43 protein-coding genes and 4 pseudogenes (2 of these 47 running past the window's edge) are annotated in these 57671 nt (G+C 38.5%); 13 read left to right on the forward strand and 34 right to left on the reverse strand.

The genetic code is table 11. The features are described from left to right. The 4 genes and pseudogenes from A3835_05270 to A3835_05285 form a co-directional block, all read left to right on the forward strand. Window positions 1–1666, forward strand: partial view of an ATP-dependent DNA helicase gene (locus A3835_05270; GenBank protein ORI07892.1) — the 3' portion only. The gene continues 368 nt to the left of window position 1, outside the view; the window shows 1666 of its 2034 coding nt (coding positions 369–2034); its start codon lies off the left edge, out of view; the stop codon is at window positions 1664–1666. A 53-nt stretch (window positions 1667–1719) separates the two neighbouring features. Further along, window positions 1720–2913 carry an efflux transporter periplasmic adaptor subunit gene (locus A3835_05275; protein ORI07893.1) on the forward strand — a complete coding sequence of 398 codons (1194 nt, stop codon included), beginning with the start codon at window positions 1720–1722 and terminating at the stop codon, window positions 2911–2913. After that, entirely contained in the window at window positions 2914–4842 is a 1929-nt protein-coding gene (locus tag A3835_05280) for a macrolide ABC transporter permease/ATP-binding protein MacB (protein ID ORI07894.1), read from the forward strand. Window position 4843: 1 nt separating this feature from the next. Then, window positions 4844–6195, forward strand: a pseudogene (locus A3835_05285) (channel protein TolC). Between the two features lie 466 nt (window positions 6196–6661). Here A3835_05285 and A3835_05290 read toward each other — a convergent pair. Both A3835_05290 and A3835_05295 read right to left on the reverse strand, forming a co-directional pair. Continuing rightward, complete coding sequence (locus A3835_05290) at window positions 6662–7093, reverse strand: glutamyl-tRNA amidotransferase (protein ID ORI07895.1); 432 nt, start codon at window positions 7091–7093, stop codon at window positions 6662–6664. A 30-nt stretch (window positions 7094–7123) separates the two neighbouring features. After that, the gene (locus tag A3835_05295) at window positions 7124–8026 is read right to left on the reverse strand and encodes a disulfide bond formation protein DsbA (GenBank protein ORI07896.1); all 903 of its coding nucleotides are present in this window, start codon (window positions 8024–8026) and stop codon (window positions 7124–7126) included. A 130-nt stretch (window positions 8027–8156) separates the two neighbouring features. On the opposite strand from A3835_05295, the gene A3835_05300 reads away from it, so the two are divergent. After that, entirely contained in the window at window positions 8157–9695 is a 1539-nt protein-coding gene (locus tag A3835_05300) for a phosphate permease (protein ORI07897.1), read from the forward strand. Window positions 9696–9799: 104 nt separating this feature from the next. On the opposite strand, the pseudogene A3835_05305 reads toward A3835_05300, so the two are convergent. Next, window positions 9800–12371, reverse strand: a pseudogene (locus A3835_05305) (ATP-dependent chaperone ClpB). A gap of 219 nt (window positions 12372–12590) precedes the next feature. On the opposite strand from A3835_05305, the gene A3835_05310 reads away from it, so the two are divergent. From A3835_05310 to A3835_05335, 6 genes are read left to right on the forward strand one after another with little or no spacing between them, the layout of a single operon-like run. Next, on the forward strand, window positions 12591–13895 hold the full coding sequence (locus A3835_05310) for a peptidase S41 (GenBank protein ID ORI07898.1): 1305 nt from the start codon (window positions 12591–12593) through the stop codon (window positions 13893–13895). Window positions 13896–13912: 17 nt separating this feature from the next. Beyond that, window positions 13913–14623, forward strand: coding sequence for a phosphoribosylaminoimidazolesuccinocarboxamide synthase (locus tag A3835_05315; protein ORI07899.1), 711 nt, complete (start codon window positions 13913–13915; stop codon window positions 14621–14623). Window positions 14624–14631: 8 nt separating this feature from the next. Further along, window positions 14632–14868 carry a phosphoribosylformylglycinamidine synthase gene (locus A3835_05320; protein ORI07900.1) on the forward strand — a complete coding sequence of 79 codons (237 nt, stop codon included), beginning with the start codon at window positions 14632–14634 and terminating at the stop codon, window positions 14866–14868. Next, window positions 14865–15530 (forward strand): phosphoribosylformylglycinamidine synthase I, encoded by a 666-nt coding sequence (locus A3835_05325; GenBank protein ID ORI07901.1) that lies wholly within the window; start codon window positions 14865–14867, stop codon window positions 15528–15530. The genes A3835_05320 and A3835_05325 overlap by 4 nt, the downstream gene beginning before the upstream one ends. Continuing rightward, window positions 15524–16819 (forward strand): hypothetical protein, encoded by a 1296-nt coding sequence (locus A3835_05330; GenBank protein ORI07902.1) that lies wholly within the window; start codon window positions 15524–15526, stop codon window positions 16817–16819. The genes A3835_05325 and A3835_05330 overlap by 7 nt, the downstream gene beginning before the upstream one ends. Further along, window positions 16800–17474 carry an acyl-phosphate glycerol 3-phosphate acyltransferase gene (locus A3835_05335; GenBank protein ORI07903.1) on the forward strand — a complete coding sequence of 225 codons (675 nt, stop codon included), beginning with the start codon at window positions 16800–16802 and terminating at the stop codon, window positions 17472–17474. The genes A3835_05330 and A3835_05335 overlap by 20 nt, the downstream gene beginning before the upstream one ends. A gap of 144 nt (window positions 17475–17618) precedes the next feature. Here the strand turns inward: A3835_05335 and A3835_05340 are convergent, their stop codons facing one another. After that, window positions 17619–19532, reverse strand: a complete 1914-nt coding sequence (locus A3835_05340; GenBank protein ID ORI07994.1) for a protease — start codon at window positions 19530–19532, stop codon at window positions 17619–17621. 309 nt (window positions 19533–19841) lie between these two features. On the opposite strand from A3835_05340, the gene A3835_05345 reads away from it, so the two are divergent. Continuing rightward, on the forward strand, window positions 19842–21698 hold the full coding sequence (locus tag A3835_05345; GenBank protein ID ORI07904.1) for a molecular chaperone HtpG: 1857 nt from the start codon (window positions 19842–19844) through the stop codon (window positions 21696–21698). Window positions 21699–21754: 56 nt separating this feature from the next. Here the strand turns inward: A3835_05345 and A3835_05350 are convergent, their stop codons facing one another. The 18 genes and pseudogenes from A3835_05350 to A3835_05435 form a co-directional block, all read right to left on the reverse strand. Continuing rightward, complete coding sequence (locus A3835_05350; protein ID ORI07905.1) at window positions 21755–24478, reverse strand: hypothetical protein; 2724 nt, start codon at window positions 24476–24478, stop codon at window positions 21755–21757. Between the two features lie 152 nt (window positions 24479–24630). Next, on the reverse strand, window positions 24631–25986 hold the full coding sequence (locus A3835_05355) for a hypothetical protein (protein ID ORI07906.1): 1356 nt from the start codon (window positions 25984–25986) through the stop codon (window positions 24631–24633). A 95-nt stretch (window positions 25987–26081) separates the two neighbouring features. Beyond that, window positions 26082–26459: a hypothetical protein gene (locus tag A3835_05360; protein ORI07907.1), complete on the reverse strand. Its 378-nt coding sequence runs from the start codon at window positions 26457–26459 to the stop codon at window positions 26082–26084. Between the two features lie 226 nt (window positions 26460–26685). After that, on the reverse strand, window positions 26686–27543 hold the full coding sequence (locus A3835_05365; protein ORI07908.1) for a heterodisulfide reductase subunit B: 858 nt from the start codon (window positions 27541–27543) through the stop codon (window positions 26686–26688). Between the two features lie 2 nt (window positions 27544–27545). After that, entirely contained in the window at window positions 27546–28511 is a 966-nt protein-coding gene (locus A3835_05370) for a (2Fe-2S)-binding protein (GenBank protein ORI07909.1), read from the reverse strand. A 9-nt stretch (window positions 28512–28520) separates the two neighbouring features. Beyond that, window positions 28521–30383: a succinate dehydrogenase gene (locus A3835_05375; GenBank protein ORI07910.1), complete on the reverse strand. Its 1863-nt coding sequence runs from the start codon at window positions 30381–30383 to the stop codon at window positions 28521–28523. A 396-nt stretch (window positions 30384–30779) separates the two neighbouring features. Next, on the reverse strand, window positions 30780–31793 hold the full coding sequence (locus tag A3835_05380; protein ID ORI07911.1) for an iron ABC transporter substrate-binding protein: 1014 nt from the start codon (window positions 31791–31793) through the stop codon (window positions 30780–30782). An 11-nt stretch (window positions 31794–31804) separates the two neighbouring features. Continuing rightward, a complete protein-coding gene (locus tag A3835_05385; GenBank protein ORI07912.1) occupies window positions 31805–32530 on the reverse strand; it encodes an iron ABC transporter ATP-binding protein in 726 nt (241 codons plus the stop codon). A 46-nt stretch (window positions 32531–32576) separates the two neighbouring features. Then, the gene (locus A3835_05390) at window positions 32577–33587 is read right to left on the reverse strand and encodes an ABC transporter permease (protein ORI07913.1); all 1011 of its coding nucleotides are present in this window, start codon (window positions 33585–33587) and stop codon (window positions 32577–32579) included. Then, a pseudogene (locus A3835_05395) lies at window positions 33580–34419 on the reverse strand (SAM-dependent methyltransferase). The gene A3835_05390 and the pseudogene A3835_05395 overlap by 8 nt, the downstream one beginning before the upstream one ends. Before the next feature lie 85 nt (window positions 34420–34504). Next, window positions 34505–36649: pseudogene (locus A3835_05400) on the reverse strand (ligand-gated channel protein). A gap of 342 nt (window positions 36650–36991) precedes the next feature. After that, on the reverse strand, window positions 36992–37543 hold the full coding sequence (gene oorC / locus A3835_05405; GenBank protein ORI07914.1) for a 2-oxoglutarate:acceptor oxidoreductase: 552 nt from the start codon (window positions 37541–37543) through the stop codon (window positions 36992–36994). Beyond that, complete coding sequence (locus tag A3835_05410; protein ORI07915.1) at window positions 37540–38385, reverse strand: 2-oxoglutarate ferredoxin oxidoreductase subunit beta; 846 nt, start codon at window positions 38383–38385, stop codon at window positions 37540–37542. The genes oorC and A3835_05410 overlap by 4 nt, the downstream gene beginning before the upstream one ends. Next, window positions 38375–39505, reverse strand: coding sequence for a 2-oxoglutarate ferredoxin oxidoreductase subunit alpha (locus tag A3835_05415; GenBank protein ORI07916.1), 1131 nt, complete (start codon window positions 39503–39505; stop codon window positions 38375–38377). The genes A3835_05410 and A3835_05415 overlap by 11 nt, the downstream gene beginning before the upstream one ends. Then, window positions 39502–39813 carry a 2-oxoglutarate:acceptor oxidoreductase gene (gene oorD, locus A3835_05420; protein ID ORI07917.1) on the reverse strand — a complete coding sequence of 104 codons (312 nt, stop codon included), beginning with the start codon at window positions 39811–39813 and terminating at the stop codon, window positions 39502–39504. The genes A3835_05415 and oorD overlap by 4 nt, the downstream gene beginning before the upstream one ends. Before the next feature lie 8 nt (window positions 39814–39821). Next, a complete protein-coding gene (locus tag A3835_05425) occupies window positions 39822–40715 on the reverse strand; it encodes a malate dehydrogenase (GenBank protein ORI07918.1) in 894 nt (297 codons plus the stop codon). A 4-nt stretch (window positions 40716–40719) separates the two neighbouring features. Beyond that, window positions 40720–42894 (reverse strand): isocitrate dehydrogenase, encoded by a 2175-nt coding sequence (locus tag A3835_05430; protein ORI07919.1) that lies wholly within the window; start codon window positions 42892–42894, stop codon window positions 40720–40722. 84 nt (window positions 42895–42978) lie between these two features. Then, window positions 42979–43923 (reverse strand): aminodeoxychorismate lyase, encoded by a 945-nt coding sequence (locus A3835_05435; protein ID ORI07920.1) that lies wholly within the window; start codon window positions 43921–43923, stop codon window positions 42979–42981. On the opposite strand from A3835_05435, the gene A3835_05440 reads away from it, so the two are divergent. Further along, window positions 43886–46462 (forward strand): hypothetical protein, encoded by a 2577-nt coding sequence (locus A3835_05440; protein ORI07995.1) that lies wholly within the window; start codon window positions 43886–43888, stop codon window positions 46460–46462. The genes A3835_05435 and A3835_05440 overlap by 38 nt on opposite strands. Before the next feature lie 224 nt (window positions 46463–46686). On the opposite strand, the gene A3835_05445 is transcribed toward A3835_05440, so the two are convergent. From A3835_05445 to A3835_05500, 12 genes are all read right to left on the reverse strand, one after another. Next, complete coding sequence (locus A3835_05445; protein ID ORI07921.1) at window positions 46687–47028, reverse strand: hydrogenase nickel incorporation protein HypA; 342 nt, start codon at window positions 47026–47028, stop codon at window positions 46687–46689. Continuing rightward, entirely contained in the window at window positions 47028–48020 is a 993-nt protein-coding gene (locus tag A3835_05450) for a hydrogenase expression/formation protein HypE (protein ID ORI07922.1), read from the reverse strand. Before A3835_05450 ends, A3835_05445 begins: the two co-directional genes overlap by 1 nt. A gap of 8 nt (window positions 48021–48028) precedes the next feature. Beyond that, window positions 48029–49117 (reverse strand): hydrogenase formation protein HypD, encoded by a 1089-nt coding sequence (locus tag A3835_05455; GenBank protein ORI07923.1) that lies wholly within the window; start codon window positions 49115–49117, stop codon window positions 48029–48031. Next, complete coding sequence (locus tag A3835_05460; GenBank protein ORI07924.1) at window positions 49117–49356, reverse strand: hydrogenase formation protein; 240 nt, start codon at window positions 49354–49356, stop codon at window positions 49117–49119. The genes A3835_05455 and A3835_05460 overlap by 1 nt, the downstream gene beginning before the upstream one ends. Then, a complete protein-coding gene (locus tag A3835_05465) occupies window positions 49356–50168 on the reverse strand; it encodes a hydrogenase accessory protein HypB (GenBank protein ID ORI07925.1) in 813 nt (270 codons plus the stop codon). Before A3835_05465 ends, A3835_05460 begins: the two co-directional genes overlap by 1 nt. Window positions 50169–50338: 170 nt before the next feature. Continuing rightward, on the reverse strand, window positions 50339–50944 hold the full coding sequence (locus A3835_05470) for a hypothetical protein (protein ORI07926.1): 606 nt from the start codon (window positions 50942–50944) through the stop codon (window positions 50339–50341). Further along, window positions 50941–52200: a hypothetical protein gene (locus A3835_05475; GenBank protein ORI07927.1), complete on the reverse strand. Its 1260-nt coding sequence runs from the start codon at window positions 52198–52200 to the stop codon at window positions 50941–50943. Before A3835_05475 ends, A3835_05470 begins: the two co-directional genes overlap by 4 nt. Before the next feature lie 401 nt (window positions 52201–52601). After that, the gene (locus A3835_05480) at window positions 52602–53015 is read right to left on the reverse strand and encodes a nickel responsive regulator (GenBank protein ORI07928.1); all 414 of its coding nucleotides are present in this window, start codon (window positions 53013–53015) and stop codon (window positions 52602–52604) included. 45 nt (window positions 53016–53060) lie between these two features. Further along, complete coding sequence (locus A3835_05485; GenBank protein ID ORI07929.1) at window positions 53061–55286, reverse strand: carbamoyltransferase HypF; 2226 nt, start codon at window positions 55284–55286, stop codon at window positions 53061–53063. After that, the gene (locus tag A3835_05490) at window positions 55270–56742 is read right to left on the reverse strand and encodes a hypothetical protein (protein ID ORI07930.1); all 1473 of its coding nucleotides are present in this window, start codon (window positions 56740–56742) and stop codon (window positions 55270–55272) included. Before A3835_05490 ends, A3835_05485 begins: the two co-directional genes overlap by 17 nt. After that, a complete protein-coding gene (locus A3835_05495) occupies window positions 56739–57281 on the reverse strand; it encodes a hydrogenase expression/formation protein (GenBank protein ID ORI07931.1) in 543 nt (180 codons plus the stop codon). The genes A3835_05490 and A3835_05495 overlap by 4 nt, the downstream gene beginning before the upstream one ends. Further along, window positions 57281–57671, reverse strand: partial view of a Ni/Fe-hydrogenase, b-type cytochrome subunit gene (locus A3835_05500; GenBank protein ID ORI07932.1) — the 3' portion only. The gene runs 290 nt beyond the window's last position; 391 of the gene's 681 nt are visible here — the last part of the coding sequence; its start codon lies beyond the right edge, outside the window; the stop codon is at window positions 57281–57283. Before A3835_05500 ends, A3835_05495 begins: the two co-directional genes overlap by 1 nt.

A 57671-nucleotide genomic window follows, 5' to 3' on the forward strand; every position in this document is an offset into this window, starting at 1 on the left:
CCATTTAAGCGACGTCAAACCTTACGGTGGAGCTTATCTATACGATCTTTACTCGCTATTTCAAAACAGCGAGCAAGGCACAACATTTGGCAAATGGATAAGCGATAAGAGCGAAGAGCAGGGCGTTTATGCTGAAATTTATGAAGATGTTTTAGAGGAGTTTGAGGCTGAGAAGGCTAAATTTTCTTACGCTGATTTTAACGACCTTCTTATCAAAATGCGCGACGAGCTAAAAAAGGGGGCAAATTTAGCTTATGATGAAATTTTGATCGACGAGTATCAAGACACAAACACCCTTCAAGGCAGCCTAATAGACGCATTTAAGACAAAGAGCCTCTTTTGCGTGGGCGATTTTGACCAGAGCATTTATGCATTTAACGGCGCAAATATCGAGATCATTGGCTCATTTAAAGATCGCTTCCCAAACGCAAATATCTACGCTTTAAATGTAAATTACCGCTCAAGCTCAAGCATCCTTGCCCTTGCAAATAAGGTGATAAATAACAACCCAAGGCTTTATGAAAAGCACCTCACAGTTAGCCGAGATGGAAATTTCAAGCCTCCAAGGCTGCTTGTCTATAACGAGCTTTTTGATCAGTATCAAAATATCGCTGATATCATCTCGCTCTCGCCATTTAATAGAGAAAATATCGCCATAATTTTTAGAAATAACTCATCAGCTGATGGCATCGAAGTCGCGCTAAAAGAGCGAGGCATCGGCTCAAAGCGAAAGGGTGGGGTGAGCTTTTTTGAGAGCCGTGAGATCAAGGCGCTCATCGACATCATGGGAATTTATGTCAATCCAAAAGATATAATGGCATTTATCCACATCTGCGAATACGCAAAGGGCGTTGGCAGCGCAGTTAGCAAAGAAATTTTTGATGCACTTCTTAAGCTTGGGCATGGAAATTTGATAAAAGGGATAGTTGAGCCAGATGAGAGCGTAAATATCTCATCAAACAAAAGGCGAAACTATCAGCTGGGCCTTTTTGACGACCTTGACGAATTTGCCGAAGTTTCAAGGTTTTCTAAGCTTGGCTTTAGCGATAAATTTCTAGGCCACCCGGTGCTAAAACTACAAAAGCTAAGCGAGAGTGGGGCGCAGTTTTTATATGAAATTTACAACTTTTTAAGAGGCATGAGAAATATCACAAAGCCAGCCACAATGATAAATGAGATAAAAACTAGCAAAATTTACTCGTTAATCGTTGAAAATCTCAGTACAAAAAGAGCAACTCTAAAAAACGGCAATGTCGATCTTGCGCTCAAAGAAGAGGTCAAAGAGCGCATAATGGCAAAGAGCGTGGTGCTAAGCGAGCTAGCTAAAAAATATCAAGATATCAGTAAATTTTACAACTTCTTAGCCCTTGGAAGCAACGAGATGAGCGAAGGGCAGGGGGTTAGCCTACTTAGCGTGCATGCGAGCAAGGGGCTTGAGTTTGACCAAGTTTTCATCGTAGATCTCGCACAAAACCGCTTTCCAAATTTAAAGCTAATGAGCATGGGCGGCAGCCTAGAGGAGGAGAGGCGGCTCTTTTACGTAGCAGTAACTAGGGCAAAAGACGAGCTATATCTTAGCTACGCAAAATACGACAAGATAAAGAAGGTGACCTACCAGCCAAGCAGGTTTTTGATAGAGGCTGGCATGGCAAAAGAGGAAGCTTAAAGAGTGTTTACTCTTGTGAAGTAGAATTTACCAATTTTTTACAAAGAGAAGCGATGAAAAAATCTAAAATTTTAATAATCCTGCTTATTTTAGGCGTCGGTGGATATTTTATCTACGATAAATTTTTCAATATAAAAGACGAAAAGGTGGAATTTATCACCAAAAAGGCAAAGAAAGGTTCATTCAGTAAAAAAGTTGATGCCACTGGAGAAATTTTCGCCACAGAGCTAGTTGATGTGGGTGCTCAGGTGAGCGGCCAGATAAAAAAGCTCTATGTTAAGCTTGGAGATCAGGTCAAAAAAGGCGATATGATCGCAAGTATCGATAGCTCGACCCAGCAAAATAGCATAGACAATAAAGAAGCACAGCTAGCCATCTACAAAGCTCAGCTTGAAAGCGCAAAAGTGGCTCTAAATATCGCAAAAACGCAGTTTGATAGAGAAAATGCACTTTTTGCCAAAAACGCCACTTCAAAACAAGAATTTGAAAGTGCAAAAAATACTTATAGCACAAATAGCGCCAAGATAAAGGAGCTCGAGGCTCAGATAAAGCAGACAAATATCGAGCTAAGTACGGCTAAGATAAATTTAGGCTACACAAAGATCACCGCTCCAAGAGATGGCATAATAGTAAGCGTGCAGGTCGAAGAGGGACAAACCGTAAATGCTAATCAAACTACGCCAACTATCGTAAAGATCGCAGATCTAAGCTATGTTAAGATGAAGATGCAAATAGCTGAGGGTGACATCACAAAAATAAAGGTTGGCACACCAGTTGAATACTCGATCCTCTCTGAGCCAACGAAGAAATTTCAAACAACGGTTAGCTCGATTGACCCTGGCTTAACGACATTAAGCGATGGTAGCTACGGCTCTAGCAGTAGTAGCAAATCTACAAGTTCAAGCACTTCAAGCAACTCAGCTGTTTATTATTACGCGCAAAGCATAGTTGAAAATAAAGATAAAATTTTAAGAATAGGCATGACAACACAAAATGAGCTTTTAATAGCAAATGTAAAGGACGCTATCATCGTACCAAGCATCGGCATTAAAAGAGATGAAAACGGCACATTTGTCTATGTTCTAAAAGATGGCAAAGCGGTAAAAACATCGGTAAAAACTGGTATAAAAGATAACCTCGATACGCAGATCATTAGTGGCGTAAACGAGGGCGATGAGATCATCACATCACAAGGCTCAGCAAGCGAAATAGCCAAGATGATCGAAAAAGAAAATAAGAAGTTTTAAGTGATAAGTCTAAAAAATATCACAAAAAGCTTTAAGCTTGGCGATAATGAGATAGAAATTCTTCATGGCATAAATTTAGAGATAAAAAAGGGCGAATTTATAGCCATTATCGGTCAGTCTGGCTCTGGTAAATCAACGCTTATGAATATCCTTGGCTGCCTTGATAGCCCAAGTGGCGGGCAATACTTGCTAGATGGCAAAGATATATCAAAATTTGATAGCGACGCACTTGCTAAGCTTAGGCGAGATAAATTTGGCTTTATATTTCAAAGATACAACCTTCTTAGCACGATGAATGCCCTTGAAAACGTAGCCCTTCCTAGCATATACGCAGGTGCAAACAAGAGCGAGCGAGAGAAAAGAGGGATGGAGATCTTAGACTCTCTTGGTCTTAGCGAAAAAGCAAAAAATTTACCAAATAAACTCTCAGGCGGACAACAACAAAGGGTCTCCATAGCAAGGGCGCTGATGAATGGTGGCGAGATTATCTTGGCTGATGAGCCAACTGGTGCGCTTGATAGCAAAAGTGGGCTAAGAGTGATGGAAATTTTAGTTGATCTTTACAAAAAAGGCCACACCATCATCATCGTCACACACGATCCAAAGATCGCTGAGTATGCGAGTAGGGTGATCGAGATAAAAGATGGCAACATCGTAAGTGATAATATAAAAAATAGTGAAATTTTTGAGGCCAAAAAGCAAAACCAACCAGAAAAGAGCAAATTTACCTACTATAAAGATCAGCTAATTGAAAGCTTTAAAATGTCGGTAAATGCGATGCTAGCTCATAAATTAAGATCGCTTCTTACTATGCTTGGCATTATAATTGGCATCACGGCGGTCATTAGCGTCGTGGCCCTTGGCAAAGGCTCACAGGAGCAAATTTTAGCTGGCATCAGAAAGATCGGTACAAATACGATCGATATCATGCCAGGAAAAGGCTTTGGCGATATGCTCTCAGGTAGGGTAAAAACGCTCTCTATAAGTGACGCAAATATGCTCTCAAAGCAGTCATTTCTGGACTCAGTCACTCCAAATACAAGCACTTCAGGTGTACTAACGTATGAAAATATCTCCTTAACAGCGACGCTAAAGGGCGGTGGAGTAGGGAGCTTTGATGTAAATGGACTAAAGCTAGAAAAAGGAAGAATTTACGATGAGGACGAGGTTTTAAACTCAGATTCTGTCACATTAATAGATCAAAATACCAAAAACAGTATATTTAAAAACGAAGATCCGATCGGCAAGATCATACTTTTTAATAAAAAGCCACTTCGCATTATAGGCGTTTTGCAAAAAGATGAGTTTAAAGTCGGTGATGCTAGCTCACTTAAAATTTATGCTCCATACACGACTGTGATAAACAAGATAACGGGAGATAAATTTATTAGCTCAATAACTGTAAAAGTAAATGAGAGCGTAAATGCTCAGATCGCAGAAAAGAGCCTAACCGATCTTTTAACGATAAAACACGGCAAAAAGGACTTCTTCACAAGAAATTCTGACAGCATCAAGCAAACTATCGAAGAGACCATCTCAACCATGCGCCTTCTCATCTCAAGTATCGCCGTCGTTTCGCTAGTAGTTGGTGGCATAGGCGTCATGAACATCATGCTAGTCTCAGTCACCGAGCGCACCAAAGAGATAGGCATAAAAATGGCGATCGGAGCCAGACAGAGCAACATCTTGCAGCAGTTTTTGATAGAGGCGGTGCTACTTTGCTTAATCGGCGGAGCCATCGGCATCGTCCTATCCTACGCTATCGGCTACATCTTTAACAACTTCTTAAACGGCTTTAGCATGATCTTTTCAAACGGCTCGATCGTGCTTGCACTTGTCACATCGATGGCGATTGGCATCATCTTTGGCTACATGCCTGCCAAAAACGCCTCAAAACTAAATCCAATAGATGCGCTTTCAAGGGAGTAATATGAAATTTCTAAGCCTAGCTTTAGTGCTCGTTTTAGCGGTTGCGCTGTTAAAAATATAGATGAAAACTACAAGCAAATTTTACTTGAAGATAACGCCAGCCGTGAGCTAAATTTAGACACTTCTTGGTGGAAGCAGTATCAGCAAAGCTACCTTGATGAGCTTGTAGCTCTTGCGCTTAAAAACAACACCGACCTTGCAAAAGCTGCGATAAATGTAAATAAAGCACTCGCTCAAGCTGGCGTTTTGCAGGCAAATCTCATCCCAAGCTTTAACGCCAGCATCGAGGCAACAAGTAGCAAAAACATAAAAGAGGGCGGCGCTTCTAGTAGAAATTTTGGCTCAAGCATAGGGCTTAGCTACGAGCTTGATCTTTGGCAAAAGCTAGCAAACAGCAAAGACGCAGCGATCTTTGAAGCAGATGCTAGCAAATTTGATCTGGAAGCTAGCAAACTAAGCGTGATAAACTCCGTAGCAGATGCTTATTTTCAAATTTTATATCTAAACGAGAGCATAAAAACTTATGAGCAAATTTTAGAAATTTATAATGAGCTAAATAAGATAGTTGGGCTTAAATTTGAGCTTGGCAAAGAGGAAGCGCTAAGCCTAAAACAGATAAATTCACAGCTTTTAAGCGCTCAAAACAAGATAGAAAGTGCCAAAAAAGAGCTTGTGAGCGCTAAAAAAACGCTTAGGATTTTGCTAAATGAGAGGCCAGATTTTGAGCTTAAATTTGAGGGCCTCACGCTAAGTCCTGTAAAAAAAGTGGGCGTTGATCTAGAAGTGCCAACAAGCGCCATAGCAAACCGGCCTGATCTAAGAGCGGCCATTTACCGCATAGAAGAGGGTATCTCAAACTACAAAGCGAGCCAAAAAGAGTTTTATCCAAGCATCACGCTAGGAGCCAGCCTCAAAAGCAGCACCGACAAAAAAGACGAAGCGTTTAATTTTAAATTTCTAAATGGAAACATTGCTTTAAATTTGCCATTTTTAAACTACCACAAGCTAAAGTCAAATTTGAAAGTAAGCGAGGTAAATTTTGAGCTTGCAAAACTAAACTACATAAGCACTCTAAATAGCGCATTAAACGAGGTAGATGCTTTTTATAAAGGCTACTTAAACGACGAAGCACTACTTGCTAACTACCAAGAGCAGATAAAAAACTACGAGGAAATTTCAAAAATTTACGAGATAAAGTACTCCTACGGCAAGGTCGAGCTAAAGCAGTTTTTGGAGGCTAAAAATAGCGAACTAGAAGCCAAAATAGGGCTACTAAAGGCAAAATACACACTCTTACAAGACGAGCTAAATATCTATAAAGCCATGGCTGGTAAATTTAAGCAGTTTTTGTAAGGTTAGTGCTCTGCGCTTAAAAGCAAGAACCACAAACTCCAAAGATAGCTCTTGCTCACTTTTTCAAAATAGGGTATATCAAATTTTAAGTTATATATAAGATAAATACAAATTTCACATTTTTTGAAAAGTGTAAAATTTAACTAATTTTCTTACAAATATTTTTATGTCAAATTTAATGGATAAATTAAAATCATACAAAAGATAAAATCCAAAATAAGCCTATAAATCAATATTTAAATTCATATAAAAGAAAAAATAAGAAAATTAAAATAACAATTTGAAAATTATAGTTTTCAATACAAATATACAAAAAAGCTTGTGTTTTATCTTTTAACATATTCATATAAGTATTATGCTTTTAAAATTATATTTTTAAAATGAAAGTCGTATTTGATTTTTCGAAAACTTACACACATTTAAAAGTAAGTTTTCGAAAATTAGAAGTTTTATAAGATTGTAGATTTTAAGCCAAAAGCTCTTTTGCGATCATACTTATGCGTTTTGCTTCAGCACTTGCTCCGATCTCATCTTTTGCCATTTTCATTACGGCACCTAAATTTTTACCAGCTCTTTCAATAATCTTTTTTATTTTTTCTTTAAGCTCTTCATCACTTAGTTGTGCTGGCAAATATGCCTTAATAAGCTCAATCTCGCCCTGCTCTTTTTTAGCCAAATCCTCTCTAGCACCTTTTATATAAAGCTCAACTGAGTCAGCCCTCTTTTTGATCTCCCTTTGAAGTAGCGGAAGTACCACTTCATCAGTCATTTTAACCCTTTGATCGACTTCGACCTGCTTAAGTGCTGCATTTAGCGTTCTTAAAGTATCTCTTTTAAACTCATCTTTTGCCTTCATAGCCTCTTTTATATCAGCCAAAATTTGCTCTCTTATACTCATTTCCTCTCCTTTAAATTTTTGAAATATTAACTAAAAATTTGTGATAATTTCTTGAAATTTTCCTTGCAAATAGGTCACCCCAACACCTTCTCTAAGCCCATCGTCGATAACTATAAATTTCGCATTTTGCCCGTTTAGTAGCTCCTCTAAAAGCAGTGTCCCAGCGATGAGCGGATATTTTCTGTTTCTTCCAACCGCCACATCAGCGCTCTTATCGTCCATCTTTAAAAGCTCATTTATAAACCAAGCAAGATCGTCATTTTTAAGCTCATATCCGCTCACTTTTTTTGGATCATAGCTTTCGTAGTTTAGCCCAAGCTTTAGTACTGCGATAGTGGTCGGTACGCCAGAAGTTAGCACGATAAGTCTATTGTTGAGGCTTGTTAAAAATTCCCTTGCCTCTTTTGTATAAATTTTTGCATTTTCTTGCATCAGATCAAGCGTCTTAAACCTCTCGTAAAAGGTGATGATGCCAAATTTAAAGCTTATAAATTTTCCCTCTTCGCCTATCTCTGAGCTTGCACCGCCGATGTCGATGATGCTAAATTTATCATTTATGCCAAGCTTTCTTAAGGAATTTTGCACGCCTAAAAATGTAAGTTTTGCTTCAGCTTGCCCGTCAATGATATGAAAATTTATGCCAAATTTCTCTCTTATCTCGCTAAAAATTTTCCCGCTATTTGACGCTACCCTAAAAGCCTCAGTCGCGACTGCTACGCATTTAAATTTATCAAAGTCAAATTTACTTTTAGCCTCCGATATCGCTTCAAAGAGCCTATTTTTAGACTCATCTGCTATCTTGCCACTTTCATTTAGCCCTCTAGCAGCTCCTACTATCTTTTCATAAATTTGCTCATTACTAAAGGCATTTTGTTCTTTTTTGACAAGTGCTACACGAAATGTGTTTGAGCCAAGATCGATCGCTATAACCAAAATTTATCCTTAAAATTTTTTGTAGATTCTAACATATGATAATTTAGTATCATTTAAAGTTGAAAAATTCTAAAAACTTTAATATTTTTCAAGATATAATCCCTATCAAAAACCTTATAAGGGGGCCTGATTGCTTCGAGATAACTTATTGGCATTTGTTATTTTTGCAATTTGTAGCGTTGGATTTTTCGTTTGGGGCTATCAGTATATCCCGACAAATAACTACTTTTTATTCTTGATCGCTGGCATGTTTGGTCTTTTTATGGCCTTTAACATCGGTGGAAATGACGTTGCAAACAGCTTTGGTACAAGCGTTGGCGCTAAGACTCTTACGCTTAAGCAAGCTCTCATCATCGCAGCCATTTTTGAGCTTAGCGGTGCGATATTTGCAGGATCAGAGGTTACAAATACGATTAGAAACGAGATCGTGAAATTTCCAAGCGATCTAAACCCGATAAAATTTGTCATCATCATGATCTCAGCCCTTCTTAGCTCTGGGCTTTGGCTCTTTTATGCGTCTAAAAAAGGTCTACCAGTCTCGACCACTCACTCGATCGTTGGCGGTATCGTTGGTGCAGGACTTGCTATGGGTTTTATGATAAAAGATCCAGAACCATTTAGCATGGTCTCATGGAGTGAGATCGGTAGGATCGCCGTTAGCTGGGTTATCTCACCACTGCTTGGCGGCGTGATGTCTTACATAATATTTGGTTATGTAAAAAGTAAGATTATCGAGCCAACACATGAACTTAAAATGAATCTAAAGGCGCTAAAGGCTGAGAGAAAAGCATATAAAGAAAGCTTCATAAAAACACTAAAAACAAAGCCGGCTGAGGAGCAAATAGCTACTCTTTCAAAGATCGCAGTTATCGATGAGGACGAGATCGAAACCACTGAATACAGCGAGTATCGCTCAAAAATCCGCATTATGAAAGATGGTGAAAAAGAGGTAGATACTTTTAAAGCGATGAAAAAGCATATCCCAATTATCGCTGGATTTGCCGCGATGGTGATCTCGTCGATGATGCTTTTTAAAGGGTTGGAGCATATAAATTTAGCCTTTAGCATCATCCAAACTATCTGGATCATCTTTGTTATTGGGGCTCTAGCATATCTTGCAAGCCTTGCTATCATAAATGTCATGAGCAAAAATGATAGCGAAAAGAGCATCAATAGAATTTTTTCATGGTTTCAAATTTTTACCGCTTCATCTTTTGCATTTTCACACGGTGCAAACGATATCGCAAATGCAGTTGGACCATTTGCAGCCGTACTTGACGTGCTAAAAACTGGCTCTATAAACGAAAGCTCACCCATACCAAGCATCGCAATGGTAACCTTTGGTATCTCGCTTGTCGTTGGGCTTTGGTTTTTAGGCAAAGAGGTGATCACTACTATCGGCTCAAAACTAGCTGAAATTTTACCTACGACCGGCTTTAGCGCTGAGCTTGCCTCAAGTATCGTTATACTTCTAGCCACAAAGCTTGGCATACCAGTTAGCTCGACTCATATCCTAATAGGCGCAGTTTTAGGCATCGGCATCGTAAATAAAAATGCAAACTGGAAAATGGTAAGACCAATCATACTAGCTTGGCTCATCACGCTTCCAGCAGCTGCTATCTCATCGGCTATATTTTATTTTGCCCTTGCTAAATTTTTAGGCGTTTAGTCATATTTTTAAATAGCAAAACCGCCCTATTTTTAGATATTTTTTGTATAAATTTTATATGAGAGCTTGGCAAGTCAAGTTCAACCTGCCAAGTAAATTTGAAGTTATTTTTTCTTAATGATAATCTTCTCGCCATCGCTATCAATGGTGATCTCATCGCCACTTTCAAGCTCATCTTTTAAGATCATATCAGCGATCTTATCTTCAACTAGCTCATAAAGCGCTCTTCTAAGAGTCTTGCGCCATAAACTATGTCAAAACCAGCTTTTGCAATAAATTTCTTAGCCTCTTCGCTTAAAACTGCCTTGATACCGCGGTTGTGAAGAGTTTTTTCAAGCTCTTTAAACATGATCTCAACGATAGATATCAAGCCTTGCTCGTTTAGAGGATTAAAGATGATAGTATCATCAAGCCTATTTAAAAACTCAGGTTTAAAGTAGTTTTTAAGCTCGTTTTTAACAGCCACATCGCGGTCTTCGCCCTTTAGCTCCATTATGAAATTTGAAGCGATGTTTGAAGTTAAAATGATGATAGTGTTTTTAAAATCAACCGTTACGCCTTTGTTATCAGTCGCGCGTCCATCATCTAAAATTCCCAAAAGTATGTTAAATACATCCTTGTGAGCCTTTTCAACCTCGTCAAAAAGTATGACTGAGTATGGTCTTCTGCGAACCGCCTCTGTTAGCTGACCGCCCTCATCGTAGCCTACATATCCTGGAGGCGCACCAAGAAGCCTGCTCACGCTATGTTTTTCCATATATTCGCTCATATCAAAGCGGATAAGCGCCTTCTCATCGTCAAATAAGAACTTAGCCAAAGCCTTAGCTGACTGAGTTTTACCAACGCCTGTTGGTCCAAGGAATAAAAACGAACCAATAGGCCTTTGACCTTCATTTAGCCCTGCTTTGTTTCTCTTAACAGCACGCGCAAGTGCGTGTAATGCGTCATCTTGACCGACAACACTCTCTCTTAGATGCTCTTCGATGTGTAGATACTTCTCTTTTTCGCTTGTTAGCATCTTCTTAACTGAAATTCCAGTCCATTTGCTCAAAATTTCAGCTACAAGCTCTTCATCGACTTGATTTTTAAGAAGTACGCCCTCTTTTTTCATGCTCTCCCATTTTTCTTCAAGCTCGTGTTTGTGCTTTTTAGCGTCAGCTATCTTGCCGTATTCTATCTCGCAGCCTTTTGAAGATCGCCATTTCTTTTTGCTATCTCAGCTTGTGATTTTAGGCTATCGATCTCTTTTGTTGCTTTTGAAATTCCGCCAAAAACGGCCTTTTCGTTTTCAAATTTTGTATCAAGCGCTAGCTTTTTCTCGTTTAGGTCAGCTATCTCTTTTTCGATCTCGCCAAGTCTTTCTTTATTTTTATCCGCATCCTCCATCTTTAGAGCTTCTTTTTCTACTTGAAGCGTTACGATCTCGCGTTTTATCTTTGAAAGCTCGTATGGCTCGCTCTCTATTTGCATCTTAAGCTCAGCTGCTGCCTCATCTATAAGGTCGATCGCCTTATCTGGCAAGAAGCGATTTGCGATGTAGCGGTCACTTAGCCTTGCTGCGGCAACTAGCGCACTATCTGTTATCGTGATACCGTGATGAACTTCAAGACGCTCTTTTATGCCACGTAAAATTTGAAGTGCTTCATTTACGCTTGGCTCTTTAACGTCTATTGGCTGAAAACGTCTTTGAAGCGCTGCATCTTTTTCAAAGTATTTTCTATACTCTTTTAATGTCGTCGCACCAACAGCGTGAAGCTCGCCACGTGCAAGAGCTGGTTTTAGGATATTTGCCGCGTCCATTCCGCCCTCGCTCGCACCAGCTCCAACGATGGTGTGAATTTCATCTATAAAAAGTATGATGTTACCAGCTTTTTTAACCTCGTCAATGACAGCTTTTAGCCTATCTTCAAACTCGCCTCTATACTTTGCGCCAGCTACGACTGCACTCATATCAAGCGCGATGACACGCTTGTTTGCAAGGCTTGTTGGCACATCACGAGCGACTATCTTTTGAGCCAAGCCTTCAACGATGGCAGTTTTACCAACGCCTGGCTCACCAAGCAAGATAGGGTTGTTTTTGCTCTTTCTTATTAAAATTTGCATCATCCTAGTGATCTCTTCATCACGGCCGATGACTGGATCAAGCTCCTTATTTAGCGCTTTTTGCGTGAGGTCGATACCAAATTTCTCTAAGCTATCAAGGGTATCATCACCAGTTTGGCTATCTATCTTTTTACCGCCTCTTATGCTCTCAAGGTTCTTTTTGATCTCTAAGATGTCACAAAATTTACTTAAAATTTGTTTGATCTCACTAAGCTCAAGAGATGAAATGATCCATGTATCAACAGCTATGTAGCTATCGCCCATGCTTACCATCAAAGCTTTTGCATTTTCAAGAGAATTTATAAGCTCTCTTGAAACTGAAACGTTATCTTTTGTAACGTTTGAGCTACTTGGAAGTGAAGAAATTTTACTTTTTACTTCAAGCTCGACAGCGTCTTTACTTACATTCATTTTATTAAACACTTGGTTTAAAATGGAATTGCTATCTGCAAGCAAAGCCCAAAAAATATGAAGCGGAACAACTTGCGGATTTTTAGAAAATATCGCTAAACTAATACCTTTTTCAAGAGTTTCTTGCATCTGAGCTGTTAAATTTTCTGTTATATCAGCCATTAAATCTCCTTGGATTATTTTATATGGTCGCCATTATATAACTTTAGTCTTATATTGTCAAGTATTTTTATAATGCTTGTCACTCTTTTTATTTAATTGCTAAAATTTGCTGTTATAAATTTGTATCACAAACTATCTAAAAGCAAAAATATAAGCTTAAATTTATACTTTTTTTAGCCAAAAGCTAATAGAATTGAGCCAAAAATTATAGGAGAAATTTTGAATAAATTTAGTAGATTTTTTGCACTAAAAATTACAGGTGCTTTGCTTATTTCAAGCATAGCAGTGAATGCACTTTTTGCAAAGAGTGAAGACGAAGCAAGTGCGAAGCTTGAAGCACTTTCAAAGCTTACAAAAACAATTTCAACCGTTGAAAAATACTATGTTGATGACATTAAATTTAAAGAGATAATTGACAAAGCCATAGCTGGTTTAATGCAAAATTTAGACGCTCACTCAAGTTTTTTAAACGAAAAAGCCTACAAAGATATGCAGGTACAAACAAGCGGAGAATTTGGTGGCCTTGGCATAACAGTTGGTATGAAAGATAGCGCACTAACCGTTATCTCACCGATAGAAGATACCCCAGCTGATAAAGCAGGTATAAAATCGGGCGACATTATCTTAAGGATAGATGGGAACTCAACTATCGGCACAACGATAGATGAAGCTGTAAATAAAATGCGTGGCAAGCCAAAAACTCCAATAACTATCACAATTTTGCGAAAAGGTGAGCAAAAACCATTTGATGTAAAGATCATAAGAGATCTAATAAAGGTTGAGTCTGTCTATGCAAAAATGATAGAAAATGACAACATTCTTTACGTGCGTGTTACAAATTTTGACAAAAATGTTGTTACAAAGGTAAAAGAAGCGATCAAAGAGTATCCAAAAGCAAGTGGCATCATACTTGATCTTAGAAACAATCCTGGCGGACTTTTAAATCAAGCTGTCGATCTAGTTGATCTTTTTGTAGATAACGGCGTCATCGTCTCTCAAAAAGGTCGCGACGCATCTGAAAATGTAGAGTATAAAGCAAGTGCTAGTAAAACTCTTTCAAAATTGCCGCTTGTTGCACTAGTAAATGGCGGAAGTGCTAGTGCTAGCGAGATCGTAAGCGGCTCACTTCAAGATCATAAACGTGCTGTAATAATCGGCGAAAATACCTTTGGCAAAGGAAGCGTTCAAGTAATCCTTCCAATAGACGACACCGAAGCATTAAGGCTAACCATCGCAAGATACTACTTGCCGAGTGGTAGAACTATCCAAGCAGTTGGCGTAACACCTGATGTAGTCGTGCATCCTGGTAAAGTGCCACAAAGCGACGATAGTGCGTTTAGCATCAAAGAAAATGAGCTAAAAGCGCACCTAAAAAGCGAGCTAAACAAGATAAATCCTACAAGCGAGGGCAATAAAACTAAAGCAAAAGATGATAAAAAGATAATTACGCAAAAAAAAGTTGATGAAGATATTCAATTAAAAACAGCGATTGACACGATCAAAATTTTAAAAATAAAACAATAAATTAGAAGGAGATCTCCATGCAAAAAAGAGAGCTTATTTACGAGGGAAAAGGTAAAAAAATGTATGCCACAGACGATGCAAATCTGCTTGTGGCTGAATTTAAAGACGATCTAACAGCATTTGATGCTCAAAAAAGAGGCAACGAAGCTGGTAAAGGCGCATTAAATAATAAAATTTCAACACAGCTTTTTAAGCTTTTGGAGAGTAAAGGCATCGTGACTGACTTAGTTGAGACTATTAGCGACACTGAACAAGTAGTCAAAAAATGCGAGATCATACCTCTTGAAGTTGTTGTTAGAAATATCGCAACTGGTTCACTAAGCAAAAGACTTGGCATAAAAGAAGGCACAGTTTTACCTTTCACACTTGTCGAGTTTTACTACAAAAACGACGATTTGCATGATCCATTAGTTACTGATGAGCACTGCATCATTATGGGCCTAGTAAAGAGCGAAAAAGATCTTCAAACTCTAAGACATACAGCAAGAGAGATTAACTCTATATTATTTAAATTTTTTGCCGAAAGAGATCTAAAACTAGTTGATTTTAAAATAGAATTTGGTATCGACAAAGATGGCAATATCATTCTAGCCGATGAAATAAGCCCTGATAGTTGTAGATTCTGGGATGCTAAAACCAATGAAAAACTTGACAAAGATAGATTTAGACAAGACCTTGGTAGCGTAAAAGTCGCTTACGAAGAAGTTTTAAGAAGAATTTTATCGTAAGGACAAAAATGAAAGCTGTTGTAAATATAGCATTAAGAAGTGGGGTCCTTGACCCTGCTGGCAAAGCAGTGGAGCATGCTTTAAATTCTCTTGGATTTAGCGGTGTATCAAATGTCAGGATAGGCAAACAAATTGTTTTAGACATAGACGAGAACGATAAAGCTAAAGCAAACGAGCAGCTAAAAGTGATGTGTGAAGAACTTTTAGCAAATACCGTTATCGAAGACTATGAGATCGTGTTATGAAAGTAGCGATTATACTTTTTCCTGGCACAAACTGCGAAGAAGACACAGCTCACGCATTTAAATTACTTGGCTGCCAAACACAGATCATTTGGCACAAAGAAGATAAGATTGATGCTGATCTAGTCGTACTTCCAGGTGGTTTTAGCTATGGAGATTATCTAAGAACAGCTGCAATAGCTAAATTTAGCCCAGCGATGCAAGCTGTAAAAGAGCATGCAAAAAAAGGCGGCTATATCTTAGGAATTTGCAATGGTTTTCAGATGCTGCTTGAGCTTGGACTCTTAAAGGGTGCGATGAGAAGAAATGAAAATTTAAATTTCGTCTCAAAATATCACCACCTAAAAGTAATCTCAAATAACAATAAATTCTTAGCAAATTTAGCCAAAAATGAAGTAGTTAATATCCCTATTGCTCATGGCGAGGGTAACTATTATACTGATGAAAACACTCTAAAAAGCCTTTATGACAACGATCAAGTATTACTAAAATACTGTGATGCCAAAGGTAATGAAATAAATCCAAACGGCTCAGTCGACAATATAGCTGGAATTTGCGATGAGAGTAAAAAGATTTTTGGTCTTATGCCTCATCCTGAGCGTGCTTGTGAGAAAATTTTAGGTACAGATGATGGTATGAAGATACTAAAAGGTCTAGTTTGGTAAAACATTTTCTTTTTATCTCCCTACTCGTACTAAATTTATTTGCTGTAAATACCGACGAAGTAAGCGTTTTTGATATGATGGATGAAGCCAGGGAGGATAAATTTGTAAATAGTCCTGCCGCAAAGCCAAAAACTCAAAAATCGCCAAAAGAACAAGATTTTTCAAGAAAATTTGTGTCACCACAGCCAGAACGTATCACTCCAGAGCAGATGCGAAACATCGTGCCAACAAACGAGCCAGATATTAGCGTTCCAGACAATCAAGTATATGACAAGATCAAAGTAAAAGAGCTTCTTTTAAAAGCCACAAATGTGCCAAAAAATGTTGTTATAGGAGAAATTTTTAGTGTTGAGATAGTGGCTGATACACAAAATGACTTTGAGTTTGAGTTTGAGACACAGCTTGATGAAACAAATATCAAATGGCTAAATAAGAAAAATTTTCAATGGGTAAAAAGCGAAGACAATAAATATGTAGGTACTTTTTATCTTGAGGCAACAAACATTGACGCAAAGACTTTAAAAGTTAGCTTAACCATAAAAAGAAATGGCGAAAACTATCAGAGCTCAAGTATAAATATCTTTTTGCCAAAGCTAAAAGAGCTTAGAAGTGATGAGAACTACAACCATATCGTGGCTGATAATCTTGAAGTTAAGAAATTTAAGACAACAAAATTTGATGATATAAACAATATCATGGTTGTAGAAATTTATGGCAACAACGTAGACCTAAGTGCTTTTAATATTGAAAATAAGACAATCTTAAAGCAAGGTGTAGATACGATAAATGGCGACTTTAACTCACAAAGTGCATATTATTTTGCAGTATTTAAGCCAAATAAAAAATCGCTTGACTTTAACTACTACAACCTAAAAAAGGCTAAATTTGAAAGCTTTTCTTTGCCAGTGAGTGTCGAAGATGAAGATGTCAGCACACAGATCGGATTAAACCCAAAACAAAGCGAGTTTAGCACCTATAAAGATGTCATGATCTACTCTTGTGCGGTAATTTTTATATTATTAGCTATTTGGCGCAGAAGGCTTAGCTACTTTTTTGTGGCGGCTGTTTTTATAGCACTTGGAATTTATACCTACAACCCTTTTGGCAAGGCTGTTCTAAAACCAGATATTAGCGTTTCGATCTTACCTACAAAAAACTCAACCATCTTTTACACATCTCGTAAAAATGAAAATGTAGAAATTTTAGACACAAAAGGCGACTACTCAAAAATTTTATTTGCTGATGGTAAAATCGGTTGGGTAAAAAAGGATGATCTTGTCAAAAATTAGAGCTTTATTTTTTGCTATTGAGTTTGTTATCAGTGTTGTTCTAGTCGTCTTTTTTATGTGGCTATTTAATGACAAAAATAGAGCCATAAGAAAATTTTGGGGAAGATCGCAAAGGTTTTTTGGTGGATATAAGCTTGAAGTGATAGGCAATTTTAGTGATGAAGCAAATATCTTGCTTATAAACCACCAAAGTATGCTTGATATCATCGTCATCGAAGAGCTTCACCCAAAAAATGTATGCTGGATTGCAAAGGCACAGATCGGCAAAATTCCTATAATTGGTAAAATTTTGAGCCTGCCAAAGATGATAGCAGTTGAGCGTGAAAATAAGCACTCTTTAATAAAGCTCTTAAAGGAGGCTAAAGATAGAGTTGAAAATGGTCGTGTTTTGGCTATTTTTCCAGAAGGAACAAGATCACAGACCAACAAACTCTTGCCTTTTAAAGGTGGCGCAAAGATGCTAGTTGAAAAGCTAAATTTAAAAGTTCAACCTATCGTTATAGTAGGAAGTGACGCTATGAAAATAAAAGAATTTAGCTTTAAAAAAGCAGATATTAAAATATTTTGTCTTGATCTAGTGGATACTTCAAAAGAAAACTGGTTAGAGGCAACTAGAGAGAGTATGCAAAAAGTCCTAGACGAAAATAGAAAATAAATTTTAGTTTTGCAAATTTGCAAAGCCCCCACTCTATATCATTATCTATAAAAATTTGATTTTATATACTAGAAATTTTATCAATAAATTTAAAAAGGTCTAGCAAGGGCTAGACCTAAAAATATTAGCCTTGCAGATAAGTCCTTAAGTTCTAAAGACACTAAGTTTTGAATTTAATGCATCTGTCATCTTGTTTAGATGTTCTGCTGCTGAAGCTATCTCTTCGACACTTCTAGCATTTTCAGATGAAATTTGGTTGATATTTGAGATACCTTCCATGATTTCATTTACATTTTTGCCAGTTGCGATGTAGTCTTGCATAGTCTTATCAGACATTGCTATAGCGTTATTCATCGTTTCACTCATAACATTTATAGTTTTTTCAACGTCGCTTGCCACGTGAGTTAGCTCTTGGATCTGTTTAGAGTTGATACCCATTTGCTCACTGCTATCATTGATCGCTTGAACAATAACATTGATAGTTGCATTTATCTCAGTTAAACTCTTTTGAGTCCTCTCAGCCAACTGTCTAACTTCATCAGCAACGACGGCAAAGCCTCGTCCATGCTCACCTGCTCTTGCTGCCTCTATAGCTGCGTTAAGAGCAAGTAAATTTGTTTGATCAGCTATATCATTGATAACAACAAGGACTGATTTTACTTGCTCGGCATCACGGCTAAGCTGATCAATCTTATCAGCCATTTGATTTTCAACATTAGCAGAGTCAATAATCTGCGCTGATAGTGATCTTATAGCTTCAGTTGCCGTTTTTATATGTGTGCTTGCTTTTTGAAGGTCATCTTTGCCAGCTTGAGCTACCGCTAGAGATTCTTTCATATTTTCTTGCATTACTTTACATCTTTGATTTGTCTCTTCCACTATTTCAGTTGATTTTTCTACACGTTTGCCTGTCTGAAGAGATGTAGAACTAAGCTCATTTGCAACAGAGCTATTTTCACTTGAAAGGTGCTTTGTGTCACTTATTAATACCCTTATTCTTTCAATAAAATCATTTATGTCTTTACTTATCTTAGCTATCTCGTCTTTACCATAAATAGGAATTTTAATTGTAAAATCAGATGTTATTGCATTTAAATTTATTCCTAGTCTATCAATAGGATTTGCAACCATCTTCTTAAGCAAGAACATCGAAACAACTATCAAAAGTAAGGTAACTATGATACTTGCTATGATGAAATTTTTACTAACTACTTTTAGTGGTGTCAAAAAATCATCAGTAACAGCTGAACCTAAAACCATCCAGTCTAGTTTATCAAATGACTCAAAAGCAACTATGCAGTCAACCCCATCAATTATAATAGGCTCAGCACCTTTTCCTTTTTTAACAATATTATCCATAGTAGTTTTTAATTCACTATTTAGCTCTTGATCTGCCTTAGTTGGATGGAAGTCAAATTTACCAGTTTTAGTATTGTAAAGAGAAAAATATCCATGCTTACCAAGTTTCATCTCAGAAAAAGTCTTTTTCATATTGTTTAATCCCTCGGTAGGATCATAACCAACAAATAAAATTCCTATTACCTCGTTATTTTCAATAATAGGATCATAAATACTCATATAGTTGCGTCCAAATAAATTTACAACGCCTATATACCTCTCTTTATTCATGATATTTTTATAGGCTTGACCGTTTTTGTCAATCATCGTACCAACAGCTCTGCTACCATCAGCCTTCGTCACCGATGTACTAACTCTTAAAAAATTATCACCCGATTTTGCAAAAATGGTTGAAATTCCACCTTTTGTAGCTTTATTAAATTTATCCAGAATATCGTAGTTGTTGTTTAAAATACCATTTTGAGATATTAGATCTATCGCCTCGTATTTGTCAGTCTTGCTCATCTGGTGATTAGTTGAAATTTTTCCAATCATCTCTTTAAAAACACTCATTATTAGTTCTGAGCTACTTACATTATCTTTTTCAAATAATTTAACCGTATTCATAGCAAGCTCTACATTTTGTTCTACTGTCGTGAGCACACCATCTTTTATCTCACGCTCTAAAATATTTGATGTATATACGACAAAACATGTCATAGATACCGCCAAAACCACAGCAATCGTTGCTGAAACTTTTACCAAAATGCTTCGTAAATTCATTTTGTCTCCTTTTTCTAAAAATTTTCGCCTTGATTATAGCACCATTTAAATAAACTTTATACAAGAATGCATAATTAATAATAATTAATAAATTATCATTATTATTTTATTCATAAACTATAACTTTTTTGAAATCATTTTAAAAAATTAATTTAAAAACCTTGATAGTAATACTATCAAGGTTAAGTATATTTTTATCACTTTGTGTTATAATCTGCCAAAAAATTTAAAACAAGGAAAAGAAAAATGGCAGATAAATTTGAATTTCAAACTGAGGTCAATGACCTTTTAAATTTGATGATCCACTCTCTTTACTCAAACAAAGAGATATTTTTAAGAGAGCTTATCTCAAACTCAAACGACGCTCTTGACAAGCTAAACTATCTTTGTTTAACTGATGAAAAATATAAAAATCTAAACTATACCCCAAAGATCAATATCAAGATCGATGAAAAAGCCAAAACACTGACTATTAGTGATAACGGCATTGGTATGGATAAAGATGAGCTTATCGCAAATTTGGGCACAATAGCAAGAAGCGGCACAAAAGGCTTTATGAAAAATTTAAGCGGCGATGCAAAAAAAGACAGTTCACTAATAGGCCAGTTTGGTGTTGGCTTTTACTCAGCCTTTATGGTAGCAAACAAGATCGAAGTAATCAGTCAAAGAGCACTTGGTGACAAAGCTTACAAATGGACATCTGATGCAAAAAGCTATGAGATAGAAGAGACCAGCAAAGAGAGCTTTGGCACTGATATTACTTTGTATCTAAACGATGATGAGTTTGCAAATTCTTGGCGTATTGAAGAGATAGTCAAGAAGTATTCAAACCACATTCCTTATCCTATATTTATGGATAAGCAAAGCTATGTTGCTCCAAAAGAAGGCGAAAAAGAAGGCACATATGAGACTAAAAATGAGCAGATAAACAAGGCAAATGCGCTTTGGAGGCTAAACAAAGCTAGTCTTAAAGAGCAAGATTATAACGACTTTTATAAGCAAATTTCTCACGACAGTAGTGATCCTCTCCTTTATATTCATACAAAGGCTGAAGGCAAGATCGAGTACTCAACTCTATTTTATGTGCCAAGCACTGAGCCATTTGATCTATTTAGAGTCGATTATCAAAGTGGCGTAAAGCTTTATGTAAAAAGAGTTTTCATCACAGATGACGCAAAAGAACTCTTGCCACCATATTTAAGATTTATCAAGGGTATTATTGATGTCGAGGATCTACCATTAAATGTGAGCCGTGAAATTTTACAAGAAAATGCAATTATGAGAAGTGTCAAAGAGCAAAGCGTGAAGAAAATTTTAAGCGAGCTTGCAAAGGTAAAAGATAACGATCGTGAAAAATACATAAAATTTTACAAACTATTTGGTAAGGTTTTAAAAGAAGGTCTTTATGGATTTAGTGCTGAAAAAGAGCAAATTTTAGATCTTTGTCTATTTAAAAGCTCAAAAAGAGATGGTTTAATTAGCCTAAAAGAGTACAAAGAGGCAATGAAAGATGATCAAAAGTCGATCTATTATATCAGTGGCAACAACGAAAATATGCTAAGAAATTCTCCGCTTCTTGAGAGCTTTAAGAAAAATGATATTGAGGTTCTTATTATGGATGAAGAGATAGATATGATCGTTATGCCAATGGTGAATGAATTTGACAAAACTCCTATAAAATCTATCTCGCACGCTGATATAAATGACGAGATCAAAAGCGATGAGAAGGTCGATGAGAGCAAGGTTGCAAACACACTTGTTAAGATGAAAGAGATCTTAAAAGACGAAGTTAAAGACGTTAGGCTAAGCTCAAGGCTCTCAAGCTCGGCTGCGGTGCTAATATATGATAAAAACGATCCTGATTATGCTATGCAAGAGATGCTAAAACAGATGGGACAAGGCGCAAACGCTCCAAAAGTTAAACCGATCTTAGAGATCAACGCTGATCATGAAATCTTTGCAAAACTAGAGAAAAATGAGGCTATGATTTACGACATCTCACCTTTGCTTCTTGATATGGCAAGGTTAAATGAAGGCATGAGTCTAGAAAACCCAGCTAAATTTTCAGAGCTACTAACGAAAGTCATGTTAAAAGCTATCTAAATTTATAAAGCCCAATAGAAATTTTGGCTTTATATTGCTTCTATAAATTTAAATTTCTATAAGAGATCGACCTGTACACCATCTTGGATCTCAAGAAAAACAGTGTGTCTTGTGTTTATTGTATTTCCATTGATGGTTTCTTGGCGATTAAATGTCGCTTTATAGACTTGATTTACTGCGTCACCCTCACTTGTAACATCTACTTTGTTGTACATGTCACCGACAACACTATGTTTTCTATTTAGCATAGCAACATCAGCTTTTGTAGCTTTTACAAAGTCATGCGTGAGTTGCACTAAGTCTTTACCGCCACCTATGACTTTTAGCACTGTATTTACACTCTCACTAGCTGCACTATTGCTTGCATCCCTTGTGTTTCTGCTATCAATAATATCAAAGACACCATCTGGGCTAAATTTTATAGATACTGCTTGATCGGCACTGCCTAGCTGGATCTTTTCAAAGTTATTTATCTTTTTAACGTTATCTAAATTTGAAAAATCCACATCATCAACGACTATCAGAGTATCCACACCACCTCTGCCATCTATCATTCTACCCTTGCTATAAACAAAGGCGTCATCTAGGTTGCCACCTTTTATATCACCCTCTTGTCTTAGATATACTGGGTCGCCAAAATTTGACTCGCCGTATTTACTAGCATCACTTAGCTCGTAAGAATTTGTAGTCCCTATCTTTTTTAGATGTCCATTTTGAATAAGTGCTTCAACATAATTATTACTAAAAAGATGCGTGCCACTACCTTGTGCTCCAACTAGCATAGATGAAGGATATGGATCTTGGGGACCATAAGTGTTTGCTACACTCTTTGGAAGCATATATAAAGATAAGTTCATCTCACCAGTTCCGTCCATATACTCCATATCAAGTTTATAAAAACCAGCTTTATCAAATGTAAAATCCATACTCCACCACTGGCCATTTTTACCATATGATGCTTCCGTAGCTGGGTTTATATACGTTGTTGGGCTTCCAAATTTTTGTGTCGTTCCATTTATAGTAAGCTCTGCATAGTTATGCAAGTCTGCCGCCCTCACAGAATATATTCCAGGTGCACTTACATATATCCAACCATTCATCTTCATAACAAGATCGGATCCAACAGGATTTGACTCACCAAGGGTATAGTTGCCGGGTCTACCTTTTAAAACTCCATTTACAAAGCTTATATTCTCACCTGTGCCAGCAGCAGTATCGACGCCATTTCTAAATTTCTTTGGTGCATATGGATTAGACGCATCATATAAGGCACTATCTCCATGTCTACCAACTCTAGCTAGGTCCTCTGCATGCATATTTCCTTGATTAGACAAAGTCTTATAGTGTGTTCCTGAAGCAAACTGCACAACATCGTAGGTAGTAGAGGCGCTTGGAGAATAAATTTCCATATAGTCTTTATAGATAGGCTTACCGCCTTGCGTACTATAAACACCAGAATTGTTACCAACTCTAGCTCTCCATGACGGATCTACGTAGTTGTAAAACCACATATCAGCATCAAGGCCACTATTACCAATAAATGTAACGGTACTAATAGATACGTTTCCTGCAGCGTCAGAATTTTTTATCATAAAATTTGCCCCGGTGCTATTGGCTGATAGGGCAAAATTTTCAGAATAACTATGTGTATTATCAAGAGACGAGCTTTTGTGAACAGAATTTAGCAAATCATAAAGATCAACTTTATTTATGGTATTTTTATTAAGAGTGTTGTTACCATTTGAGTCGGTTCCAATACTGCCTGAAATATCTACACTAGTAACATTAGACGTGGCATTTGGTGTGCCTATTACATCTGGAGTAGCGTCAAGATCGACTCGAACCAAGAGATCATCATCTTTTGTTTCATCACTCTTTAAAACAGTCGCTCTAATATTTGAGTATCTTTCATCTAGCTTTATCCCAAGCGCTTCAAAGTCCATATTTACACGCTTGTCTGCACCTACAACTAGATCTATATAGTTTTGTCCGTTTGGTAAAATTTTAGCATTACCAAGATCATCTTCAAGAGCCAAACGAAGTTTTGTTCCAGGGGCACGATCTACACCAAAGACTATATTTGGTTGCTCATCGTTAGTAAGCGAAATATTGTACTCTTTTATAGTTTTGGTCTCATTGTCGAAGTTATTTTTCTGGATAACTTTTTCATTATCCCCTGCTCTTAAGTATTTTGCGATATTTATAACTCCGCCGTCTATCTGCGTAGCAAGCTTTACATCGTCAATATACTCTAAAATTCCAAAGTCAAATAATCTACCACGGATACCATCGGTCGTCGTAGCCTCGCCAGGTGTTGTAATAGTCGCTCTAACCGGCGTAGAATGATCCATAGAAATAGGAACGTCTGGTATGCTAAATTTACCATCAGCTATCGGAAGTGGTGCTGATCCATCACTTGGCACGGCTGTTAGCCCGTCATCGCTTATTGTATACCTAACGGTTGTAGTAACGGATGGTATAGTAGGAGTTGAGATCGTGACACTTATATTGCTTCCTGGTTTTGTATTATTAGGCAGGTAGATATCAAGATCACTTTGGGTTGACGGCGAGCCTGAAGGAGTCGTTATGCTATCTATTAAACCATCACCGTCATTATCCCTTGCAAACTGCACCTTTATACTATTATCTAGAGTTATCTTATCTGTGACTGAGGCTGCTTTGTTGCCAGCTTTGTCAGTAAATGTAGTTGTAAAATTTGTAGTAAGCCCATAAAGTCTTGTGGTGGTCTCTATGGTACCATTGTTTACGCTAATAGGCACGCCATCATCTCTTGTCGCACTATATACACCAGATGTATCTTGAGAAATTTTAATAGTAATTTTATCTGTTTTACCATCACTTCCTGCGATATCTATCTCAAATTTATCACCATTTTTTGCATCATTTGGAATTTTTATCTTTATCGGTGTCTTTACACCATCAGGCTAAAGCCACTCTCCTTGCTGGTTAGAACACCATCTTTATCGTCATCTTTTGCAAACTGCACATGTGGGGATTTGATAGGTGCAACTGTATCGCTTGAAATTTCACTCACACTTGAAGCTTTTGGGGTGCCAGTCGTGCCATCAATGATCGTCGTGCTTAGCTTTTTTCTGTTTGGATCGCTCGAGTTTGTTGGATCAGTGATTGTGATCTTGCCATTTTCGATAGGAATGATCTCTGTACCACCATCAAGCGTAGCACTAAGTCCGTCAGGTGCAATAGTATATGTCTTTGTTACACTTGTTGGTGTACTAGCTGGATCATCAACTTTTATACGGATCTTATCGCCAACTACGGCATTGTTTGGTATATAAATATCTATCGATAAGGCCGTACTACCACTTTTTGTAAGCTCGGCTAAATTTATAATTCCATCTTTATTCTCATCAAGAGTAAAAACAGCGATTGGATCGTTGTTGTTTGCTATGGTCATGGTTTCAGTTGCACCCGGATTGCCCGACTTACTTATCATTTGGATATTTACATTTGTAGGCGTTGAAGATGAAATTTTAACCGCACTTGCTACGTTAAAACCGACATTTCCACCACTTTCACTTGTGAGCGGAAAGCTCTCACCACTCTCTTTATCTACAAGCATATTGCCTGATGTTTTAACCAGCACTTTTTCATGTAAAGTTCCGTCAGGATCAGTAGTAGTTAGTTTTATCTTGTCGCCTATTTTCATATTTGGTGATAAGATGATCTTTGCATCATCACTTGGTGTGCTAACTGCTGGATTAAAGCTATTTTCGCTTGCATCTATGACGCCATCGCCGTTTAAATCTTTTCCCAAAACGACCTTTTTGAAGCCAAGAGTCGGAGTGATTGTATCAACGCTTGCAGCTACCCTTGCCACAGATGAGTTAGTGCCATTTGCCAGAGTGATACTAGAATTTACACTAAATGTAGCATTTGGAGTGACAGCGACACTTGGAATGATAAATTCTTTTTGCTCTGGGTTTGTAGCATTTGGCGCAATAGGTAAAATTTCACTTGGATTATTTATATTTATCACGCTTGTACCAGCTTGATCAACTTTATAAACAAGCATAGTCTTTACACCGTTGTTTATGACTTCTAATGTCACTTTATCGTTTGGCTTGAAGTCATTATTAAAAGCAACCGCCATACCAGTATGATTTGCATCGCCGCCTGCTTCTGCAATATTTATATAGCCGTCGCCATCAATGTCTTTTAAAATTCTAACACTTGGTGCCGCAATAACCGGAGCACTCTCTTTTTGCTCTACCGCTGCTACCGCACCGCTAATAGACCTATGTGCCAATGCCGACTCTTTTAATATGACTGGCAGTATAACCGCACCACCATCAACACCAATAATATTTGAGATATGACCTTGTGTATCAAAATTTAAACCATTTATGCTTGCAAAGCTACTACTGTAGCTTGAGCCATGAGAACTATGACTTGCGTTATGAGGCTGTCGTCTTCGCCTTTGTTTTTTGTTTCTTCATTCTCAACAAGAAAATTTCTCTTATCTTCTTCTATCTGGGCTTCGCTGCCTTGTGTATTAAAATTTGCTTTTGATAGCTCTTTTGTGATGATAATAGTTTGGGGCTCAAGTAGCGCAATAGGCGAAGCGTGATAGAAATTTATAACGACTGTATCACCGCTGCTTTGTGTTATGATCTCGTCGCCTAAAAATATCTCATCTCCCTGTTTTAGTGCGATCAACTTTCCATTGCGTTTTACAAATACTTTTCCACTTATTTTTGCGACTATACCAACGTTTTGCATATTTAGTCCTTTAAATTTAATAATCAATCCATTTAAAATTTCACGCGATTATAGCTAAAAAATATTTTATATAAATAAAAGAATTTATATAATAAATTTTATTATTTTTGACCCATTTTTATATTAAAAAATAAATTAAAATTTTTATAAAATGCCAAATTTGCTTTGTTTGTAATAGAAAAATAAATTTTAAGAATTTCCCACGCCAAAAGACGTGGGATAAATTTTACGCTATCTTGGTAGCGTCGATGATGTTTAGATCAAGTCCAAGATCTTCGATAGATAGTCCAAGTGCAAGACCTACAAGCTGAGATAGGTGGATGATAGGTTTTCTCACGTTTGAGTGGTTCTCATCTTGGTATCTCTCTTGGTAGATGTCAAGTTGCATTTGACAAAGTGGGCATGGTGTGACAACTACGTCAGCGCCGTTTTCATCGGCATTATTTACGATTTGGCTTGACATTTTTCTTACAGATGTGCCAGCTGGGTAGCTAGCGTGGAAGCCGCAGCAGTCAAGCCTCTTTTCAAATGGTACAATAGTAGCGCCAAGTGCGCTTACGACGGTTTCAAAGCTCTTTGGATTGACTGAACTTTCTCTATTGTGCAGATCTTTTTCAGGTCTTAGGCTGTGACAACCGTAAAATAGCGCTACTTTTAGGCCGCTAAGTGGCTTAACAACCTTTGCTTTTAGCGTATCGACATTTTGGTAAAGCTCCCAAAGAAGGCTTGTGATCTCGGTTGAGCCGTTATATTTCATATTGCCTTCAGCTAAAAAGGTATTTATACGATCTTTTGCGCCCTTATCAAGCGTGCTTTTTGCTCTTGTTAGAGTTAGCATACAGGTTGAACATGTCGTAAGCATCGGCATATTCATCTGCTCTGCAAGTGCTATATTTCTAGCATTTGCTACAAGCGTAGCGATAGGATCTACGTCTTGTGCTTGTTGGGCACCACAGCAGCTCCAGCCCTTTATCTCGTGAAGCTTCCAGCCAAGTATCGGAGCGATAGCCTCAAGCGACATCTTAGCCTCTTTAGCTGCTTGAGAGAGTACGCATCCTGGAAAAAAAGCGAATTCGTTTTGCATAATTACTCCTTACTAGCAGCTTTGCGAGCCGCATTTATCATTTTTACTAGATCATCATGTCCTTCTATGTCCTCTTCGCCGAAAATATGAAGTGGATTCATCTTGCCTGCAAGCATTAAATTTGCAGCGATATCCATTTTGCCCATATTTCTAAACACTCCCTCAGAGCGAAGTGCAAGCTTGATCTCATTTAGTCTACCTGAGCCATCAACTAGATCAGTTAAGAACGCCTCAGCGTGATCTGGTCCCATGCCATCATCAAAGCCTTTTTGTATAGCCATAATGCGAAGATCAGTTATATCTTTGCATGCGCTTATGCCTTTTGGACAGCGGTCAGCGCACTCTTGGCATTTTACACACATCCAAAGGCCATTATCGATAGCTGGTTTTAGATGTGGCATAGGATCTTTGCTACGTGAGTCAAATGCCGCCCTATAAGCATGAACAAATACAAATGGCTGCATATAATCACTCGCATCAGCTTCAAGTTTATTACACTCGCTAGCGCACGCACCGCAAAGTATGCAGTCCCATTCAAGTGCTACTTTTTCATACTCTTTTTGACTTTGTTTACAGCCTTTTTCTGCGCTAAATTCTGACTTAGCAGTGATGCTAGGCCTAATCTTGCGTAAATTTTCGATACTTGGCTCCCAGTCCACTATAAGATCAGAGATGACCCTGAAATTTCCAAGTGGAGAAATTCTTATGCTCTCTGGATTGTCATACTCCGCCAAAAGCTCATTCATCTTTGTATCACAGGCTAGATATGAGTGACCATTTACTCTAACAGCGCACGCTCCACATATCGCTGAGCGGCAAGATGCTGTGAAATTTAACGTCGCATCCTTTTTTTGTTTGATATCAAGAAGCACTGTTAAAAGAGTTTTTCCCGCGATCTCTTCGTTTGTTAGTTCATAAGTTGATTCATATTTTTTAGTTCCGTCAAAGCGGTCGATAATAATTTTCATCCTAGCTCCTTACTCTGGCTTTTTGCCGTCAAGTGAAAATATGCCTGTCACAACATCTTTGTAACCAAGCTCCAACTTGCCGTCATTTAATGTAACGATGCTGTGTTTTAAGAAATTTACATCATCTCTTTTTGGATAGTCCTCTCTTGTGTGAGCGCCACGGCTCTCAAGACGATTTTGTGCTGCAAGACATGCTGCACGAGAAAGAAGTATAAGGTTGCCAAGCTCGACGTAGTCGGTAAAGGCGGTATTCATGACTGGATTTTGATTTGGCACTTTGATGGTGTCATATTTTGCTTGGATAGCTTCTAAATTTTTAGAGAGCTGATCAAGTTTTGCACCAGTTCTAAAGATACCCATTAGATCCCAGTTGTTTTTACCAAGCTCTTCACGAAGCGCGTACATATCATTTACACCGCCCTCGCCTGTTGCGATAGATTTAAATTTATCTTGCCACATTTTTGCTAGCTCAGAAGTTTTCTTGCCGCTTGCAAATTTTGCATCTTTTGCGTATGCGCCAGCACCCTTGCCAGCTAGATCGCCAGTTACAACTGCGTCAGTTAGGCTGTTTCCACCAAGGCGGTTTGCACCGTGAATAGATACGCATGAAGCCTCACCACCTACATAAATTCCAGGAATTTTTGTGCTCATATCATCAAATTTAGCTACCTCTATACCACCCATTGAGTAGTGAGCTGTTGGGCGAATAGGCACTGGTTGTTCGATTAGATCGATATTTTGAAAAAGCATAGCAGTGTGGCGAATTTTTGGAAGCTTTTTCATAATAGTATCTTTGCCAAGATGGCGAACGTCACAAAGCACGTAAGCGCTCATGCCCTCGCCAAAGCCTCTACCCTCGCGAATTTCTGTCTCGATCGCACGAGCAACGACGTCACGAGGAGCTAGCTCCATCTTTTCGTGATAGTTTTTCATAAAGCGCTCGCCCTTGTTGTTTAACAAGTAACCACCCTCGCCACGAGCAGCTTCTGTGATTAGTGTGCCGCCATTTTGAACGCCAGTTGGGTGAAACTGAAGCATCTCAGGGTCTTCAAAACCAAGACCTGCTTTAAGCGCAGCAGCAATACCATCACCAGTTGCTATAAATGGAACTGATGTGCGGTTATAAAAAATTCTAGTGTATCCGCCAGTTGCGATGACTAGAGATTTGCAAAGAACTGGGTAAATTTGACCATCTTGGATGTTGCGAAGAACGACGCCTTCAACCTTGCCATCCTCAAGACCGATCTCAAGTAGCTCATGATCCATTAGAAATTTAACGCTAGCTGTGATAGCGTCGTCAAGACAGGCGTGCATCAAAATGTGACCAGTTTTATCAGCTGCGTAGTTACAGCGTTTTTTACTAGCGCCACCCATGAAGCGAAACGCAACATCACCATTATCTTTACGGGACACGTCGCCATTGTCTATACGAGAAAAGAGCATGCCATTGTGGTCTAGCTCGTGGATGACTGCGCCTGCTGCCTCGCAAAATTTCACAACTGCATCTTGATCGGCAAGATAAGCTGCACCTTTAACTGTGTCATAAGCGTGAAGCTTGAAGCTATCGCCATTACTAAAGTCAGTAACGCCGTTTATTCCGCCCTCCGCCATACAGGTTGCGTTGCGTGATGGCATCATCTTTGTAGCGACAACAACGGTTGAGTTTGGATATTGCTTGCGAACGGCTGTTGCTGCACGAAGTCCAGCACCGCCAGAGCCGATTATTAGTACATCAACAGATGGCAAGCCACTTTCATTGCCTTTTGGCATCTCACCAGCAAAAACATTGGTCGCACCAGCTGTTGTAGCTAGCGCACCTACGCTGATACAGGCACTTTGTAGAAATTCTCTTCTGGTAAATTTTTCACTCATTGATAACTTCCTATCTTAGTAAATTTTTAGCGTTTAAAACGCACCGCCAGTTCATTTCTTAATATTTTTTAAAACAACTATATTAATTAAATAATTAATAATGAAACATTACATTAAATTTACTTAAAAGAAACATAAAGATTTATTTTAGATTAAGAAATGAGAGCTGATATTAAAATCAAAAAAGATAAAATGGGCTTTTAAAGGTAGTTTATATAAATTTAGCGGTAGAAATTTTATAAGATATATAAAAATTTCTACCGATTTGAAGTTTATTTTTATTTTTGAGTTTTTAAGCTTTAAAAGCTCTTTTTTAGGATATTAGAAAGATAAATTTATTTTTACTCTTAAATAGATATATTAAATATAATAAATAACATTATTTTTGTCCTATTATCAAAATTCACTCTTTGGGTGCAAAATTTCTTTTAGCTCGCTATCACTTAGCTTGTAGTTATAAAATCTCTCGTAAAACTCTTTTGTTTTTTGCTCTAAATTTAGATCACTAAATTGCTCTGGATAAAATGTCTTAGCCAGCCAAAGCGGATAAAGCGCACCCTCAGCACTTCTTACACTCCAAAGATAAACGCCACTTGGCACTACAAAAATTTGCCCATTTTGCACAGCTTTTAGCTTGGCAAATGATGCGTTTTTAGCGATGGCATCGGCACTTTTTTGTGAATTTGTAATGATGATGTCTGGGTTGAAGATGATGACTTGTTCTTCGTTTATCGCTTTTGAAATTTTAAAATCCCCATCGCTTAGCTCTGAGCTTAAATTTATACCGCCAGCCACACTAATATACTCAGCGCCGATATCTTTTTGGCTAATGGTGTTAAAATTTCCAGAGCTATAGTTAAGCACAAGAACTCTCTTTTTTGGCGTTAAATTTGCTGTTTTTTGGCTTACAAATTTTATGTTGTCATTAAAATAGTCATTAAACTCACGCGCTCTTTTTACACTCTTTTCGCCCCAAATTTCAGCGATCTTGCTAAAGCTATCTTGTATCTCTTTGATGCTTTGAAATTTATCTATCTTCACAACTGCGATGCCAGCGCTCTCTAACTGAGCCTTGCTATTTTCATCAAACATCATACCAATTGGCCCAAAAACAACTTGCGTTTTTGAAGCGATAATCGTTTCAACACTGCTACTTAGCATGCCACTTTTGTTGTCATTGCTCTTTATCTTTGGAAAAATTTTTGACATTAGTGGAGGCAGTTTTGGCGCACCGCTAATTATATGATCCTCGTTGCCAAGCATCGCAGAGACCTGCACAAATGCCCCTATCAGAGGCGTTGCACGCTCGATAACATCAGGCACTTCAACCTTTTTATTATCGCTATCAAGCACCACTCTTGCTTGCAAACTAACAAGCAAAAAAGCCAAAAGTAAAATTTTCTTAAACATATTTTCTCCTTTCAATCCACCATCACGCAAGAGTAATGCTCGCACTCATCGATGATATTTTTCACCACTCGTATATCTACGCCGTAAATTTTCTTTAAATTTTCGCTACTCATCGCCTCGCTAGCCTCGCCGTAGATGTAGTTTTTATCACGCCCAAGCATCGCAACTTTTGCGTTTAGATAAAAGACTTGCTCTGGCTGATGAGAGGTTAGGATGATGATGTAGCCTTGCTTTGCGAGCTTTTTTATCTCTTTTAAAACTCGCATTTGGTTGCCAAAGTCTAAATTTGCCGTTGGCTCATCAAGCAACATCACCTTTGAGCGTTGCGCTAAAGCCCTAGCTATCAGCACCATTTGCCGCTCGCCACCGCTTAGATCGGTGTAAATTTTATCTTTAAGGCTCTCTAGATTTAGCGTCTTTAGTGCATCTAGTGCTATCTTCTCATCCTCTTTGCTAGGACGTTCAAATATACTAAGCCTTGCGTTTGCACTCATCATCACCACGTCAAAAACGCTAAAAGCAAATGGCGGAGTGTGAGCTTGCGGGACGTAGCTTATAAAGCTTGCTCGCTCTTTTTCACTCATCTTTAGCGCATCTTTGCCGTCTATTAAAATTTCGCCCCCAAGTGGCTTTAAAAAGCCAAGTATCGTCTTAAACGTCGTCGTTTTGCCAACGCCGTTACTACCAAGCAGGCAAAAGATGTCGCCATCTTGTAAATTTGCATTGAAATTTTCTATAACGACCTTTTTGTCGTAGCCACAGTTTAAATTTTTATCTCAAATTTCACGCAAAACCATTTTTGCTCTTATAGAGCAGATAGACAAAAAGAGGTGCGCCAACTAGCGAAGTGATGACGCCAAGTGGGATCTCGCTTGCCATTAGACTGCGTGAAGCGGTATCGACTATAAGCAAAAATAGCCCTCCGCCAAGCAGCGAAGCTGGAAAGAGCGTGATGAAATTTGCTCCCACGACAAAGCGCATGATGTGAGGGATGACAAGACCTACCCAGCCCACGATACCGCAAAATGAGACGCAAGTAGCGGTTAAAAGTGTCGAGGCGATGATGATTATGATGTTATAAAATTTCACATTTAGCCCCATCGCCCTAGCCTCTTCTTCGCCAAAGCTAAGCGTGTTTAGCTTGTAGCGAAGCATGAAAAGTGGCACAAGACAGATCATAACTACGCAAAAAAGTAGAGCTAAATTTTTATATCCGCCGCTTCTTGCTAGGCTTCCCATTAGCCAGAAAGTAACTTCAGGCAGCTTATCTTCGCTATCAGCTAGAAATTTTATAAGCGAGCTAAGCGCTCCAAAAAGAGATGAGATGACGATGCCAGTTAGCACCATCACGAGTAAATTTAGCCTACCCTTTGCGATGACGCTACTTATAAAAACAACAGCAAAAACTGCAAAAAGACCGCAAACAAATGCGCTAAGCTGCACGCCTATGTAGTTGAAATTTAAGATGATAGCCACGCTAGCTCCCACAGCTGCGCCACTTGAGACACCAAGGATGTCAGGCGAGACTAGAGGATTTTTAAAAAGACCTTGATAGACAGCTCCAGAACTAGCAAGCGCTGCACCGACAAGGACGGCAAAAAGCACCCTTGGCAAGCGAATGAGCGTAAAGACCGTGTAGCCCTGCTCGTCGCTTGGCTGCTCGTTTAAAATGGCTGATCTTATAAACTCAAAAATTTGAGCGTAGCTTATCTTGTAGCGTCCGATACCTAATGAAAAAAAGAGCACCAGCAAAAGAAGCGCAAATAATGCGAAAATGACCTTTTTGCTACTCAAATTTCATCTCCCGCACATCCCACCAGATGAGAGATAGCTCTTTGTTGCTCTTTTAAATTTAAAGCCGCTTTTGGTCTTTGTGAGGTAGCTTTTTACATTTTCTTTGTAAATTTCTTCTTTTTCAGGCGCGATCTCACCGACAAATCTAAAATAAGAAAACGCCTCTTCAAGGCTAGCAAAATCCCTCTCAAAAATGGTATCGATTATCTTTAAATTTGGATTTGCTCCCATGTCGTAAGCAATGTTAAAGATAAAGTTGTAGCCAAATCTCCTATCACTAAGACCTGCCTCGTTTTCATCTTTTATCCCTTTTAAGAAGTCTTGCCAGAACGTTTTTAAGCTTGGATAATCCATTAAAAAAGAGGTCATAACAACATATTTTTAGCAAATTTGCAAAGCTTTTTTATATCAAAAAGTCCAACTGAGCGTGATGCTAGCACGATGTCATGTTTTGGCAAGCTCTTTAAACTCTGCTCATCACTCCAGTCTTTTTGGATGAAATTTATATTTTTCGCTCCAGCCTCTTTTGCATTTTTTTGGCATATTCAAGCATTTTTGCAAACGGATCTAGCGCACTTACGCTCTTTGCTAGCTTTGCAAGTGGCACGCTAAGCCTTGCTGGACCACACCCCACGTCAAGCACGCTGTCATCTTTTGTGATAGGTAAATTTGAGAGCAAATTTAGCGTAGAAGCCGTCTCCATGCCGGTCATCTCGTTATACATATCTGCGTAATCATCCCAATTTACACCGCCATCTTTGCCTTTTACTTTTTGCAAAGTAGGCGAAAACAATCGCTCCAAAATCGCTTGATAATCAACCAGCCCTTGCATCTTTCTCCCTTTGGTTATTTAAATCTACCCTACAAAAAGGGCAAATTTAAAGAGCCTAAAGCCAAAATAAATTTGGCTTTGGTTTTTAGAATTTAACTTGAGCTGAGAACATGAAGGTTCTGCTTTGTCCTAAGAAAAGTGAGGTTCCGCATCCAACAATCGCTCCATCTACGTCAGAAGGAAACATTCCTGCCCAGTATTTTTTATCAAAGAGGTTATTTATGTTAAATCTTATAGTTGTCTCTTTGCCTAGCCAAGTTTTTGTAGTTTATCTAGCTCCAATATCGGTTGTGAAGTAGCTATTTACACTATGAGTGTTAGCATTGTCGATGTAGCGTTTGCCTGTATAGTGGAAATTTGTTGTAAATGCAAGTTTATTTGTGCTAGGAACTGCGTAGTCAAACAAGACATTTGCTTGAAATTTTAGCTCACCGATAACTGTTTTGCCTTCAGACACGCCATCTTTAGCATTTTTTATCTTAGCATCAAGAAGTGTAAAGCCACCATACATACTTAAAGTATCAACAAGCTTTCCACCAGTAGTTAGCTCAAAGTCGCGGTTTCTTTGTGTGCCTTGAATTTTATACTCTGCATTTGCTCCGCTACCGACTAGATATGCTACCGGGCGTTTGATCTCAAATATCGCAGCTGATAGATCAAGCTCACCTAGTCTAGCTTTTGCACCGATCTCATATTGTTTGCTTCTAATAGGTTCTACCGTTAAAGTCTCGCCTGCTCTAGGTCCTCTTCTAAAAGTATAAGTTGATTGTTCATTTGAGATACTATCTGCATAAGTAGTATAAAGACTTACATTTTAAACTGGCTTATAGACAAGGCTTACACCGTAGTTAAAGCCACTTTTATCATAGTTTTTCTCTTTAGATGGATCTAGCTTATAGCTTGTAAACCAGCTTCTTGAAACTGATAAGATCGTGCTAAAGTAGTCATTAAATTTAATGTCATCAACAACAGAAATATTTTTCATATCACTACTACTACTTTTATATCTACCACTTCCTTTTGCCACATGTGGATCGTTAAAGATTCTTAGGTTATACAAATTTGACGTGCCGAGATTTGCTCTACCGCCACTATTTCTAGCACTATAAATAGTCCAGCGAAATCCATTTGTAGCTACGGCAAAATTATGCGATAAAGGACCTGTTTCAAAATTTGTCAACCCTTTTAAGAACCAGCTGTCTACATCAAATCTGCCAGATGCACCACTGCCACCGCTTTTAGTAACTTCATAATCTCCATTTTGATTTAAGAATTTTCCATCGGTGCCATACATATCTCTGATAGCCTTTTGCCACTGATAGCCACCTTCTTCAAAGTACCAGTTCTCTGTTGGAGCGTATTTTAGTTTTACGCGAGCTGTTGTTGTTTTTAGGTGATTACCACCAAATGTTTGCTCAAGCCCTCTTTTGGTATCTTTTGCAGGGCTTGGTACATCAAAATTTGCCACTCCGTTTGTTAATGGCATACTAAATCCACCTGGCATACCTTAGTTTTTATGCTCGTAATGGCTAAAGTTTGTCTCAAGTGTTAAATTTTCTGTAAGGTAAAAATCAAGTCCTAATGAGACTAGGCGACGAGAGAATTTACTATCTTTGGCATTCTTTTCACCGCCTGACTAGTAAAAGACGCCTCTATATCCAACTTTTTCAAATTTGTTTGAAGTATCAAGACCTACGCCCAGATTTGACCTTGAGCTGTAATAAGTCCAGATAACGTTTTGAAGTGGGACTGGGCGCTTGCGAGAGTAGAGGAAATATCCAGAAGGTGTAGCACCACCATAAAGTGAGCCAGCAAGTCCGTTTTGCACTTGAAGGCTTTCAAACATCGCCATAGGTATAGCCGTTGTTGATGCAGCATAAAAGCCATCCCAAAGGACGTTACCTACAACTGAGCCTTGAAAACCGCGAGTTTGCGGACGACCAACATCGCCACCACCGCGATATTGAATTTGTGCTGAAGGGAAGTATCTAACTGCTTCTTCAAAACCTTGAACACCTTGGTTATCAAGAACCTCTTTTGAGATCGTATTTACTTGATAAGGCATATCTATAACTTTTTTGTCAGCCAAAGGACCGCTTGCCACTCTTTTGTTTAAAATTCCTTCATCGATGCCGCTCTCGCTGATGTTGTCACCGACTGAATTTACTTCGACACCCTCAAGCTTTGTCGTTTGCACAGCAAAAACTTGGCTTAAAAAACCACTGCACATCAAAAGTGCAGCACATGTTGCAACCGAGATTTTGTAACTCAATTTTTACTCCTTTTATAAAAATTTTACGTCTGAAATATTACTAAAACAAATCTTAAATATAATTTATTAATTTATTAAATATTTAAAAATACATTTTATTTAATAAAGCTAAAATAAGGCATTATGAGAACAACTTTTAAAAATTTCATAGCTTTGATAAGATAAATAAATACTATAAATATAATCTTTTATATCGATAAGTGATGCTTAAAATTTTAAGAAAAGTAATAATTGATAAAAATATAATAAAGGCTGATTTTTCTGTTTATAGTAGAATTTTGGCTAAAAATTAGCCAAAATTTATTTTAAAAGCTCTTTTGCGTATTTTAGGCCTAGCTCGTAAGCTTTGGCGTTTGCCTCTTTGACCTTAGCTGGCACGCTTGCTAGCATCTCTTCACGCACTAAATTTTCATCCATACATTTACTCATAGCCACCGCCACGCCAAGGGCGACAACACTTTGAGTGATGACATTTCCGACCTCGTCTTTTGCGATAGAGATGATAGGAATTTCGTAAATTTTCCAGCGCTTTTTGTCTTCATCGCTTACTTTTACCAAATTTGGCTCGACAACGATCGCACCGCCCTCTTTCACGCCGCTTTTAAAGGCGTTGTAGCTTATCTGCGCGGTAGCAAGCATAAAGTCTATCTCGCCCTCGTTTGCATAAGGGTATAAAATTTCTTTCTCATCAAGGATAATATCGACCTTTGTTGGACCGCCACGCACCTGAGATGTGTAGGTAGAGGCTTTAACACCGTATCCGCCTGCCTTTATCTTAGCAGCTGAGAGAATCTCGCCTGCTAGTATAACGCCCTGTCCGCCAACGCCGACAAATCTTAATTGTGACTTCATGCTAGCTCCTTAAAATCTATCGCTTCACCGCTCATAGCAGCCTTTCTTACCATGTCGTAAGCCTTGGTGTATTCGATCTTTTCATCATCTTTATGTAGCACACCAAGTGGGAAAATGCCCTTTTTCTCCTCATCGCTTAGCATGTCAAATTTGACCTTACTCGTTGTGCGGCCTTTTATCCACTCTAAATTTTTCACCGCCTCGCCCATTTTGTTCTTGCGACCTAAATTTATGTGGCAGTTTGAAAATACATCAAAAAAGCTGTATCCATCGTGGCTAAAGCCCTCTACAAAGAGCTTTGTAAGCTTCTCTGGCTCGATGACGCTACCACGCGCGACAAAGCTAGCACCTGCGGCGGTTGCGAGCTTACAGGCGTCAAAGCTAGGATCGATGTTGCCATACTGCGCTGTGACCGTCCACATGCCCTTTGGCGTGGTTGGGCTGGTTTGCGAGTTGGTTAGTGCATAGATAAAGTTGTTTATTAGGATGTGATTTAGCCCGATATTTCGGCGGCATCCATGTATCGTGTGGTTACCTCCGATCGCTAGCCCGTCGCCATCGCCAGTTACTACGATGATGTGCTTATCTGGGTTTGCCATCTTTACGCCAGTGGCGTAGGCTACGGCTCTACCGTGAGTTGTGTGGATGGTATTGCAGTCAAGATATCCGCTAAAGCGGCCAGAGCAGCCTATACCTGAGACCACACAAACGTCGTTCATGTCCCAGCCCATAGTGTCGATCGCGCGGATGAGCGCCTTTAGTATGACGCCATCGCCACAGCCCCAGCACCAAAGAGTAGGCATTTTGTCTGTTCGTAAATATTTATCATAATTAAAAGCCATAAATTTCTCCTATCTTTGCCTCGATCTCGCTTGGGCTTATCGGTCTGCCGTTTGCTTTTAGCAGTTTTGCAAAGTCATCTCTTAAGATGATCTTTGAAATTTCGCCGCTATACTGGCCTAAATTTAGCTCGCAGACTAAAATTTTGCTAAATTTGTTCGAGATCTCTTTTAGCTTTTTAGCTGGAGCTGGGAAAAGCGTGAGTGGCTTAAATAGCCCAACTTTTAGCCCTTTTTCACGTAAATTTAAGATCGCTTGCTTGGCTGAAAGCGCCACGCTACCAAAAGCAATGATGCAAATTTCAGCGCCATCAAGCATAAACTCTTCAAATTTCTCGCACTCATCAGTGTGTAAATTTATCTTGTTAAACAGCCTATTCATCGAGTATTCAACGATCTTGCCATCTTCTGTTGGAAAGCCAGTAGCGCCGTGATGAAGCCCAGTTATATGGTAGTGGTAGCCTTTAAAGAAAGGATTTAGCGTGGCTGGCTCGTCGTGCGCGGCCTCGTAAGGTTTATACTCTTTTGGCTCGCCGTTAAATTCTTTTCTTTTATAAATTTCTAGCTCGCTAATCTCAGGTAAACGCACCATTGCTTGCATGTGCCCTATCGTCTCATCAAGTAGCAGCATGACTGGCGTCATAAACCTAGCTGCGAGATTAAAGGCACGCACGGTCTGCGTGTAGCACTCTTCTAGGCTACTTGGGGCAAGGACGATCATATTTACATCGCCGTGAGTTGGGTTTTTAGCCTGCAAGATATCGCCTTGTGCGACACGGGTTGGCAAGCCAGTTGAAGGGCCACCACGCATGACGTTAACGATGACGAGCGGTATCTCAGCGATAAAGCCAAGGCCTATTTGCTCAGCCTTTAGTGAAATTCCAGGTCCGGAGCTTGCTGTCATCGCTTTAGCGCCGCTTGCACTTGCGCCAAGTGCTACTGAAATTCCAGCTATCTCATCTTCCATTTGTATAAATGTACCGCCATGTTTTGGCAAAAGCACGCTTAGCTCGTGGGCGATCTCACTGCTTGGAGTGATAGGATATCCGCCAAAGAAGTTACAGCCGCACTCGACAGCAGCCCTTGCTACTAGGGCATTTCCAGTTGATACTAGCTCTCTCATGCGCTCTCTCCAAGCTTTGCAAATTTATTTGCCTTTACGGCAGCAGCTCGCTCTTTGCTCTCAGGCGTTAGTTTTGCAAATTTAAAGCCTTTTTCAGCCACATAAATGGCAAAATCAGGACAATGAAGCTCGCAGTCGCGACAGCCTATGCATGAGTCAGCATAGACGACCTCTATCATCTTACCAAGCACCGCTTTTGGCTCAAGCCTCATCGCTAGCACGCCTGCTGGGCAGTAGCTCACACAGACATCACAGGCTTTACACCTGCTCTCATCGACCCAAACAGGTACATTTTCTTTTATTATCATCTATATTCCTAATCCAAATTTTCTTTTAAAAATTTAATGTTTTTTCTAATATCAGCTTCGCTTTTACTTAGCTGCTCTTGCTCACTTTCATTTATATTTAGCTCTAAAATTTCTTTTAAGCCCTCACGTCCAAGCCTTACTAGCCTGCCGCAACTTAGCTCATCATCAAGAAGCACGCTAGCACTTAAAATTTCATCACTCTTGCCCATGATCGCTTCACACATCTTCACAACAGCAGCTGCTGGTGCATAGTAAGCTGAAGTGCCAAGGAGCTTAACGATCTTTGCTCCACCTGTGCTTGTCTCTTTTTTAAGAGTTGCTAGCTCATTTTCGTTTAAATTTTCGCTGATATTACTAGTAGATACGATCATCTCGTCGTTATGAGCGCCAATTATCTTTGTCTTTAGCCCTTTTGCGTCCTTGTCTTTTAGAAGCGCTAGCTCATATCTACATCTTGCGCCATCAAGCTCACCAGCCATGCCGATCACTTTATTTTTACTAAAACCACTAAATTTATGAGCCGTCCAGACCATCACATCAAGCGGATTTGTCACGACGATTATCACCGCATTTGGTGCAAATTTTGCGATATTTTGAGCTGTTTGTTTTACAACGACGGCATTTTTAAGAAGCAAATCCTCTCTTGTTTGACCCTCTTTTCTTGGGCTTCCAGCAGTTACCACTACGATATCACTGCCCTCTATTAGCATAAAGTCATCGCTACCGCAAACGGTAGTTTTAGCATTAAAAACGCAGCTTGACTGCGCTAGATCGATAGCCTTTGCGCGTGCCACGTTACCAAATATATCTACAAGCGCGATCTCATCGCAAACTTCCCTCATACAAAGCGCATAAGCTATACTTGCACCGACGTTTCCTGCTCCAACTATACTTATTTTCATTTTCTCATCCTATTATTTGATTTAAGATTTTACTTGGTCTCATGACCTCATTTGCCCTCACTTCATCTGGCAAATAATATCCGCCAAATTCCACGCTTGCACCATCATTTTGTCTTATCTCTTTTAAAATCTCATTCTCATTTTTCTCTAGCTCGTCTGCTAAATTTTCAAAAATTTTACTTAAAATCCCGCCACTTTTTGCCATCTCTCTTGCCCAAAATAGCGCTAGACAGAAGTGTGACTCCCTAGTATCAAGAGTGGCGTTTGGCGTTTTATTTTCATCTAGATAGCTAGCAACCGCTCTATTTAGCGCGTCACTTAGCTCTTTTGCCTCTTTTTTTTGCTTAGCAAATGCTAGATATTCAAGCGAAGCACTAAGCGCTAAAAACTCGCCGAGACTATCCCAAAGTAAGTGATTTTTCTCTTTTAGCTCTTTTACAAGCGTTGGGGCCGTTCCACCAGCGCCTGTTTCAAACATCGCTCCACCAGCAAGTAGCGGCACAACTGAGAGCATTTTCGAGCTACCACCTAACTCAAAGATCGGGAAAAGATCGGTTAAATAGTCTCTTAAAACGTTACCAGTTACGCTTATGATGTTTTTGCCAGCTCTTATCAAGCTAAGCGTTTTTGTAGTCGCTTGCTCGTAGTTTAAAATTTCAAATTTAACGCCAGCTCTAACAAATTTATCTCTAAATTTTTCAAATTTAGCTATCAAATTTCTATCATGTGCACGGCTGCTATCTAACCAAAATATAAGCTCATCTTTTGAAATTTCGCCTCTTTTTAAAGCAAGCTCAAACCACGCATTTATCGCGTCTTCCTTAGCCTGTGTCATCCTAAAAATGTCGCCCTTTTTGACGCTAAATTTAAAGACGCTCTTGCCAGCCTCATCAAAAACTACAAATTCTCCGTCCTCTTTTGCGATAAAAGTCTTATCATGGCTGCCGTATTCCTCGGCCTTTTTAGCCATTAACCCCACGTTTGCTACGCTGCCTATGCTGCTCACATCAAGCGCACCATGCTCTTTAAAGTCCGTCACGCAGGCCTCATAAACCCTAGCGTAAGTTCTATCTGGGATCATACAAAGCGAGAAATTTAGCTCGCCGCTTCTATCTTTTACCTTGCCAGAGTTTCTAATGAGCGCAGGCACGGAGGCATCGATAATAACGTCATTTGGCACATCAAAGTTGCTAGCATTTTCATTTAACGCCCAAATTTTTGCCTTTTTGCTCAAAATTTCATCAAATTTAGTCAAAATTTCATCTTTATTTTTAAGCTGCGAAATTTTAGAAAACATATCTTTTAAGCCGTTTTTAGCCTCCACGCCGTGAGCTTTAAACTCTTCGTCAAATAGTTCAAAAACCTCTTTAAAATAGCTTTTTATCGCGTGAGCAAAGATGACTGGGTCACTAACTTTCATCATCGTGCATTTTAGGTGCAGGCTCAAGGTCAAATTCTCTTTTTTTGCCTCATCAAAACAGCTTTCATAAAATTTATCTAGCTCATCTACGCTTAAAAATGTAGCATCGACGATCTCGCCACTTTGTACGGCAAGCTCTTTTAAAAGCTCTTTTTTACCCTCTGTATTCACAAAATTTATATAAAATTTCTCATCTTTGCTAGCGATTATTGAGTGCTCATTTTCATAAAAATCGCCCTTTTGCATGTAGCAAATTTTAGCTTTATTTGCCTTGTTCCAGTCACCGTTGCTATGTGGATGTTTTTTGGCAAATTCTTTTACAGGAGGCAGGACCCTTCTATCTGAGTTTCCTTGTCTTAGGACTGGATTTACTGCACTTCCTAACACTTTTTGGTATTTTTTAGCAATCTCTTCGTCGTAATCCGTGATGATCTCATCTGGATAAAAAGGCACATTTATGCCTTTGCTTCTAAGCTCCTCTATCGCTGCTTTTAGCTGAACGAGCGTGGCTGAAATGTTTGGTAGTTTTATGATATTTGCCTCTTTGTGACTGGTCAGTTCGCCTAAAAGCTCCAACTCATCAGCCTTATTTAGTCCAAGCTCTTTGCTAAAAAGAGATAAAATTCTCCCAGCTAGGCTAATATCGGCCCTTGTTATGCTAATGTCAGCACGAGATAAAAAGCTCTTTACGATAGGAAAGAGAGAGTAGCTTGCAAATAGCGGCGCTTCGTCGGTTTTGGTCCAGATAATGTCACTCATTTTAGCCCTTTTAGTTTTTTTAAAATTTATCACTTTCTTTATTAAAATTCGTTGTATTTTAGGCATTTGCCGCAAATTCTAGCTCTATTTTCCTATATTTTGGTTGTGCTCGCTTAAGGTTTTTGAAAAAATGTGTTTTTTCGCCTTTTTGTCAAGCACGAAGTATAAATAATCGCTCTTTGCAGGATTTATCGCTGCTTTGATCGCACTTATCGAGACCGAGCAGACTGGACTTGGCGGAATGCCGTCGTTTAGATATGTATTAAACTCGCTCATATCGCTTCTTATGCGCTCAGCCGTGATCACATCGTGTGAATAAATTCCATAGTTTAGTGTACCGTCCATTTGTAGCCTCATGCCCTTATTTAGGCGGTTATATATAACTGAAGCAACTAGTGGCATCTCAGCGTCGTTTGCAGCCTCTTTTTGGATGATCGAAGCGATCGTTAAAATTTTAAACCATTTCTTCTCGTTGTATTCGCCAAAAATTTTATTGCTGATCTCGCTTTGAGCCTTTATTGATGAATTTACAAGATAAAAAGCAAGGTGCCTTTCGCTGATGCCTATTGGAATTTTATATGTATTTGGCATCAAAAAGCCATCACTCACTGGAGCAAGGGCGTTATATTCGCTATTTAGTTTAACGGGATCAAGTCCTAGCTGGGCGGCGATCTGGTTTAAAAAAACGATAGTCGTTTCGCCTGGTATTAGCGTTATCTCGGTTAAAGCCGCTTTTGACTTTGCGAGTTTTTTTAAAAAATCAACCCTTGAAATTTTATCTTGACCGATCTCTATCCAGCCAGATTGCGGAGAGCCGATAAAAAGTATGGCATACTTGTCTATCACGCTTAAGTTAAAGTTGCGATTAGCTAAATAAGATATAATCTCGCCCACACTTCCCTTTGGTATAAAAACGACCTTGCTTGTGTTTATAGGGCGTGCCAAATAGACAAAAATACTTAGGAAAATGATGGCTACGATATCAAAAAAAATGTCTAAATATGGCTTTTTTATAAAATTTTTTATCATCTTGATTCTTTCATTTATCTTACTTTTAAAATACGGCATAAAAATTAACGATTTCGAGTTTTACGGCGTAAAATTGGAGCAATTATATATAAAATTAGATAAAAAAATAATTGCAAGAGCAAAGCAGATAAAGCTCCCAAATTTTAAGAAAGAGAGTAAGCAAAAAAGCAGCGATGAGCGCCTTTTAAATCTTAGTAAAAGCGTAGATTTTATAGATACGATTTTTCAAGAAATTTCACTTGAAAATGTGCAAATAGGAGATGATTTTAAACTAAAAATTCTATTTTTAGATGATATATTTTTTGTTGATAGCCCTTATTTAAATGTAGACATTAAATTCCAAAACGAACAGCAAGATGGAATAGATCTTTTTAGCGTTAGAAATTTAAGCTTTAAGGATTTTAACGTGAGCATTAGCGGCGAAGGGAGTGCAGATTTTGATAAAAATGACTATAAATTTGAGGGAAATTTCACCTCTCATGAGCTGCACGGTAAGCTAAATTTTGCTCTAAAAGATACATTTTTAACCTACAAAGCTTACGATGTCGAGGCTGGAAGTATTAAAAACTTCATTGATGAGCTTGATAGACGCATAGAGCTAAATAGTGAAGTTAAAAACTGGATATATGGATACATCGTTGCTGATGATTACGAGCTTAAAGAGATAAATGGCAAGGCTGATCTAGCCAAAAATAACTTTTATCTAAATGATCTAAATGCCACCGCAAATACTAAAAATTTGCTCGTTAAATTTGAAAAAAGCTTGCCGGCCGTAAATGTAGGCGAGGCAAATATCACGCTTAAAAACTCAAAGCTTAAATTTGATCTTATTTCGCCTATTTACAAGGGCAAAAAACTTGATGGCTCAAGCGTTGCGATAAATAATATCTTTGATGAAAAAAGCGCAAATTTAGAGCTTTTTATAAAGACAAAATCAATTTATGATGAAGCTATAAACGAGATATTAAAAGCCTATAAGATCATCGTGCCAGTAAAACAGCTTAGCGGAAAAATGGATGCTAGCTTAAAAATTTTAATAAAACTTGATGAGAAAAGCTTAGAAAATTTTGACGAAAAAAGCGTCATTGCAAATGGAGAATTTAAGCTAAGTGATGCAGTTTTAGAGATTGCTGGGAGTAAATTTAACGCTAAAAGCGCTTTTGTAAAGCTCATCAATACGACAAATTTAAGCATCGATGCTACTGGCTTTGGACTTGACTTTTTTAAGGCAAATGCCAAGGCCGATATAAATTTACAAAAAAGTACTGGCGAGATAAAAGGCGCGATAGAAAGCTTTGATCTAAAAGAGAAAAATGATGAAATTTTAACCTTTAAAAATGAGCCATTTAGCGCATTTTTGGACTTTAGCAAGGCTGGTGAAACTTTGCTTAAGATAGAGCCATTTGGGCTTGATATGAGCTTTGGCAGTGAAAGTAAAATATCAACAAAAAATAGTAAATTTTTCATAGAGAACTCGCCTGTTTTAAAGCAAAACGGCGTGCATGGTTTTGATGAACTTAGTATAAAAAGTAAGGATTTTACTGATCTTGAAATTTTTGCCAAAGAGGCAAACTTTGATTTGCCGTTTTTAGATAAAAATGGTTCAAAATATGAAAACGATGATCTTAAAATTTTAGTCTCAAAAGCTGGCGTAAAGGTAGATAGCGCAAGCAAAAAGCTAAGCCTAGACATAAAAGAAAAAGCCATAAACGTAAAAACCAAAGATCTAAATTTGCTAGTGCTTGACGATAACAAAACCAGCGAGCAAAGCACACCGCTTGAGCTTTTAGCAAAAAATGGCGATATTATTTTAAGGGATCTAAACAAGACCTTGCCATTTGCTAGCTTTAGCGCCGAGAAAAAAGGCAAAAGCACCTCGCTAAATGGGCTAGCAAAGCAAGGTAGAGTTGGATATTTTAGCGATGAGAAAAGCATAAATTTAGACGCAACTGATATAAGCGGCGAATTTATCAACGACCTTTTTGGCATCAAGAGCTTTGAGGGCGGTAAATTTCGCCTAAAAATGCTTGGAGAAAACTCTAAAAATTTCAAGGCTGAGGTGAGATTTTTTGGCACGTATCTAAAAGACTATATCTTTTATCAAAGGCTTTTAAGCTTTTTAAACTCGGTGCCGTCGCTTCTTAGCTTTAAAACGCCTGACTTTAACGACAAAGGTTTTACTGTTAAAAACGGCAAAATTTTACTTACTAGAAAAGGCGACGTGATCGAGTTTTTAGCGATTGAGATGATAGGCACGAGCGCAGATATCGGCGGACGTGGCACTATCGATCTAAAGAGCAAAAAGATAAACATCGACCTTGAGCTAAAGATACTAAAAGACGCAAGCGGCATCATCGACAAGATCCCACTTATCAACCAAATCATCCTTGGCAAAGACCGCTCGCTCTCAACCGTCATCGCCATACGCGGCACGACTGAAAAGCCAGAATACTCGACGCAGATCTTGCAAGATGCCCTGCTCTCACCACTGAAGATCATAAGAAACGTGATTCAGGCTCCGTTTTTGATATTTGAGTAGTTTAAATCTGCAACGCACAGAAATTATAGAAAAATTATTGGCTGCTTCTAAAGCCAAGAGTGGGCGCTCATTTTTAATTATTTATATTATCCTCGGCTCGCAAAGCGCGTAAAAAGGATACAAAAGCTAAAGATCAAGGTTTTGGTAGCTATTTTTTTAATACTAGTGCTATTAAAATATTTTGATAAAAAACATGAAATTTTACATATAAAAATATGTAAAATTTACTTCATCTCAAGACGCATGAGATACATCTCTTCTCCGTCAGTCACCTTTAAATTTTGGCTCTTGCACTTTGGACAAGTAAAGTCATTTTCGCTAAGTTCCCCACCAAATCCGCAATCCAAGCACTCAATAACCACAGCTTGTAAATTTATCACAAGCTCGGCATTTTCGCAGATCGTACCAGCCTTATAAACATCAAAGGCACTCTCTAAATAGTGTGGCTCCACTCCACTTAAACGGCCAACCTTTATCTCGATCTTGCTTATCTCTTTGGCATTTTCTTTGGCGGCATTTTTCTCACAAAGGCTGACTAAATTTTGAACGATACTAAGCTCATGCATTAGCAGATCCTTGGCAGTAGCTCGCCCTTTGGCGGCTCGAGAAATCTTCTTGATTTATAGGCATTTTCGATGATGACACGCTCGTTTTTAACATCCATTACCTCGCCTATTATCATCGCGTTTTTATCAAATTCTCTTAAAATTTTAAGCGCGTCCTCGGCCTCGCTCTCATCAACAGCCATCACAAAAGTGCCCTCATTTGCAAGTTCATAAGGCTCAAATCCAAATAGCTCACAAACGCCCATCACTTCGTCTGCGACCTTGATATTTTCTTCAAAAACTAAGATGTCAAATTTAGCAAATTTAGCCCATTCATTTAGCACTGCACTTAGTCCGCCTCTAGTTGCATCACGCATAGTTTGCGGCTTTATGCCAGCGCTAAATAGCTTTAAAGTAACCTCTTTTAAGCTCTTGCAGTCACTTTTTAGATCAAGTCCAAGCTCAAATTCTTCTCTTGCAGCTAGCACCACGCCGCCGTGTCTGCCAACATCTCCAGAGATTAAAATTTTAGCCCCTGCCTTTAATTTTTTAAGCTCCACGCCTTCGCAAACTATTTCGCCGATGCCTGCTGTGTTTATAAAAATTTTATCGCATTTGCCCTTTGGCACGACCTTTGTATCGCCGCAAACTACGCTCACACCACTCTCTTTGCAAGTTTTTGCAAGCGAGCCAAGCACGCGCTCAAGCTCTTCTATACTTAGCCCCTCTTCGATGATGAGCGAACAGCTTAGGTATTTAGCGCTTGCACCAACCATCGCTAGGTCGTTTATCGTGCCGCAAGCTGCGATCTTGCCGATATCGCCACCATTAAAAAAAATGGGAGTTACCACAAAGCTATCGGAGCTAAATGCGATCTTGCCGTTTAAATTTAGTATCGCTGAGTCGTTGCTCTGCCTTAAAATTTCATTATCAAAAATTTTAAATATCGTCTCGTTTATAAGCGAGTTCATCTCCTCGCCACCGCCGCCGTGGCTTAGCATTATCTTTTTCATTAAATTCCTTAACCAACTCTTGCGTATTTAAAATATGCCGCACAAGCACCCTCACTTGAGACCATGCACGATCCTATCGGATTTTGCGGGTTGCAGACCTTGCCAAAGACTTTGCACTCTGTCGGCTTTGCCAGCCCCCTTAAAATTTGCCCGCAAATGCAAGCCTTACTCTCACCAGCGCTCTCTACGTTGCAGTCAAACTGCACTCTAGCGTCAAGGTGGACAAACTCGTCTCTTAGCTTCATGCCGCTTTGTGCTATCTCGCCAAGGCCTCTCCAGACAAAGTCGCACGGCTCAAAGTACTTAGCTATGAGCTCTTTTGCCCTAACATTACCCTCTTCTTTGACAGCCCTTGCGTACTCGTTGTAGACTTCATGTGTGCCTGCATTTTGCTGACGGACTAAATTTAGCACACTTGCCATGATGTCAAGCGGCTCAAAACCACTAATGGCGATCGGTCTTTTAAATTCGCTCGCTAGCTCTTTGTAAATTTTACTTCCAGTGATAACGCTTACGTGACTTGGTCCCAAAAATGCGTCTATCCTTACGTTTTCGTCGCTCATTATAGCTCTAACTGGGGCTGGGACGGTCACGTGATTTATGTGAAAGTATAAATTTTTAATGCCCTCTTGCACCACTTTTTCAACTAAATTTGCGCTCATCGGAGTCGTCGTCTCAAAGCCGATCGCAAAAAATATGACCTTTTTGTCTGGATTTTGTTTAGCGATATTTAATGCATCAAGTGGCGTGTAAAGTGCCCTTATATCGTGTCCCTCGCCGCGAAGCTTTTGCAAGCTTGTCTTTGAGCCAGGCACTCTTAGCATGTCAGCTAGCGTGCAAAAGATCACATTATCCATGCTAGCTAGCTTACAGGCCTCATCTATGCGGCTCTTTGGCATCACGCAGACTGGACAGCCTGGGCCGTGGACGAAATTTATATGCTCTCCCACTAAACTTGGCAGTGCAAATTTCATAATGCTGTGCGTATGGCCGCCGCAAATTTCCATGATATTTAGCGGTTTTACGCTCTCTTTTTGGATGAGTTTTGAAAGGGCTAGGATTAAATTTTTATCGCGAAAGTCATTGATAAGATCCATCAAATTTTCCCCGCGTTCATATCATCAGCGATCTTTTGATAGACCTCTAAGCTCTCAAGCGCAAACTGCGTATCGATCTTTTGCATAGCGTAACCAACGTGGATCAGCACATATTCGCCAACTTTTACCTCTTCAGAGATGAGATCTAGGCTAACCTTTCTAGTAACACCCAAGGTCTCAACGGTAGCAACGTTATTTTCATCTATTTCTATTACTTTTGAAGGGATTGAGAGGCACATTATCTTAGCTCTTTTTTAAATTCCAAATAACTTATCCATTTATCAATACCTTCACCAGTTTTACTATCTACCACAAAGATATCAACCTTTGGATTTAGCTTCCTAGCATCATTTTTCACTCGCTCTATATCAAAGTCAAAGTGCAGTGCGAGCGATGCTTTTGTGATGAGAAGCACGTCAGCAGCTCTAAACATCACTGGGTACTTACTCACCTTATCATCGCCCTCTGGCACTGAAAGAAGCACAGCGTTAAAATGTGAGCCAACGTCATAGCTTGCAGGACAGACTAAATTTCCAACATTTTCTATAAAGACTAGGTCAAGCTCATTTAGTGGCAAGTGATGGAGGCCTTCGTGCACCATAAAAGCATCCAAGTGACAGGTCTGACCTGTGCTTATCTGATGAGCCTTTGCTCCAGCCTTTACTATACGGTCGGCATCTTGATTTGTCTCCAAATCGCCCTCAACAACGCCTATTTTAAACTTACCAGCCTTTATCGTAGCCTCGAGAAGCGTTGTCTTGCCTGCCCCTGGACTACTCATTAAATTTACACAAAGTATCTTTTTTTCATCAAGATGAGCTCTATTGTGAGCAGCTTCTTTATCATTTTCAGAGAGAATTTTCTCTATCACGTCTATGGTTTTACTCTCATTTAGCACAGGATGTGCGTGAGCCTCATGGCTATGCTCATGTGCGTCATGAGCATGCTCTGTATGCCCATCGTGAGTGTGTGGGTGTGAGTGAGTAGTGCCATCAACATGAGTGTGGGCATGGGCGTGATTACCCATTGAGCAACCGCAATCTTTGCACATTTTTTTATCCTTTTTTATTAATTTATGGAGATTTTAACTCTTAAATTTAAAAATAAAATTAAATTTTTAGGATTTTTTACAAATAGATCAAAATTAATTAACTTGTTTAAATTTTCATTTAAATTTAAAATATAAGCGAATTTTTTACAAATACTTTGACTAAATTTACTTTACTCTTTTTGCCTAATATCATCCAGCTTATCAAAATTTTCATCACCAAATAATTTTTTACTATTCTTTCCAGCACTCTTTTGAATTATTAGATCTTTTAATCTAGCCTTGCCATTATCCATCACCATCAAAATCGCATACGCATGAACATCCTCTTCTCTCATTTCATCTTCGGTATTAGCTGCACTATCAGGCGACATATAAAAGTGCTCTATGCCGTATTTTACGAGCGAGTAGCCATCATATCTACCAGCTAAAAACACTCCATTCTCTGGCTTGCGTATACTAAATTTAGCAAAGCTATAAGTGCCATTAACATCTGGCTTTAAAACAGCATAAACTCTAGCCCCATCTCTTACTCTCTCATCGTATTGGTCGATATAGCGGTTATCTTCATCATTTTCGTCAAAATTTCTTGAATGAAAATTTGAAAATTCATAGTTTAAATCAACATAGTTTCCACGAAAAAGATCTCTTGGGTCGTAAAGATTTACCCTCACTCTTACCTCTTGCCCAAAATAAAGTGGCATAAGTGCGTAGCCAAGCATAATGACAATAAGCAAAATTTGAAAAACTACAGCCACTATTAATACTTTTATCTTCATTTTTTACGTCCTTTTCTAGCGACAACTAGTACTATGAAAGCAAACACCATAAATAGCGCCGTAGCACCAATATAATCGCCTATGAGTTGGAAATACCTCGCGGCTGCAACCAAAAATATCATACAAAGACCAAGTTTTAACTCACCCTTTTTGATAAGAACCGCAGCTGTTATGATATTTGCGAGCGAAAAAAATATATTTGCGTAGCCAGGACCGTAGCTAAAGATAAATGGCAACGACACGAGCAGTGCCCCAAGCAGCAAACCACTCTTGTTTTTTTCTTTAAAAAATAGTGCAAAATAAGCAACACTAAATAGGATAAAGACAAAGCCAAAATTGCTTTTAAAAAACGACTTCACAAACCAAAGCTCTTCATCTCCAACCTCAAATAAATTTCTTTCTTCAAATAAAAGCAGACAAAGCAACAACACAAAAACGCCAAAATTTTTACCAAATTCTTTTGCAAATGCGCCAAGCCCTACTCTAAATTTATCTAGTAGCGGCGAAATGCTAATAAGTAAAAGTGCATAAGATAGCGATACGATCGCAACCATCGGAAGTCCAAACAAAAATCCATAATCAAATACCGCTCTAAGACCACTAATGTAGCCACAAAATGAAATGATGTATATAAAGATATCTATAAAAAGCACAAAAGCAAGCCATTTTGAGTCGTCTTTGTAAAGTGTATATGCGCCAAGTACTATAAAAATGATAAAGCCAAAACCAAAATCGCCCTGATAAGCTATCATAAAAAACCAAACCGTCGCAAAAATAAGGCTTTGGGCCACCAACACACCTTTTTTACTAGCAAAAGAAACCGCAAACGCTCCGATACTCCAAAGTAAAATACCGCCGCTTGGCTCATCACTAATGTGATAAATTTGAGCAATAAGTGCAATCGCCGCACCAAAGCAGAAATTTCCAAGAAAAAACATCGCCGTTGATAGATTTTCCTTTTCCTTTGCGAGATAGTAAATTCCACCAAAATTTACAAGTCCAAGTACAAACAACACAAGTGCTAAACGTCCTATTCTTGGTATCTCTTCCCAATTTGCACCAACAAGCGTAAAAAAGGCTAGTGCAAAAAAGAGATATGCTACGAGTTTTAGGACAAAACTCATCTTATCGCTGTGAGCGTCAGGGTCGATGTCGTATAAATTTGCTATTTTTATAGCGGTCTCCTTATCAACTATACCGTCACTTTGCCACCGATCCAGCTCTTTTGCTAGAAAAATTCTATTTAAAAAGTTCAATAACAACTCCTTTGCAAGCTCATTAAAACATAAGAAGCCTATTAACCAGCGTAAAAATGTGGTAATAAGGATCAAATTTTTGTTGTTATTATATTAAAAATATAGCGTAAATGCTAAGAAGAGATATTTGGACGAGTTTAAAAATTTTTTAGAAATTTAAATTTTAGTCAAGGCTCAATAAAAAGAGTAAATGACCATCAAATTATCATTTATTCAAATGATATGGAGTTTGCGCGAGTAAATCGGCAAAAACTCCATATAAATTTACAAAAACTACAAAAACCGCTTAAAAACTATTTTGAAAGACAAATGTGATAAACAACGCAGCTATGAGAAACCTGCTGCTTGCTATACTTGCTAAAAACTCCTAAATTTCCTACCACCTCAAAGACTTTAGCACGCTAAAATTTAGGAACGGCTGCCTTTGTAAGTTTAGAAAATTTAACACCTTTTAAGCCAGCAATTCTCTCAGAAAAGCGTTCTATTTTGCTTGCCTCTCCTCTTATAGAGATCGTTTCTAAGCAGTTGTGATGATCGACATGTACGTGATTTGTGCAGATTATTTTCACATCAGAGTCATGCTCGATATCCATTTTTTTATTCACCAAATCGTTGTGATGATGCACATAAATGAGCGTCAAAACACCGATCAACTCTTCATTAGCGTCTTTCCAGCTATCATTTACGATCTTTTCACGGATCAGATCCCTCGTAAATTCGCTCCTAGAAGCGTAGCCTTGTTCGCTAACCTTTTTATCTAGTTCGTCTAGTAACTGACTAGGTAAAGAAACACTAAAACGTATAACACTATCCATTTTCTGCTCCTTTCTCGTTTGATTACCGTTTATAATCATTATACATCACTTATTAGAAAATGTGGATAAAAAATAATAAATTTGCCCTAAATTTACGTTAGAATCGTTGCTACAGAATTTTTTATTGATATAAAATTTCAAATTTGCTTTAGTAAATTTTTTGTAAATAAGTTCAAGTAAAGTCTTATTTTGAAAAACTCCACCACTTAGTAAAATTTTCATTTTTTCTTTTTTAGAAATTTCAAAAATGATATTAGCTATACCATTTATAAATGCCGTTGCAGCCACTCTTGGTTCATCTTTTAAAGCATTTTTAAAGGCCTCTTTAAAGCAGATCACTCCAGCATTTAGACTAAATTTATAACACACATCCAAATTTTTATCATAAAGTGTTTCAAGTCTCATGCCGCTCTCGCCCTCAAAACTAGAGTGAAAAAGCCCACAAATAATCGCCCCAAATGCGTCAAATATCCTACCAACCGAGCTAGTTTTTACTAAGTTTAATCCTTTTTGCTCCATTTTTTTAAAATTTGCAAGTATTTTTTCATCAAAATTTACTAAAAATTTACCAGCTTCGTCCTCAAGAGAGTATTTTAAAATAATAGAATATGCGATTAGATAGATATTTTTGATGCTGTTTTCGCCCCCAAATAGACTAAATTCATCAAAATGATAAACTCGCTCGTAATTCTTTTTATCTAGCCTAAAGACCTCGCCACCCCAAATTTTGCCATCCTCCCCGTATCCAGTGCCGTCAAAACAAAAGCCAATGTACTTTTTATCTGCTAGATCGTTTTCAAATATTACACTTAGCAAATGCGCGTAGTGGTGCTGCAAATGAACTAGCTCAAAGCCCTGATCCTTTGCCCATTTTGTATTTAAAAAATTTGGATGCAGATCGGCTACAACTTTATCGATTTTTAGGTTGTAAGTCTTTTCAAAAAGGGTAAAAATATCTTTAAATCTATCAAAAGTCGCCACGTTTTTTAGGTCGCCGATATACGGGCTAATCATCAAAAGGCCGTCTTTGTATATACAAAAAGAACTTTTTAGCTCCGCTCCAAGGGCTAAAAATGTCCCTTTTTGCTTGAAATTTGTATGAATGAAATTTGGATTTAAGCCACGGCTCGTTCTTGTAAAAACAACTTCATCACCAACGCAAAATGCGATACTATCGTCACTTGGTGAGTAAATTTCTCGGTCGTGATCAAGGTAAAAGTCTATGACGTCACCTAGCTTTTCTCTTAGCTCGCTCTCATCTTTTATCACAACTTCGCCTGAGATGTTTGCGCTAGTTGCGATGATGTCGTGCTTGAGATAGTCAAAAAGCAAAAGATGTATGCCGCTAAATGCGAGCATGACGCCAAGCTTGTTTAAATTTGGAGCGACACTTTTTGCGATATTTGAGCCATTTTTTGCCTCAAGCAAGACGATTGGCTTTAAATTTGAGCTAAGAAGTCTAGCCTCCGCCTCTGAAATCTCAGCTATTTTTCCAGCGTTTTCTAAATTTTTACTCATCAGTGCAAAAGGCTTGCTTGGGCGGTGCTTTCTGGCTCTTAGCTCACTAACTGTGGCTTCATTTGTCGCGTCACAAACCAAATGAAAGCCACCAAGCCCTTTAATGGCTAAAATTTTGCCCTCGTTTATGAGCTTAGCCGCCTCTTTGGCTGCTTCGTTCTCGCTAGCCAAGACTTTGCCAAATTTATCTTTCAGATAGAGCTTTGGCCCGCAGTTTGGGCAAGAGATCGGCTCTGCGTGGTAGCGGCGATTAAGCGGATCTTTGTACTCGCTCTCGCAAAATTTACACATTTTAAACTCGTTCATCGTCGTATTTACCCTGTCATAAGGCAATGCTTTGATGATCGAAAATCTAGGCCCGCAGTTGGTGCAGTTTATAAATGGGTATTTGTAGCGTGGATTTGTGGGGTCATAAAACTCGCGCAAGCAGTCATCGCAAAGTGCGTAATCAGGCAAAATAGGCGCTTGTTTGGTGGCTGATTTTGAGGCGATGATCTCAAGCTTTTCATAAATTTGATCTATCTTAAATTTATGTAGCTCATCGATCCTAGCAAGGGCTGGTAGATTCTCATGGAGCTCCTTTTCAAAAGCCAAAAAGCTAGCCTCTTCGCCGCTAAAATTTAGCTTCACGCCCTCGTCATCGTTGTAAATTTCGCCAACAAGCTTAAATTTATCCGCTGAAGTATAGACAAAAGGTCTAAAGCCCACGCCTTGAACTAAGCCCTTGATCTCATATCTAAAGCTTAATCTCAACGCCAAATCCGGGGTCAAAATTTGTTTTTATATTTGGGTTTAGGTGCTTTTTTATCAAGTTGCTAACTACCTTATTGTAAAATAAATCCCCGCTTAAAATAATATTTTTGATATTAAATTTATCTCGTTTTTCATAGCTAAAATCGCTCAAAAAATGTGCCAAAGACTCGGTGCAACCAAAGCTGATATTCTTCTCTCCAGCGCCAGCAAGGATGAATGAAATGATACTTTTTACAAACTTAACCCCGTCTAAACCAAAGTCATCTTTCATCTTGTAATCGATCCTAACGCCCTTTTGACCGCTAAAATCAGCTGCCATTAATAGCAAATTCTCCCCTGCTTTTTTAAAGTCATCGCTTAAACCAAGCAAGCGTCCAGCTATGCAAAACAGCGAGAAAAAGCTAGCATTTGAGCTAAATTTACCACTTGGTAAAGTATGCTCTTTACTGAAGTTTTCAAGTAGCCTTTCGCCGCCTTCCTCAGCTCTTATGAGCTCATAAATTTCTTCAAAGCTACTAAATTTTGGCAAAAATAGAAGCTGCGTTTTGCTTGATTTTGAAAGCAGGCAAATTTCATCATCGCTAAATTTGCTAAATTTTAGCCCCAAAGCTATATCGCCAAAATTACTAAGCTCAATTTCCTCGTTTTTTGCATAGAAAAATGGGCTTAAAACTGCACTACTTTCAAGCAAAGTAAGCCTTGAAAGAGCATTTTTTTGCTCCTTTACTTTAACGCTTAAAAAGCTAAAATTTTCTTTATTTAGCCTCTCACAAATGGCATAAAGAAAAAGATCGTTTGGTGCCATCACGTCAAAAAATAGCGGCGCATCCTCGTGATTTTGTCTATAAATAGCTGTGGTTTTTAGAGCTAAAAGTGGCTTTTCAAAGCTAGCTAGAAATGTCAAAACTCTATCATCGGCGATAAAAATTTTTGGTAGCTGCTTTAAATTTACAGGCATCAAAAAATTTGCGTCAAAATTTACGCCAAGAGAAATTTCATATAAATTTTCATCTTGTTCTACGCAAACGATCCCCCTGTCTTTTAATAAATTTAGGCAAGCTTTTAGCTTTTCATTAAAATTACCAAGCGTTATCTCGCCCTCAAATTTACTCTCACATAGCGCGCCACTTTCATTTAAGATAGCCTTTTTGCTAGCCAAAAAGACACTCGCTTGAGTCGGAGTTAAGCCGCCAAATTTTATCTCATTTATCTTGCTATCTTCATCAAGCTCACTTGCAGCCAAAACCTCACTGTGCTTTATAAAAAGACTAAATGGCAAGAGCGCACTTGCTTTATTTGCCACGCTCTCAAGCTCGCTGGTATTGCCACTTACCTTTAGATAAATTTCATCATCTTTGCACTTTAGACTATGAGATAGATCACCAGCAAGCAAGCGTAAAAATGGCACTAGAAACGAAGCGTCCTTGTGGCAAGTAAATTTAAAAGCAAGTATCATTTTAAACCTTTTTTAGCGTATTCATCAACGATATCATTTAGGGTAAAATTTGCCACCTTTTCACACTTAAAATCAAGCTCTTTTAAGTGATCAAGCAGCGTTTTTTCTAAAATTACAGAAGCGTTTACAACCTCATCTGAGAGGCTAAAATTTGATGATTCTATGCGGCTAGGAACGATACCTAAAATTTTTGTCGTAGGTCTATCGCCCACAAGATCCATTAGATGAAGGGTCTGGAGCATCTCGATCTCGTGAGCCGAGCCGTCCCAACTAATAAAATTTGGCACGTTTAGAAAGTCGAAAAAATAAACATCGCCCACGCTTGCGCTATTTGCGCTAATGCAATCAACGACGATAAGATAGTCAAATTCGCTTATGATGTGAGTTAGAGCGAGGGCTAAAGTACCCCCGTCCATTAGAGTAAGCTCGTTTTTAGAACTTGTAAATTTATAGTTTTTAGCCATCAAATTTACAAAATGAACACCTATGCCCTCATCAGCAAACATCACGTTGCCAATACCAAGAACCAGCACTCTCATCAATGTTCTTTTACAAATTTATAGCCACTAACGATAGCGTCCATCGCTCCATTTTTGCCTTTAACAGCGTTAAATACTGCCATATAAACATGAATCGGCACAAAAATCATAATGACCCACATACAAATTCTATGTATCGTTCTGACATTTGCTAGTCCGCCCATAAGCTCTTCAAAAAATCTCGCTGGCTCATAAAGCGCTCCGCCAAGTCCCTCATGATAAACATGAACGTAAAGCACAAGACCACTTAGGCAAATAAGAGTCAAAATAAGATAAAAGAAAAAGTATGAGGCAAACTGCAAAGGATTATAAACACCCCTTAAATGTGGGTGTGGCCCCATAAAAAGATAGTATTTGATCTGTGCGATCCAAATTTTTGGATTTAGAAAA

This window comes from Campylobacter concisus (assembly GCA_002092835.1).
Taxonomy (GTDB): Bacteria; Campylobacterota; Campylobacteria; order Campylobacterales; family Campylobacteraceae; genus Campylobacter_A; species Campylobacter_A concisus_K.

What these genes read in the sequence shown, in the direction of transcription:
- A3835_05410 (ORI07915.1), bottom strand. Translation starts at nt 38,385, where the DNA reads ATGGCTTTTAATTATGATAAATATTTACGAACAGACAAAATGCCTACT.
- A3835_05345 (ORI07904.1), top strand. Translation starts at nt 19,842, where the DNA reads ATGGCAGATAAATTTGAATTTCAAACTGAGGTCAATGACCTTTTAAAT.
- A3835_05290 (ORI07895.1), bottom strand. Translation starts at nt 7,093, where the DNA reads ATGAGTATAAGAGAGCAAATTTTGGCTGATATAAAAGAGGCTATGAAG.
- A3835_05480 (ORI07928.1), bottom strand. Translation starts at nt 53,015, where the DNA reads ATGGATAGTGTTATACGTTTTAGTGTTTCTTTACCTAGTCAGTTACTA.
- A3835_05325 (ORI07901.1), top strand. Translation starts at nt 14,865, where the DNA reads ATGAAAGTAGCGATTATACTTTTTCCTGGCACAAACTGCGAAGAAGAC.
- A3835_05340 (ORI07994.1), bottom strand. Translation starts at nt 19,532, where the DNA reads ATGACATGTTTTGTCGTATATACATCAAATATTTTAGAGCGTGAGATA.
- A3835_05490 (ORI07930.1), bottom strand. Translation starts at nt 56,742, where the DNA reads ATGATACTTGCTTTTAAATTTACTTGCCACAAGGACGCTTCGTTTCTA.
- A3835_05430 (ORI07919.1), bottom strand. Translation starts at nt 42,894, where the DNA reads ATGAGTGACATTATCTGGACCAAAACCGACGAAGCGCCGCTATTTGCA.
- A3835_05375 (ORI07910.1), bottom strand. Translation starts at nt 30,383, where the DNA reads ATGAGTGAAAAATTTACCAGAAGAGAATTTCTACAAAGTGCCTGTATC.
- A3835_05365 (ORI07908.1), bottom strand. Translation starts at nt 27,543, where the DNA reads ATGCAAAACGAATTCGCTTTTTTTCCAGGATGCGTACTCTCTCAAGCA.
- A3835_05455 (ORI07923.1), bottom strand. Translation starts at nt 49,117, where the DNA reads ATGGATCTTATCAATGACTTTCGCGATAAAAATTTAATCCTAGCCCTT.
- A3835_05450 (ORI07922.1), bottom strand. Translation starts at nt 48,020, where the DNA reads ATGAAAAAGATAATGCTAAGCCACGGCGGCGGTGGCGAGGAGATGAAC.
- A3835_05275 (ORI07893.1), top strand. Translation starts at nt 1,720, where the DNA reads ATGAAAAAATCTAAAATTTTAATAATCCTGCTTATTTTAGGCGTCGGT.
- A3835_05465 (ORI07925.1), bottom strand. Translation starts at nt 50,168, where the DNA reads ATGTGCAAAGATTGCGGTTGCTCAATGGGTAATCACGCCCATGCCCAC.
- A3835_05470 (ORI07926.1), bottom strand. Translation starts at nt 50,944, where the DNA reads ATGAAGATAAAAGTATTAATAGTGGCTGTAGTTTTTCAAATTTTGCTT.
- A3835_05370 (ORI07909.1), bottom strand. Translation starts at nt 28,511, where the DNA reads ATGAAAATTATTATCGACCGCTTTGACGGAACTAAAAAATATGAATCA.
- A3835_05320 (ORI07900.1), top strand. Translation starts at nt 14,632, where the DNA reads ATGAAAGCTGTTGTAAATATAGCATTAAGAAGTGGGGTCCTTGACCCT.
- A3835_05445 (ORI07921.1), bottom strand. Translation starts at nt 47,028, where the DNA reads ATGCATGAGCTTAGTATCGTTCAAAATTTAGTCAGCCTTTGTGAGAAA.
- A3835_05360 (ORI07907.1), bottom strand. Translation starts at nt 26,459, where the DNA reads ATGCAAAACGTTGGTATAGTCGCAAAAATAAGTGGAAAAGTATTTGTA.
- A3835_05380 (ORI07911.1), bottom strand. Translation starts at nt 31,793, where the DNA reads ATGTTTAAGAAAATTTTACTTTTGGCTTTTTTGCTTGTTAGTTTGCAA.
- A3835_05335 (ORI07903.1), top strand. Translation starts at nt 16,800, where the DNA reads ATGATCTTGTCAAAAATTAGAGCTTTATTTTTTGCTATTGAGTTTGTT.
- oorD (ORI07917.1), bottom strand. Translation starts at nt 39,813, where the DNA reads ATGATAATAAAAGAAAATGTACCTGTTTGGGTCGATGAGAGCAGGTGT.
- A3835_05415 (ORI07916.1), bottom strand. Translation starts at nt 39,505, where the DNA reads ATGAGAGAGCTAGTATCAACTGGAAATGCCCTAGTAGCAAGGGCTGCT.
- A3835_05440 (ORI07995.1), top strand. Translation starts at nt 43,886, where the DNA reads ATGTCTAAATATGGCTTTTTTATAAAATTTTTTATCATCTTGATTCTT.
- A3835_05435 (ORI07920.1), bottom strand. Translation starts at nt 43,923, where the DNA reads ATGATAAAAAATTTTATAAAAAAGCCATATTTAGACATTTTTTTTGAT.
- A3835_05425 (ORI07918.1), bottom strand. Translation starts at nt 40,715, where the DNA reads ATGAAAATAAGTATAGTTGGAGCAGGAAACGTCGGTGCAAGTATAGCT.
- A3835_05315 (ORI07899.1), top strand. Translation starts at nt 13,913, where the DNA reads ATGCAAAAAAGAGAGCTTATTTACGAGGGAAAAGGTAAAAAAATGTAT.
- A3835_05460 (ORI07924.1), bottom strand. Translation starts at nt 49,356, where the DNA reads ATGTGCCTCTCAATCCCTTCAAAAGTAATAGAAATAGATGAAAATAAC.
- oorC (ORI07914.1), bottom strand. Translation starts at nt 37,543, where the DNA reads ATGAAGTCACAATTAAGATTTGTCGGCGTTGGCGGACAGGGCGTTATA.
- A3835_05495 (ORI07931.1), bottom strand. Translation starts at nt 57,281, where the DNA reads ATGAGAGTGCTGGTTCTTGGTATTGGCAACGTGATGTTTGCTGATGAG.